Origin of the sequence: Streptomyces sp. NPDC001406 (assembly GCF_042895285.1) — a bacterium.
Classification (GTDB): Bacteria; Actinomycetota; Actinomycetes; order Streptomycetales; family Streptomycetaceae; genus Streptomyces.
Genome location: NZ_JBIAWG010000013.1, coordinates 54,609 through 110,136, shown reverse-complemented (window position 1 = coordinate 110,136; position 55,528 = coordinate 54,609). Strand labels below are relative to the sequence as shown.

Annotated in this window: 56 protein-coding genes and 1 pseudogene (2 of these 57 only partly in view); 27 read left to right on the top strand and 30 right to left on the bottom strand. The window is 69.9% G+C overall.

From position 1 onward, the window contains the following. The 3 genes in view from ACFY1J_RS30040 to ACFY1J_RS30030 are tightly spaced (at most 55 nt apart) and all read right to left on the bottom strand, a layout consistent with a single transcriptional unit that may run on beyond the window. Window positions 1-16, bottom strand: partial view of an ABC transporter permease gene (locus ACFY1J_RS30040; RefSeq protein WP_390711140.1) — the 5' end (the start) only. The gene continues 815 nt to the left of window position 1, outside the view; 16 of the gene's 831 nt are visible here — the first part of the coding sequence; the start codon lies at window positions 14-16; the stop codon falls past the left edge of the window. Window positions 17-25: 9 nt separating this feature from the next. After that, window positions 26-967, bottom strand: a complete 942-nt coding sequence (locus ACFY1J_RS30035; RefSeq protein ID WP_390711141.1) for an ABC transporter ATP-binding protein — start codon at window positions 965-967, stop codon at window positions 26-28. Between the two features lie 55 nt (window positions 968-1,022). Next, entirely contained in the window at window positions 1,023-1,187 is a 165-nt protein-coding gene (locus tag ACFY1J_RS30030; RefSeq protein WP_390711142.1) for a hypothetical protein, read from the bottom strand. 117 nt (window positions 1,188-1,304) lie between these two features. Between ACFY1J_RS30030 and ACFY1J_RS30025 the strand changes: the two genes are divergently transcribed. From ACFY1J_RS30025 to ACFY1J_RS30015, 3 genes are all read left to right on the top strand, one after another. Further along, window positions 1,305-1,931 (top strand): TetR/AcrR family transcriptional regulator, encoded by a 627-nt coding sequence (locus tag ACFY1J_RS30025; RefSeq protein WP_390711143.1) that lies wholly within the window; start codon window positions 1,305-1,307, stop codon window positions 1,929-1,931. A gap of 170 nt (window positions 1,932-2,101) precedes the next feature. Then, on the top strand, window positions 2,102-2,767 hold the full coding sequence (locus ACFY1J_RS30020; protein WP_390711144.1) for a response regulator transcription factor: 666 nt from the start codon (window positions 2,102-2,104) through the stop codon (window positions 2,765-2,767). Then, window positions 2,764-4,143 carry a sensor histidine kinase gene (locus tag ACFY1J_RS30015; protein WP_390711145.1) on the top strand — a complete coding sequence of 460 codons (1,380 nt, stop codon included), beginning with the start codon at window positions 2,764-2,766 and terminating at the stop codon, window positions 4,141-4,143. Before ACFY1J_RS30020 ends, ACFY1J_RS30015 begins: the two co-directional genes overlap by 4 nt. Here ACFY1J_RS30015 and ACFY1J_RS30010 read toward each other — a convergent pair. Beyond that, on the bottom strand, window positions 4,124-5,023 hold the full coding sequence (locus ACFY1J_RS30010) for a hypothetical protein (RefSeq protein WP_390711146.1): 900 nt from the start codon (window positions 5,021-5,023) through the stop codon (window positions 4,124-4,126). The two genes, ACFY1J_RS30015 and ACFY1J_RS30010, sit on opposite strands and share 20 nt — an antisense overlap. Window positions 5,024-5,176: 153 nt before the next feature. Next, window positions 5,177-6,016, bottom strand: a complete 840-nt coding sequence (locus tag ACFY1J_RS30005) for a hypothetical protein (protein WP_390711147.1) — start codon at window positions 6,014-6,016, stop codon at window positions 5,177-5,179. A 175-nt stretch (window positions 6,017-6,191) separates the two neighbouring features. Here ACFY1J_RS30005 and ACFY1J_RS30000 point away from each other — a divergent pair, with 175 nt between their 5' ends. Together ACFY1J_RS30000 and ACFY1J_RS29995 are read left to right on the top strand one after the other, a co-directional pair. After that, complete coding sequence (locus ACFY1J_RS30000; protein WP_390711148.1) at window positions 6,192-7,070, top strand: SDR family NAD(P)-dependent oxidoreductase; 879 nt, start codon at window positions 6,192-6,194, stop codon at window positions 7,068-7,070. Between the two features lie 97 nt (window positions 7,071-7,167). Further along, window positions 7,168-7,734, top strand: a complete 567-nt coding sequence (locus ACFY1J_RS29995) for a TetR/AcrR family transcriptional regulator (RefSeq protein WP_390711149.1) — start codon at window positions 7,168-7,170, stop codon at window positions 7,732-7,734. An 18-nt stretch (window positions 7,735-7,752) separates the two neighbouring features. Here ACFY1J_RS29995 and ACFY1J_RS29990 read toward each other — a convergent pair whose 3' ends face one another. From ACFY1J_RS29990 to ACFY1J_RS29970, 5 genes are all read right to left on the bottom strand, one after another. Beyond that, window positions 7,753-8,376: a LysE family translocator gene (locus ACFY1J_RS29990; RefSeq protein ID WP_390711150.1), complete on the bottom strand. Its 624-nt coding sequence runs from the start codon at window positions 8,374-8,376 to the stop codon at window positions 7,753-7,755. A 93-nt stretch (window positions 8,377-8,469) separates the two neighbouring features. Next, the gene (locus ACFY1J_RS29985) at window positions 8,470-10,743 is read right to left on the bottom strand and encodes a thiamine pyrophosphate-dependent enzyme (RefSeq protein ID WP_390711151.1); all 2,274 of its coding nucleotides are present in this window, start codon (window positions 10,741-10,743) and stop codon (window positions 8,470-8,472) included. After that, the gene (locus ACFY1J_RS29980) at window positions 10,740-12,293 is read right to left on the bottom strand and encodes an aldehyde dehydrogenase family protein (RefSeq protein WP_390711152.1); all 1,554 of its coding nucleotides are present in this window, start codon (window positions 12,291-12,293) and stop codon (window positions 10,740-10,742) included. The genes ACFY1J_RS29985 and ACFY1J_RS29980 overlap by 4 nt, the downstream gene beginning before the upstream one ends. A gap of 29 nt (window positions 12,294-12,322) precedes the next feature. Further along, window positions 12,323-13,663, bottom strand: coding sequence for an L-lysine 6-transaminase (gene lat / locus ACFY1J_RS29975; RefSeq protein ID WP_390711153.1), 1,341 nt, complete (start codon window positions 13,661-13,663; stop codon window positions 12,323-12,325). 305 nt (window positions 13,664-13,968) lie between these two features. Then, a complete protein-coding gene (locus tag ACFY1J_RS29970; RefSeq protein ID WP_390711154.1) occupies window positions 13,969-14,553 on the bottom strand; it encodes a TetR/AcrR family transcriptional regulator in 585 nt (194 codons plus the stop codon). 199 nt (window positions 14,554-14,752) lie between these two features. Between ACFY1J_RS29970 and ACFY1J_RS29965 the strand changes: the two genes are divergently transcribed. The 3 genes from ACFY1J_RS29965 (at window position 14,753) to ACFY1J_RS29955 (ending at window position 18,334) form a co-directional block, all read left to right on the top strand. After that, window positions 14,753-15,760, top strand: coding sequence for a patatin-like phospholipase family protein (locus ACFY1J_RS29965; RefSeq protein WP_390711155.1), 1,008 nt, complete (start codon window positions 14,753-14,755; stop codon window positions 15,758-15,760). Between the two features lies 1 nt (window position 15,761). Beyond that, window positions 15,762-17,279 (top strand): flavin-containing monooxygenase, encoded by a 1,518-nt coding sequence (locus tag ACFY1J_RS29960; RefSeq protein WP_390711156.1) that lies wholly within the window; start codon window positions 15,762-15,764, stop codon window positions 17,277-17,279. Between the two features lie 92 nt (window positions 17,280-17,371). Further along, on the top strand, window positions 17,372-18,334 hold the full coding sequence (locus ACFY1J_RS29955; RefSeq protein ID WP_390732305.1) for an alpha/beta fold hydrolase: 963 nt from the start codon (window positions 17,372-17,374) through the stop codon (window positions 18,332-18,334). Window positions 18,335-18,476: 142 nt separating this feature from the next. Here the strand turns inward: ACFY1J_RS29955 and ACFY1J_RS29950 are convergent, their stop codons facing one another. After that, window positions 18,477-19,052 (bottom strand): TetR/AcrR family transcriptional regulator, encoded by a 576-nt coding sequence (locus ACFY1J_RS29950; RefSeq protein ID WP_390711158.1) that lies wholly within the window; start codon window positions 19,050-19,052, stop codon window positions 18,477-18,479. A 135-nt stretch (window positions 19,053-19,187) separates the two neighbouring features. Here ACFY1J_RS29950 and ACFY1J_RS29945 point away from each other — a divergent pair, with 135 nt between their 5' ends. Then, window positions 19,188-19,628, top strand: a complete 441-nt coding sequence (locus ACFY1J_RS29945; RefSeq protein WP_390711159.1) for a nuclear transport factor 2 family protein — start codon at window positions 19,188-19,190, stop codon at window positions 19,626-19,628. A gap of 169 nt (window positions 19,629-19,797) precedes the next feature. Here ACFY1J_RS29945 and ACFY1J_RS29940 read toward each other — a convergent pair whose 3' ends face one another. Beyond that, a complete protein-coding gene (locus ACFY1J_RS29940) occupies window positions 19,798-20,241 on the bottom strand; it encodes a DUF6114 domain-containing protein (protein ID WP_390732304.1) in 444 nt (147 codons plus the stop codon). Between the two features lie 88 nt (window positions 20,242-20,329). After that, window positions 20,330-20,863, bottom strand: a complete 534-nt coding sequence (locus tag ACFY1J_RS29935) for a DUF6230 family protein (RefSeq protein WP_390711161.1) — start codon at window positions 20,861-20,863, stop codon at window positions 20,330-20,332. Between the two features lie 579 nt (window positions 20,864-21,442). Between ACFY1J_RS29935 and ACFY1J_RS29930 the strand changes: the two genes are divergently transcribed. The 3 genes from ACFY1J_RS29930 (at window position 21,443) to ACFY1J_RS29920 (ending at window position 24,718) form a co-directional block, all read left to right on the top strand. Beyond that, complete coding sequence (locus ACFY1J_RS29930; RefSeq protein WP_390711162.1) at window positions 21,443-21,850, top strand: YciI family protein; 408 nt, start codon at window positions 21,443-21,445, stop codon at window positions 21,848-21,850. Window positions 21,851-21,858: 8 nt separating this feature from the next. Next, complete coding sequence (locus tag ACFY1J_RS29925; RefSeq protein ID WP_390711248.1) at window positions 21,859-23,004, top strand: RNA polymerase sigma factor; 1,146 nt, start codon at window positions 21,859-21,861, stop codon at window positions 23,002-23,004. Between the two features lie 121 nt (window positions 23,005-23,125). After that, window positions 23,126-24,718 (top strand): GMC family oxidoreductase, encoded by a 1,593-nt coding sequence (locus tag ACFY1J_RS29920; protein ID WP_390711163.1) that lies wholly within the window; start codon window positions 23,126-23,128, stop codon window positions 24,716-24,718. A 195-nt stretch (window positions 24,719-24,913) separates the two neighbouring features. Here the strand turns inward: ACFY1J_RS29920 and ACFY1J_RS29915 are convergent. From ACFY1J_RS29915 to ACFY1J_RS29885, 7 genes and pseudogenes are all read right to left on the bottom strand, one after another. Then, window positions 24,914-25,213: pseudogene (locus ACFY1J_RS29915) on the bottom strand (phosphatase); the annotation flags it as partial. Window positions 25,214-25,304: 91 nt separating this feature from the next. Next, window positions 25,305-26,192 (bottom strand): prohibitin family protein, encoded by an 888-nt coding sequence (locus ACFY1J_RS29910; protein ID WP_390711164.1) that lies wholly within the window; start codon window positions 26,190-26,192, stop codon window positions 25,305-25,307. A 201-nt stretch (window positions 26,193-26,393) separates the two neighbouring features. Then, window positions 26,394-26,789 (bottom strand): hypothetical protein, encoded by a 396-nt coding sequence (locus ACFY1J_RS29905; protein ID WP_390711165.1) that lies wholly within the window; start codon window positions 26,787-26,789, stop codon window positions 26,394-26,396. Between the two features lie 93 nt (window positions 26,790-26,882). After that, entirely contained in the window at window positions 26,883-27,284 is a 402-nt protein-coding gene (locus ACFY1J_RS29900; RefSeq protein ID WP_390711166.1) for a hypothetical protein, read from the bottom strand. Window positions 27,285-27,495: 211 nt separating this feature from the next. Further along, the gene (locus tag ACFY1J_RS29895; RefSeq protein WP_390711167.1) at window positions 27,496-28,710 is read right to left on the bottom strand and encodes a cytochrome P450; all 1,215 of its coding nucleotides are present in this window, start codon (window positions 28,708-28,710) and stop codon (window positions 27,496-27,498) included. A 13-nt stretch (window positions 28,711-28,723) separates the two neighbouring features. Further along, on the bottom strand, window positions 28,724-30,115 hold the full coding sequence (locus ACFY1J_RS29890; protein WP_390711168.1) for an NAD(P)/FAD-dependent oxidoreductase: 1,392 nt from the start codon (window positions 30,113-30,115) through the stop codon (window positions 28,724-28,726). Then, window positions 30,112-30,339 (bottom strand): ferredoxin, encoded by a 228-nt coding sequence (locus ACFY1J_RS29885; RefSeq protein ID WP_390711169.1) that lies wholly within the window; start codon window positions 30,337-30,339, stop codon window positions 30,112-30,114. Before ACFY1J_RS29885 ends, ACFY1J_RS29890 begins: the two co-directional genes overlap by 4 nt. Before the next feature lie 417 nt (window positions 30,340-30,756). Here ACFY1J_RS29885 and ACFY1J_RS29880 point away from each other — a divergent pair, with 417 nt between their 5' ends. Next, a complete protein-coding gene (locus ACFY1J_RS29880) occupies window positions 30,757-31,434 on the top strand; it encodes a GAP family protein (RefSeq protein ID WP_390732303.1) in 678 nt (225 codons plus the stop codon). A gap of 502 nt (window positions 31,435-31,936) precedes the next feature. Then, on the top strand, window positions 31,937-33,754 hold the full coding sequence (locus ACFY1J_RS29875; RefSeq protein ID WP_390732302.1) for a diguanylate cyclase domain-containing protein: 1,818 nt from the start codon (window positions 31,937-31,939) through the stop codon (window positions 33,752-33,754). A gap of 354 nt (window positions 33,755-34,108) precedes the next feature. On the opposite strand, the gene ACFY1J_RS29870 is transcribed toward ACFY1J_RS29875, so the two are convergent. From ACFY1J_RS29870 to ACFY1J_RS29855, 4 genes are all read right to left on the bottom strand, one after another. Then, complete coding sequence (locus ACFY1J_RS29870; RefSeq protein WP_390711172.1) at window positions 34,109-34,822, bottom strand: Crp/Fnr family transcriptional regulator; 714 nt, start codon at window positions 34,820-34,822, stop codon at window positions 34,109-34,111. Between the two features lie 182 nt (window positions 34,823-35,004). After that, window positions 35,005-35,490, bottom strand: a complete 486-nt coding sequence (locus tag ACFY1J_RS29865) for a DUF6789 family protein (RefSeq protein WP_390711173.1) — start codon at window positions 35,488-35,490, stop codon at window positions 35,005-35,007. A 58-nt stretch (window positions 35,491-35,548) separates the two neighbouring features. Further along, window positions 35,549-35,854 (bottom strand): DUF427 domain-containing protein, encoded by a 306-nt coding sequence (locus ACFY1J_RS29860; protein WP_390711174.1) that lies wholly within the window; start codon window positions 35,852-35,854, stop codon window positions 35,549-35,551. 132 nt (window positions 35,855-35,986) lie between these two features. Then, window positions 35,987-36,268, bottom strand: coding sequence for a hypothetical protein (locus tag ACFY1J_RS29855; RefSeq protein WP_390711175.1), 282 nt, complete (start codon window positions 36,266-36,268; stop codon window positions 35,987-35,989). A gap of 204 nt (window positions 36,269-36,472) precedes the next feature. Between ACFY1J_RS29855 and ACFY1J_RS29850 the strand changes: the two genes are divergently transcribed. From ACFY1J_RS29850 to ACFY1J_RS29835, 4 genes are all read left to right on the top strand, one after another. Continuing rightward, window positions 36,473-36,922, top strand: a complete 450-nt coding sequence (locus tag ACFY1J_RS29850) for a hypothetical protein (protein ID WP_390711176.1) — start codon at window positions 36,473-36,475, stop codon at window positions 36,920-36,922. Between the two features lie 93 nt (window positions 36,923-37,015). Further along, on the top strand, window positions 37,016-38,587 hold the full coding sequence (locus ACFY1J_RS29845) for a multicopper oxidase family protein (protein WP_390711177.1): 1,572 nt from the start codon (window positions 37,016-37,018) through the stop codon (window positions 38,585-38,587). A gap of 97 nt (window positions 38,588-38,684) precedes the next feature. Then, window positions 38,685-39,242, top strand: a complete 558-nt coding sequence (locus ACFY1J_RS29840; RefSeq protein WP_390711249.1) for a Chromate resistance protein ChrB — start codon at window positions 38,685-38,687, stop codon at window positions 39,240-39,242. A 26-nt stretch (window positions 39,243-39,268) separates the two neighbouring features. Then, entirely contained in the window at window positions 39,269-40,429 is a 1,161-nt protein-coding gene (locus ACFY1J_RS29835; RefSeq protein ID WP_390732350.1) for an MFS transporter, read from the top strand. Window positions 40,430-40,447: 18 nt separating this feature from the next. On the opposite strand, the gene ACFY1J_RS29830 is transcribed toward ACFY1J_RS29835, so the two are convergent. Beyond that, complete coding sequence (locus tag ACFY1J_RS29830) at window positions 40,448-40,987, bottom strand: DedA family protein (RefSeq protein ID WP_390711178.1); 540 nt, start codon at window positions 40,985-40,987, stop codon at window positions 40,448-40,450. A 139-nt stretch (window positions 40,988-41,126) separates the two neighbouring features. Here ACFY1J_RS29830 and ACFY1J_RS29825 point away from each other — a divergent pair, with 139 nt between their 5' ends. From ACFY1J_RS29825 to ACFY1J_RS29800, 6 genes are all read left to right on the top strand, one after another. Next, window positions 41,127-41,555: a hypothetical protein gene (locus ACFY1J_RS29825; RefSeq protein ID WP_390711179.1), complete on the top strand. Its 429-nt coding sequence runs from the start codon at window positions 41,127-41,129 to the stop codon at window positions 41,553-41,555. Window positions 41,556-41,679: 124 nt separating this feature from the next. Further along, window positions 41,680-42,804 carry a PLP-dependent cysteine synthase family protein gene (locus ACFY1J_RS29820; RefSeq protein ID WP_390711180.1) on the top strand — a complete coding sequence of 375 codons (1,125 nt, stop codon included), beginning with the start codon at window positions 41,680-41,682 and terminating at the stop codon, window positions 42,802-42,804. Further along, entirely contained in the window at window positions 42,801-44,054 is a 1,254-nt protein-coding gene (locus ACFY1J_RS29815) for an MFS transporter (RefSeq protein WP_390732301.1), read from the top strand. Before ACFY1J_RS29820 ends, ACFY1J_RS29815 begins: the two co-directional genes overlap by 4 nt. Window positions 44,055-44,183: 129 nt before the next feature. After that, window positions 44,184-45,125, top strand: a complete 942-nt coding sequence (locus ACFY1J_RS29810; protein WP_390711182.1) for a YhjD/YihY/BrkB family envelope integrity protein — start codon at window positions 44,184-44,186, stop codon at window positions 45,123-45,125. Window positions 45,126-45,312: 187 nt separating this feature from the next. Then, the gene (locus ACFY1J_RS29805; RefSeq protein ID WP_390711183.1) at window positions 45,313-47,085 is read left to right on the top strand and encodes an RNA ligase family protein; all 1,773 of its coding nucleotides are present in this window, start codon (window positions 45,313-45,315) and stop codon (window positions 47,083-47,085) included. Next, the gene (locus ACFY1J_RS29800; RefSeq protein WP_390732349.1) at window positions 47,085-50,024 is read left to right on the top strand and encodes a poly(A) polymerase; all 2,940 of its coding nucleotides are present in this window, start codon (window positions 47,085-47,087) and stop codon (window positions 50,022-50,024) included. The genes ACFY1J_RS29805 and ACFY1J_RS29800 overlap by 1 nt, the downstream gene beginning before the upstream one ends. 59 nt (window positions 50,025-50,083) lie before the next feature. On the opposite strand, the gene ACFY1J_RS29795 is transcribed toward ACFY1J_RS29800, so the two are convergent. Beyond that, a complete protein-coding gene (locus ACFY1J_RS29795; protein WP_390711184.1) occupies window positions 50,084-50,476 on the bottom strand; it encodes a nuclear transport factor 2 family protein in 393 nt (130 codons plus the stop codon). 108 nt (window positions 50,477-50,584) lie between these two features. On the opposite strand from ACFY1J_RS29795, the gene ACFY1J_RS29790 reads away from it, so the two are divergent. Then, window positions 50,585-51,028: a MarR family winged helix-turn-helix transcriptional regulator gene (locus ACFY1J_RS29790; RefSeq protein WP_363295916.1), complete on the top strand. Its 444-nt coding sequence runs from the start codon at window positions 50,585-50,587 to the stop codon at window positions 51,026-51,028. 23 nt (window positions 51,029-51,051) lie between these two features. Here the strand turns inward: ACFY1J_RS29790 and ACFY1J_RS29785 are convergent, their stop codons facing one another. The 4 genes from ACFY1J_RS29785 to ACFY1J_RS29770 all read right to left on the bottom strand — a co-directional run bounded on the left by ACFY1J_RS29785 (window position 51,052) and on the right by ACFY1J_RS29770 (window position 54,061). Beyond that, window positions 51,052-51,654 (bottom strand): 2'-5' RNA ligase family protein, encoded by a 603-nt coding sequence (locus ACFY1J_RS29785; protein ID WP_390711185.1) that lies wholly within the window; start codon window positions 51,652-51,654, stop codon window positions 51,052-51,054. A gap of 69 nt (window positions 51,655-51,723) precedes the next feature. Beyond that, a complete protein-coding gene (locus ACFY1J_RS29780) occupies window positions 51,724-52,584 on the bottom strand; it encodes a phosphatase PAP2 family protein (protein WP_390711186.1) in 861 nt (286 codons plus the stop codon). Further along, entirely contained in the window at window positions 52,581-53,405 is an 825-nt protein-coding gene (locus ACFY1J_RS29775; protein WP_390732300.1) for a polyphosphate polymerase domain-containing protein, read from the bottom strand. Before ACFY1J_RS29775 ends, ACFY1J_RS29780 begins: the two co-directional genes overlap by 4 nt. Next, window positions 53,402-54,061: a DUF4956 domain-containing protein gene (locus ACFY1J_RS29770; RefSeq protein ID WP_390711188.1), complete on the bottom strand. Its 660-nt coding sequence runs from the start codon at window positions 54,059-54,061 to the stop codon at window positions 53,402-53,404. The genes ACFY1J_RS29775 and ACFY1J_RS29770 overlap by 4 nt, the downstream gene beginning before the upstream one ends. A 157-nt stretch (window positions 54,062-54,218) precedes the next feature. On the opposite strand from ACFY1J_RS29770, the gene ACFY1J_RS29765 reads away from it, so the two are divergent. After that, on the top strand, window positions 54,219-54,890 hold the full coding sequence (locus ACFY1J_RS29765; RefSeq protein WP_390711189.1) for a response regulator transcription factor: 672 nt from the start codon (window positions 54,219-54,221) through the stop codon (window positions 54,888-54,890). Further along, window positions 54,887-55,528, top strand: the beginning of a protein-coding gene (locus tag ACFY1J_RS29760; protein ID WP_390711190.1) for an ATP-binding protein. Its footprint extends 732 nt past the window's final position; only the first 642 of its 1,374 coding nucleotides appear in the window; its start codon is at window positions 54,887-54,889; the stop codon falls past the right edge of the window. The genes ACFY1J_RS29765 and ACFY1J_RS29760 overlap by 4 nt, the downstream gene beginning before the upstream one ends.

Below are 55,528 nucleotides of genomic sequence, written 5' to 3'. Positions count from 1 at the left end.
AGGCAGGGGTGGTCACGAGTCGTCCTCAAATGGCGTTGGGTGCCGGGGCGGTGAGCGCGGGGCCGGCGACGGTGCGATAGTCGACGGCCTCGCCGGTCAGTTGCATGTAGCGCTCTTCCAAGGAGGCCTGCTGGACAGCAAGTTCCTGCAGAGCGATGCCGGCGGAGCGGGCGAGCGCGCCCACGGTGTCGCTGGTGGCTCCGGTGATCTGCAGCGTGTCCGGGGCAGGCTCGGCCACCGTCGCGCCGTGGGAGCGCAGCAGTTGGGCCAGCGCCGCGGACTGCGGAGTGCGGACCCGGACGAAGCCGCTGTCGCCGCTCGCGAGGAAGTCCGCGATGGTGGTCTCGGCGATCAGGCGGCCGCGGCCGATGATGACGAGCCGGTCGGCGGTCAGCGCCATCTCACTCATCAGGTGGCTGGAGAGGAACACGGTGCGTCCCTCTGCGGCCAGTGCCCTGAGCAGGGTGCGGATCCACAGCACGCCTTCGGGGTCGAGCCCGTTGACCGGCTCGTCGAGCATGAGCACCGGAGGGTCGCCGAGGAGTGCGGCGGCGATGCCGAGGCGCTGGCTCATGCCGAGCGAGAAGCCTCCGGTCCGCCTGCGCGCGACGCTGCCGAGCCCGACCTGCTCCAGCACCTGCCCGACCCGGGCCTTGCCGATGCCGTTGCTCAGCGCGAGGGAGAGCAGGTGATGGTAGGCGCTGCGGCTGCCGTGCATGGCTTTGGCCTCCAGCAGCGCGCCGAACTCGAACAGCGGTCGGCGGTATGCGGTGTAGGGGCGGCCGTTCACGGTGACCGAGCCCGAGGCGGGAGCGTCCAGGCCGAGGATCATGCGCATGGTGGTCGACTTGCCGGCCCCGTTCGGGCCGAGGAACCCGGTGACCTGGCCGGGCGGCACCGTGAATGACAGGTCGTCCACGGCGGTCGTGTCGCCGTAGCGCTTGCTGAGACCGTTCGCCTCGATCATGTGGCAACTCTCATTGGTAGGCGGGACGTCGGGACCCGGAGGTGGGGGTCGGTGCTCAGTGCCCGCCGGGGCCGACGACCCCGGTCAGGTGCAGGACCACCATCGCCACCAAGGCGAGGACGGCGACGGCGACGGCGGCCACTGCCGGACGGCTGAGCGTGCGGCGGGGCTCGGGCCCGCGGGTGTCGCCGGCATCGGGATGGGTGGGCAGATCGGCCATAACGGGCTCCATAAACGCAAAAGGGCGGGCGGATGGCGGGACGGCCCCAGTTTTGCGATACACACTGTCGCTGTCAATCCGAAGTGTTTCCATGGTGTCGTCATGTAGGATCGGTGAGTGCCGAAGCTGTGGAACGAGGCGATCGAGGCGCACCGCCACGCGGTGCGCGACGCGATCCTGGAGACCACGGCGGCACTCGTCGCCGCGCATGGACTGGCGTCGGTGAAGATGGCGCAGATCGCCGAACAGGTCGGCATCGGGCGGGCGACGCTCTACAAGTACTTCCCTGATGTCGAGGCGATCCTCATCGCCTGGCACGAGAGGCACATCACCGAGCACATCTCCCAACTCGCCGAACTGCGCGACCGCGCCGAAGATCCCGAACAGGCCCTGCGCAGCGTGCTCTTGGCCTACGCGTTCATCTGCCACCATCGCGGGCGCGACACCGGCGAGATCGCAGCCCTCGTCCACCGCGGCGAGCCCATCGCCCGCGCCCAGCGTCAACTCGCCGAACTCTTCACCGGCCTGCTGACCCAAGTCGCCGCAGACGGCCGACTCCACTGCGACGTGCCCCCCGGTGAACTCGCCAACTACTGTGTCCACGCCCTGGCCGCAGCGGCCACGGCACCCGACCCGGGAGCCGTCCAGCGCCTTGTGGACCTGACAACCGCCGGGCTTGGCCTGCCCACGGATGGCCACGACCATCACACCGGGCCACATCGGCGAGCCCATCACGACCACTGATCCGGCTCCACCAGAACGCACCCACAGCTCGGGAACGTTCCTCGACCGTCATTCGTCTACAGTGACATAGACGGTCTACATTCCTGTAGTCACCCGTTCGGCCTGTGCCCTCCCACCTGCACGGAAAGGGTTCGCAACTACAACCATGACCGGAGGACCGACAGAGGATCATGCACCCCAAGATCCTGGTAGTTGAGGACGATCACGCCCTGCGGGACGTGCTGCGGCGGGGTCTGCAGGACGAGGACTTCGAGCCCGTCCTCGCACCTGACGGCGCCAGTGCCCTGCGGCTGGCGACCGCCGGCATCGCCGCGGCCGTACTGGATGTCGGCCTGCCCGACGCGGACGGACGGGACGTATGCCAGGCCATGCGGGCCAACGGCTTCTTCGCCCCCGTGATCTTCCTGACCGCCCGGCACCAGCTCACCGACCGCCTGTCCGGCTTCTCCGCCGGGGGTGACGACTATCTGCCCAAGCCCTTCCACCTCGCCGAACTCGCCGCCAGGCTGCGCGCCGCGCTCAGACGGGCCGCCCCCCGGTCCTGCGCCACAACCGGCGATCTGGTGCTGGACGCGGTGGATCACAGTGCGACCGTGCACGACGGCGCACGCGTCGACCTGTCCCCGACGGAGTTCCGGCTGCTGGCCACGCTCGTTGCCGCGGACGGGGCCCTCGTGCGCCGCCGTGACCTGGTGCGGGCCGGCTGGCCCGAGGGCGCGCAAGTCAGTGACAACACCTTGGACCAGTACCTGAGCCGGCTGCGCCGCAAACTGCGCGAGGCCGGCAGCCGTCTGACGATCGACACGGCCCGCGGAGTCGGACACCGCCTGTCATGACCCGTGCCTACCGCGTCTTCGGTCGCCTGGCCCCGCGCACCCTGCAAGGTCGGCTCTCCCTCGTGGCGCTGGCCGCCGCCGCACTGCTGATGACAGTCCTGACCGTGGCATTCAACGCCGTGATGGACGAGCATCTGCAACGCCAGGCGGACGACGAACTGCGCACCAGAGCGGCAGCGGTGACCACGACCGTCGACACCAGCGGTCCCCGGGTACGCGTCCTGGAAACCGTCAACGACCGCCTCCTCGACGCGAACGTGTGGATCTACGCCGACACCCGCCTGCTGGAGAGGCCACCGTCCGCCACCGTCGGAAGCCCGGTGACCCAGGCCGCCGACCGGCTGGCCGCACAGCGGGAGCACGCCTGCACGACCGTCGACGGTCACCGGCCCGTCCGGCTGTGCTCCCAGCCGATCCCCGGCCGTGATGCCAAAGCCACTGTCGTCACCGCTCTGGACCTGGCTCCGTACCAAAGTTCGGCCGACACCCTGCTGCTGGGGTCGCTGGTCCTGGACGCCGTGATGCTCGGATGCACGTACGTACTCACACGTCTGTCCGTCGGCCGGGCACTGAGACCGGTGCGGACGATGACCGACCAGGCAACGCAGTGGAGCGCTGCGGGCTCCGACGACCGCTTCGGTACGGAGGATCACCCGGTCGAACTCGCCCGCCTGGGTGGCTCACTGGACGCGCTGCTGGACCGCATACGCACCGTACTGCGCCACGAACGGCAGCTGACGGGGGAACTGTCCCACGAACTGCGCACACCGCTCACCCGGATCATCATGGAACTCGACTGGTGGCAGACCCGTCCGCGCACGGACGCCCAGACCCGCGCCACCCATGAGGTGATCGCCGAGGCCGCGCAGTCCATGCGCACGATCTGCGACACGCTCCTCGACGACGCCCGCGAGAATGCGCTCAACCCGGCGACGGCCCCCGCAACGACCGACGTCGTTCCCCTCCTCCGCCGCCTGCTCCAGCACGTCGACCCAGGGGATCGGATCAAGGCCACGGTTGCGACGGACACTCTGGTACTGGAGGCGGGAGTCGCACCCGCTCTCCTCGAACGCATCCTCAGCCCGCTGCTCGCCAACGCCGTCCGCTATGCCTGCTCCAGCGTGACCGTGTCCGCGCGGCGCCTGCCCAGTGCGGTACGGATCGATGTCGTCGACGACGGCCCCGGCGTACCGGAGGCGTTCGTGGCGGAGCTGTTCCAGCCCGGCCGACGCGCCGACGCCGACGACGGGCACGACGGCGCGGGCCTCGGGCTGCCGCTCGCGCGACGCCTGGCCCGCACCGTCGGCGGCGAGGTCTCCTACGACCCCGGACACGCGCCCGGGGCCAGGTTCACGGTCAGTCTCCCCGCCGGGTGACCGACTCCCGCTCCTCCGTCGCCAGCCAGGCCGAGGACCGGCGCTCCTGCCCGTGGGCATAGGCCATCAGGCCGAACAGAACAACGAGCAGCACGGCGGACGAGCCCACGGTACCGAGATCCAGGCCGCCCTTGGCGACCGGCTTGGTGAGGAAGTCGCCCGCGGTGGCGCCCAGTGGTCGGGTGAGGACGAAGGCGATCCAGAACAGCAGCACATTCGGCACGGTGGGCACCTTCATGAGCGCTACGAGCACGGCGAGCGCCCCGGTCACGAGCAGCGCACCACCGGCGTAGCCGAGGCCGGAGCTGTCGGACAGGAAGTCGCCCATCGAGGTGCCGAGGGTGTTCGACACGAGGATCGCCGACCAGAACAGGGCCTCGCCCTTGAAGGTGACGATGTCGCGGATCTGGAAGGTCATCCCGCTCAGCTTCCAGGCGAGGAAGATCGCCAGGAGGATGGAGATCAGGATGGCCGCTCCGGCGGGGTAGCCCAGGCCAAGGCCCTGCGGGCCCCAGCCCAGCCTGGTCGCTCCGTTCGACAGGAACTTGGCGCTGGCATCGCGGTTCATGAAGTCGGACATCGTGGTGCCGGCCATGCTGGTCGACAGGATCACGGTCCAGTAGCAGAACGGGTTGTAGCGGCTGGCTCGCAGCTGGACCACCAGTGTCACCACGAAGATCAGGAACAGCACGATCGTGGTGAGGAAGTAGCCCAGCTTCAGGGTTTGCGCGAAGAGGTCGCCCGCCGTCTCGCCCAAGGTCGTCGCGGCGATCTTCATGATCCAGAAGGCCAGCGTAACCTCGGGCAGTTTCTTCATCACCGACTTGGTCTTCGACGTGCTCGCCACGTCGAGGTCGGTGAGGACCTCGGATTTCTCCAACTCGGATTCTCCTGTTCGGTCGAACGACAGGGCGCTCGCCCCTGGGAACCGGGACGAGCGCCCTGTGAGTTGACTCGGCCACCGGCGGCGGCCGTGATCTTCGACCGTGGCACAGAGATCCTGAACGCATCCTGAACACAGGCGGGTTGCAGGTCACGCCGCGTGTTGTGCGGCCCCTTCCGGCTCGGTGACGTCCTTTCGGGTGACGCCCAGGTACACGACCAGACCGAGGATGACCGCGAGGAACAGCACGCTGGTGACGACCGTGCCCAGACCCACTCCGCCGTCACCGGTCGGCTGGGAGAGGTAGTCGCCGATCGAAGCGCCGAGCGGCCGGGTGAGGATGTACGCGATCCAGAAGCTCCAGACGGCGTCGAGACCGAGTGCGAAGTGCGCGACGCCGACCGCGGCGATGGCCAGGGCGAACAGCACGGCGGACAGCCAGTAGCCGAGATCCATGCGCTCGGAGACCAGGTCACCGGCCGCGGTGCCCAGGGCGAAGGTGAACAGGACGGCGAGCCAGTAGAACGATTCGCGGCCGACGCTGTCGATGCTGTGGATGGACAGCGTCCGCTCCCGGCGGTACCAGACGACGAACACGACGGCGAGAACGAGCCCGAACACCGTGGTGCTCACCTCCAGCGGCACGCCCATGTTGTCGGTGAGGTTGTCGCTGATCAGAGTACCGACGACGCTGATCAGCGCCACGGCAAGCCAGTACACGCCCGCCCGGTACGCGCTCGTACGGAACTGCACGACCAGCACCACGGCCAGCAACGCACTCATCAGCACCGACACACCGGTCAGGCCGAGGCCGGCCTTCTCGTTCAGCAGGTCGGCCGCGGTCTCACCGACCGTCGTACACAGCACCTTGATGATCCAGAAGTAGACGGTGACCTCGGGCACCTTGTTCCAGCGCAGCCGACGCCGCCCCGGTGCGACGGGCCTGTCGGCCGCGGAGACGGCGGAAGTCTCAGACGTTTCGTAGGTCATGGAGAGCGACCGTGCCACCGGACACCTGAACACATCCTGACTGGCGTGTGACACCGCACGCGTCACGCCACCTCAAGGCCCGTCCGGCCAGTCCCACCAAGCGGATAGGTCATCCGGATCTGCTACGGTGACACTAACCGGATAGCTCATCCACATATGCAGAACGGGTTGCGCAATGAAGCAGACAGCGGTCGTCACAGCAGGGACAGCGGGAATCGGCTTGGAGACCGCCTTGGGGCTGGCCGAGGCAGGTAATGCCGTCACCGTGGTCGGGCGCAGCGCCGAGCGCGGCGCCCGTGCGGTCGAACGGATCAACGCGACGGCGCCGTTGCACTCCGCCCGGTTCCTGGCCGCCGATCTCTCTTCGCTCGATGCGGTCCGCGCCCTCGCCGACCGCATCGCCGCAGACGGCCCGCTGACCGTTCTGGTCAACAACGTCGGTGCGATGTTCCCGGACCGACAGGACTCGGTGGACGGGATCGAGGCATCGTTCGCCGTCAACCACCTCTCGCCCTATCTGCTGACCGAACTGCTGCTGCCCGCATTGCGAGCCGGTGCGCCGAGCCGGATCGTGAACGTCACCTCGGGAGCGACCGGTGTCGCAAAGCGCGTCTTCGACTCCGTCGAGCCGCCGGGGGGCTACTACGGCTTTCACTGGTACGGCCGCGCCAAGCTCGCCAACCTCGCCTACACGCTCGATCTTGCCGGCCGACTGGACGGCGCGGGCGTCTCGGTCTTCGCGGCGGATCCCGGCGGCGCCGCGACCGACATGACCAACGGCACCATGCGCGATCCGAAGATCGTCTCGCCGGGGCTGCGGCTGCTCTGGCCGCTGGTCCGGCGTAAGTTCGAGCGCTCGACTTCGGGCCCGGCGTCCCTGGCGGCCAAGCCTTCGATCTTCGCCGCGACCGACGGCTCACTGGCCGGCCGGACCGGCGTGGTCATCGGACCCCAGGCGCAGCCGGTCACCCCCTTCCGTTCGGCAACGGATCCCCGCATCGCCGAAGCCGTCCGCCACCTCAGCGAGCGCCTCGCGCCACTCACGCATGCGTGACGCGATCTGAAGACGAACAACAACGGCCGGAAACGGGTGGCTCATCCGGATCGCGTTCTGCAGCGATGCGGATGAGCCATCCAGTTAGACTTCTCGCATGACGACCGCCCGCCTGCGCAAGGACGCTGCCCGCAACTGGGAACGGATCGTCGCGGTGGCTCGCGATCTCGTCGACGAAGGCACATCACTGCAGCTCAACGACATCGCCCGCCGCGCCCATATGGGCGTGGGCACCGTCTATCGCCACTTCCCCACCGCCGAGGCGCTCCTGGAGACCGTGGCCACCCCCAGCCTGGAGGCCCTGGCCGCCCACGGTGAGCAGGCGCTGGCCGACGACAACCCCGGGCGCGCCCTCGCCGGCTTTCTCACCCGCACCATCGAAGCGCAGGTCACCGACGCGTCCTTGCCCCCGGTCACCGCCGCCTCCACGGACGCCCTGCCACGCACCACCGAACTGAAGCGGAACCTGTCGTCGGTCGGCAAAGAGTTGCTGGAGCGGGCCCGCGACGCCGAGGTCGTACGCGCCGACCTGACCTCTGCCGACCTGGTCCCGCTGATGTGCGGTATCGCCTACGCCGCGAACGTCCACGGCACGCCTGCAGCCCGCGTCGAGACCGCCCGCCGCTATCTGAACTCGCTGCTGGAAGGCTTGTACGTCCGCTGAGGGCCGTACGCGATCCGGCTAGCTTTCGACAGCCATCCGAACACCCAGGATCAGCAGCACCCCTCCGGAGACCTGCTCCAGTCGCCGGCGCACATCAGCCTTTGCGATGAGAGCTTTCATACGGCCGACGAACCACACGTACAAGCCGTAGTAGCCGACCTCGTAAACCGCCCAAATCGCTGAAAGAGCGATCATCGTGGGCAGCTTGGGTGCACCCGTCGGCACGAACTGCGGCAGGAATGACATCGCAAACAGAGCAGCCTTCGGATTGGCCAGGTTCAGCAGCAGGCCCGAGCGGTACGTCTTCCAACCGGACTGGACAACGCCTGCCGTCGTCTGCTCGACCGGCTGCGCGTGCCCGCGCCGGGCAGCCAGAAGAGTCTGTATACCGAAGAGGATCAGGACAATTGCCCCAACCATCCTCATGATGTCGTAGGCCAGCTGTGAGGCGGCGATCAGCGCCGTGAGCCCGAGCGCTGCGACGACACCCCACAGGAACACACCGGTCTCGTTGCCCAGAACGGTGAAGAACCCAGCCCGTTTGCTGTGCAGGGACTGCCGGATGATCAGCATGGTGCTGGGGCCGGGTGATGCCGCGACCAGGGTGCAGGCGCCCAGGAAGGCGAGGAGGGTGCTGAGCATGCGCTCATCGTCCGACCTGCCCGCCGATCGTGTCCAGGCCATTCCCTCCGGATCACCGTGCGCCACCGACCGCCTCGGCCGGCTGACCAGCCGTCACCGGGGAGCAGGCGGGCCCGCCGAGAGCAGCTCACCGGCGGCGCGCTCGACGTCGGACTCGGACACGAGCACCAATTGCGCCGCGTTCCCCAGCGGGATGAAGGTGTCCGCGCTGGTGACCCGTCGGACGACGCCGGTGAATCCGGCATCGACCAGGGCCGTGACGACTCCCTCCGATACCCCTCCCGTGCGGCGGGTCTCGTCGACCACGAGGACGCGTCCCGTCGCACGTGCTTCGCGCAGCAGGTCGTCGACCGGCAGGGGTGCCAGCCAGCGCAGGTCGACGACGCGGCAGTCGATGCCCTGCTGCTCCAGTCGGCGTGCGGCTCGAAGCGAGATGGGCAGGCCGTTGCCGAAGGTCACGAGGGTCAGGTCCGCGCCTGTGCCGTAGGTGCGTGCCCGGCCGATCGGTACGTGCTGTGCGGGTGGCGGGTATGCGGCGAGCCAGCCGTTGTCCTTCTCCGTGTGGAGATCTCGGGTGTGGTAGAGCGCGATCGGTTCGAGGAAGGCGCTGACCGTCCCGTCCACCTTGCCGGCCGCCACGCAGGTGCGCAGCATCGCTGCGGCATCGTCGGGGCGGGACGGGGAGGCGATGACCAGGCCCGGAATGTCACGCAGGACGCCCAGCGCGTTGTCGTTGTGGAAGTGGCCGCCGAATCCGCGCTGGTAGCCGTAGCCGGCGATGCGGACCACGAGGGGGTTGCGGTACTGGCCCTGGGAGAAGAACTGAAGCGTCGCGGCCTCGCCGCGCAGCTGGTCCTCGGCGTTGTGCAGATACGCAAGGTATTGGATCTCCGCCACCGGCAGCAGCCCGGACAGTCCCGCCCCCAGCGCGAGGCCGAGGATGGCCTGCTCGTCGAGCAGGGTGTCGAAGACCCGGGCGGTACCGAAACGCCGCTGCAATCCCCGGGTCAGTCCGTAGACCCCGCCCTTGCGGCCGACGTCCTCGCCGAAGACGACCATCTCCGGGTAGCTGCCGAGCAGGTCGGCGAGTGTGTGGTTGATGGCCTGGGCGACGGTGACGGGCTCGCCCACGGGCACTGTGGGTGGTTCGCTCGTACGGCGTGCCGCAGCCGCCACGAGGTCGGGACGGCGGGGGGCGACGGGCGCGGCGATCTCCGCGGCGGTGGTCAGGGGCTCGCTGTCGAGGGCCTCCTTGGCGACGGCGAACACCCGCCCGGCCACCTCGTCGTACCGCTCGAGAACCTGCTGCGGGGTGAGGACGCCGGTCGTCGTGAGCAGCCGGGCCGTGGCCAGCAGTGGGTCGCGTTGCAGATCCGCGGCGACTTCGGAAGGCATACGGTACGCGGCTTCGGCGTCCGAGCCCGCGTGGCCGAGGAATCGCACCATCGACAGGTGCAGGAAGGCGGGTTGACGGCTCTTGCGTACATGGGCCACTGCCTCGCGCGCGGTGTCGAAGGCGGCTGACGGATCGCACCCGTCCGCGGCGAAGTAGGCGAGACCGGGCCGGTTTCCGTAGGCGCGCCGCACCCAGTCGTGCGGTGTCGGCACGCTGATTCCCAGGCCGTTGTCCTCGCAGACGAACAGCACTGGCATCGGAAGGCCCTGGTAGGCCGCGTGGCAGGCGCTGTTGATGGCGCCTGCCGCAGTGGAGTGGTTGACGGACGCGTCGCCGAACGAGCAGCAGACGACGGCATCGTCGGGCCAGGCGCACTTTGTCCCGAGCCGCTTGGCGCGGGCGATGCTCCATGCCACCCCGACTGCCCGCGGCAGGTGGGAGGAGATGGTCGACGTCTGCGGGATGACGGCCAGTTCGCGACGCCCGTACACCTTGTGCCGGCCACCTGCGATCGGCTCGTCGGCCCCGGCGGCCACCCCCAGCAGCATGTCCCTGACCGCATCGACGCCGCCGGCCTGCCGGGCGCGGGCGCAGTAGAAGGCGCCTGACCGGTAGTGCAGCAACGCCGGGTCGGTGGGGCGCAAGGCGAGGGCGACCGCGGCGTTGCCTTCGTGCCCGCTCGATCCGATGGTGTAGTAGCCACGGCCCTGCTGCTGCATCCAGCGCGCAGCGGCGTCGGCGTGCCGGCTCTCCAGCTGGGCGTCGAAGAGGTCCAGTGCGGTACGGCTGTTCAGTGCGGTACGGGTGTCCAGTGCGCCGGGCTCGGGCTGGAGCGCCGCGTCCGTGCTCCCGGTGAGCGACCCGGAACCGGCAACACCGCCCGTCGGCCCCGGACCGGCGGCGCGGGCGGCGGACCGGAGACCGGCCACCTCCTCGCGGAAGTGCCGGTCCAGGTCCTCAACGCCGCTCACAGGCGGAAGGCCATGTCGGGCTCGAGCGTGGCCACGTCCATCTGCGCCTTCTGCAGACGGCCGGAGTAGTCCCAGTTCATCGACTGCCAGCGGGTGAACTGGTCGAGCACCCACTGCCCCGACTGACGACTGCCGTTGCCGGACTTGCCGTTGCCGCCGAACGGGAGGTGCGCCTCGGCTCCGGAGGTGGTGTTGTTGACGCTGACCATGCCCGCGGAGATACCGCGCCGGAACGTCCACACCTCGTGCGGATCAGTGGTGTAGATCGCGGCGGACAGGCCGTAGCCGTGGGCGTTGGCCAGCTCGACGGCCTCGTCGAAGTCCCGGTAGGTGGTCACTCCGACCATGGGGCCGAAGGTCTCGTTGAGGAACACGTCGTCGTCGCGGCGCACTCCGTCGACGATCACCGGGTGGTAGAACATGCCCGCTTCAGGGTCCCCGACGAAGCCCTTGCGCGGGTTGTCGGCCGTGATCCGCCCGATGCCGTCGGAGCCGTACGTCCGGTGGTGATCCTTGATCCACCCGAGGAAGGTCTCGTAGCGCTGCGCGAACCGCTCGTCGAGCATCGGGCCGTAGAGGACGTCCTCGAACGCGTCGCCGATCCGGGCCGCGCGGCTCGCGGCGTCGAAGCGGGCGAGGAAGTCCTCCTTCACCGACTCATGGACGATGACCGTCCCGAGGGAGGTGCAGCGCTGCCCGGCAGTGCCGAATCCGGAGAACAACGCGCCCTCCACCGCCAGGTCGAGGTTTGCGCTCGGGGTGACCACCTGGGGGTTCTTGCCGCCCAGTTCCAGGCAGGGGGTCTGCAGATGGCTTCCGCACAGGGCGCCGATCTTCTGGCCGACGACCGTGGATCCCGTGAAGCCGACCTTGTCGACCAGCCCGGCCTCCAGGGAGGCCTCCAGGCCGGCATACGTCTGCTCTCCGTCGGCGAGTACGAGGTTGAGTACGCCGTCGGGCAGGCCACCTCCGTGCACGAACAGCTCGAAGAGGGCCCTGGCGCTCGCGGCGGCGTACTCGGCGGGCTTCCACACGACGGTGTTGCCGGTCACGAGCGCCGGTACGAGGTACCAGGCCGGCACGGCCACCGGGAAGTTGCCCGCGGTGATCACCGCAACCGCACCGACGGGGTTGCGGAAGGTGAACAGCTGCTTGTCGGGCATCTCCGAGGGCACCGTCTGCCCGTACAGCCGACGGCCCTCGCCCAGGAAGAAGTCACAGGTGTCGATGATCTCCTGGACCTCGCCGAGTGCCTCTGTGTACGGCTTGCCGATCTCCTCGGTCACAATGCGGGCGAGCCGGTCCTTGTTGGCTTCGACGAGCCGGCCGATCTTTCCGATCGCGGATCCGCGCACCGGCGCCGGGATGTCCGCCCAGGACCGCTGAGCCGCCTTCGCGGCCTTGGCGGCCGCGACGAACGTCGAGGCGTCGCCGAGCGAGACCTCGGAGACCAGCTCGGCGGTACGGCCGGGATTGGGGCGCTGAAGAGTCCCGCCGGGGGCGCCGGCGACCATGCGGCCGGCAACGATCGAGGCGACGGAACGGGCCATGACTTTGCTCCTTGTCGGCTGGTACGGGGTCACTGCAGACCGGCGAGAATCCGGTCGAGGGCCCGCAGGGCGATCGACAGCTCGTCCTGGGTGATGGACAGGGCAGGGCGGAAGCGCACCGAACGCTCACCGCACGGCAATGCGATCACCTGCTCCTCGGTTCGCAACCGGCGTACCACCTCGTCGCGGACGCCGCTGTCGGGCAGATCGATGGCGCTCATCAGTCCGCGTCCCCGCGCGTTGGACGCCACCGGCGCGTGTCGGACTTCCAGATCACGCAGTTCGGCCAGGAACCACGATCCCACGGCAGCGGCATGGGCCACCAGATCGTCCCTTTCGACGATCTCCAGGATGCGGCGGGCCCGGACCATGTCGACCAGCCCGCCGCCCCAGGTGGAGTTGATCCGGCCGGAGACCTGGAAGACGTTGTCGGGCACCTGGTCGACGCGGCGGCCGGCCATGATGCCGCCGAGTTGGACCTTCTTGGCGAAGGCGACGATATCCGGCTCAAGACCGAGCTGCTGGTAGGCCCAGGTGGTACCGGTGATGCCCACCCCCGTCTGCACCTCGTCGAGCACGAACAGGGCGTCGTACTCGTGGCAGAGCGCCTGCATCGCCTGCAGGAACTCCGCGCGCATGTGGTTGTCACCCCCCTCGCCCTGGATCGGCTCGGCGATGAAGCAGGCGATGTCGTGCGGGTTGTCCTCGAACGCTCGCCGCGCCTGTTCGAGGGCCCGTTGCTCGGCCGCCTCGACCTCGGCAAGGTGGCGATCAAGGGGGAACCGCACGGCGGGTACGTCGATGCGCGGCCAGTCGAACTTCGGGAAGCGGGCCGTCTTGTTGGGCTCGGTGTTGGTCAGCGAGAGGGTGTAGCCGCTGCGGCCGTGGAACGCCCGCCGCAGGTGGAGCACCTTGGTGCCGAGTTCGGGTGAGCGGCCCGCGGCCTCGTTGTGGCGGCTCTTCCAGTCGAACGCCGTCTTGAGCGCGTTCTCGACGGCGAGCGCGCCACCCTCGACGAAGAACAGTCGAGGCAGGTCCGGATCGCCCAGCACGCGCACGAACGTCTCGACGAACTCGGCGTAGTGGGTGGTGTAGATGTCGGGGTTGGCAGGCTTGTTCGCCGCCACCTGCGCGAGCAGGGTCATGAACGCCGGGTCGTCCACGATGCCCGGCGCGTTGAGCCCCAGAGGAGCGGACGCGAAGAACGAGTAGAGGTCGAGGAACTTCTCACCGGTGCGCGCATCGACGATCCACGAGCCGTGACTGGCAAGCGGGTCGAGCACAAGTTTGAAACCGTCGGTCAGCACATAGCGGCCGAGCCTGTCGTGCACCTCGTCCGGGTGGACCGTCGACGCAGCAGCAACCGTCATGGAGGCACCTACTCTCGATAGCCGTTCACCGAATATTTTTCGCCGAATGCGAGTAGCAGCGAAAGTATTTTAGGTATGACGCAGCAGCGGCCGCAAGGTTTCGTTCATGGGTAGATGCTCGGACAAAATGGAACTAATCGTGGCATAGCGACGTCGGCATGAGGCCACCACCGTCCCACCGGACCACAGCAGCCACGGCATTCCCCATCGCCCTCGCCGCCAACTGCACTCGGATGGCGGCCGCCACGGCTCACCAGTGGATCACCGGGGTCTTCCCGGTCAGCTCCGCGGGGTGCGCACGGCCGTCAGCGCAGGATGAGACGCAGGGTGTCGGTGAGGACCCTGGTGGAAACGGCAGGGTCGGTGATCCGCTGGAGGCCGAGTCCGATGCCGAGGCTGAGCAGAGTCATCGCGGCCTGCTCGGCGGGCATGGCCAGGGAGGCGCCCAACTCCTGGGCCAGGGCGTCGAGCAGCTGAGCGAGCGCCTCGCGGATGGCGACGGCACGCGCCGTGATCTCGTGCCGGAGTTCGTCGTCGTGGCGGGCCTGGGTGAGGAACTCGACTTCGAGGGTGGTCCAGGCCTCGTCACCGATGTGTGCCTCGCCCCACGCGGTGAACGCCGCCAGGCGGTCTTCGATCCGGGCGTCATGCATGACGGAGTCGGTGAGCAGGGTCAGCTGCTCGGCACGGATGTCATCGAGGACGGCCAGGCACAGGTGGCCCTTACTGCGGAAGTTGGAGTAGACGGCGCCCTTCGAATACCCGGCCGCCTCGGCTACTTCGCTGAGGGAAGTGGCGCCGTAGCCGTTGCGCAAGAACAGGTCCCGCGCGGTGGCGACGAGTCGCTCGCGCGTGCGCTCCTGGCTCTCGACGCGGCTGAGGCGGGCCATGTTTCTGTTCCCTCTCCCGTCCTGCACGGCTCGACCAGCAGGCTCGGACGTTCTTGAAGTCCTCGGATCCTATCCCCGACACGGGCTGTCCACCCCACCCGGATACCGCTAGTATCCCGAATTCAGATACCACCGGTATCCCGATCTCGCCGGAATCCCGATGGCTCGATGTCCCGATTGGGCGGAGTACTCAGTGACCATGACTGGCAGGCGAACGACCCCATCCCGCGCACTGGTACTGGGCTGTGGCGGAACCCTCGGTGCGGCCTGGACGATCGGCGCTCTGCATTCACTCGAACAGATCGTGCAGTGGGACGTGCGGGACGCCGATGTCCTGGTGGGCACCTCGGCCGGAGCGGAGCTGGCGGCCATGCTCGGCAGCGGCATCGGAACGGCAGAACTCCTGGCCGCGCAACTCGCCCGCCCAGAGGCCCAACCCGAACTCCGCCGCCACTTCGCGGCCCCTCCCCGAGGCCTACCGCCACGGCCCGCGCTCTTCCCCGGATCGCCCGGGCTGACGCGCCGCGCGCTGGGCGGCAGCGCTCCCTCTCTCGCGGGCCTGTCCGGCTTGCTCCCGCAAGGACGTGGTTCAGCGCACTGGCTGGCAGCCCTGGCGGACTTCCTCGCCCCTGCCGGAGGCTGGGTCACCCATCCCGCGACCTGGCTGGTGGCGACCGACTTCGACATGGGGCGACGTACCGTTTTCGGGCATCCGGACACCGCGTCGGTCGCCTTGCGTGACGCTCTGCGCGCGTCCTGGGCGGTCCCGGGATGGTTTCCACCCGTACGCATCGGCGGCCGGCGCTACGCGGACGGCGGCATCATGTCCACCGCCTCGGCCGACCTCCTGGTGTCCCGTGGCCTCGACGAGGTGTACGTCGTGGCGCCGATGAGTTCGTCCTCCCCCGCATCACGTACGGGCCTCGGCCGCGCGGAGGCGCTGCTCCGCCGCGTGATGACCCGCACGCTGAACGCCGAATGCGCCGCGCTGCAGGCGTCGGGCACACGGGTGATCCGGATCGAGCCCACCGCCACCGACCTGAAGGTGATGGGAGGCAACTTCATGAACGGCCGACGCCGCCTGACGGTCCTGGAGACGGCCCTGCGCACGACGCGAGCCACCGTCCGCGAGCGCCTCCGAGCGGCCGGCTCACCCGCTCCGCACACCCCCGCCGGCCATGGTCTCGACGCTCGGACAGGAGCCTGACATGCCCCAGCCCGACGCTCCCGCGGCAACCGTAACCGGCGCGACCCGCGACGTGGAGGTCCTCATCATCGGCACCGGTCTGTCCGGCATCGGAGCCGCCGTCAGACTGCGCCAGGCCGGCATCCACGACCTCGTCCTCATGGAGAAGGCGGACGACCTCGGCGGCACCTGGCGGGACAACACCTACCCAGGCTGCGCCTGCGACGTCCCCTCCGCCCTCTACTCGTACTCGTTCGCACCCAACCCGGAGTGGACACGTGCCTTCGCGGGCCAGCCGGAGATACGCGCCTATCTCCGTGACACCGCGGCCAGGTACGGCATCACCCCGCTGATCCACTTCGGCACCGAGGCCATACGTGCCCAATGGCACCCCCACCAGGCCCGCTGGCAGGTCGAGACCAACCGGGACCGCTACACGGCCCGCTTCCTGATCGCGGCGGCAGGCCCTTGGCACGAACCCCTGCTCCCCGCCATCCCCGGCCTGGCCGACTTCCCCGGCGAGGTCTTCCACTCCTCGCGCTGGCGCCACGATCACGACCTGACGGGCACACGTGTCGCCGTAGTCGGCAGCGGCGCGTCAGCCGTGCAATTCGTCCCCGCCATCCAGCCACACGTCGGGCGACTTCACCTGTTCCAGCGCACCGCTCAATGGGTGCTGCCCAAGCCCGACCACTACGTGCCCCGTGCCGAGCGATGGCTGATGCGACGCCTTCCGGCAGCCCAACGGGCCCTGCGGAACGCGGAATACGCGGCACTGGAAACCCTGGGAGTCGGTTTCCGACACCCGTCCCTCCTGCGCGCGGTGCAGAAGGTGGGCACGCTCCATCTCAAAGCGACGGTCAAGGACCCGCAGTTGCGCCGGGCCCTGACACCCGACTACACCCTGGGCTGCAAGCGGCTGCTGCTGTCGAACACGTACTATCCCGCGCTGACCCGGCCCAATGTCACCGTCCACGCCACGGCGGTCGCGGCCGTCCGCGGCAGCCGCGTCATCGGCGCGGACGGCAGCGGCGCGGACGTCGACACCATCATTCTGGGAACCGGCTTCCACATCCTCGACATGCCCATCGCCCACCGGGTGTTCGACGCCGACGGCGCCAGCCTCGACGACCACTGGAAGGGCAGCCCGGACGCCTATCTGGGCACCACGGTCAGTGGCTTCCCCAACGCGTTCGTCCTGCTCGGGCCACATCTCGGTACCGGGCACTCCTCCGCCTACACGATCCTCGAGGCACAACTGGACTACGTCACAGCCGCGGTGCGTCACTTCCGCGCGTCAGGCTGGAGCAGCATGAACGTACGCCCAGAGGTCCAGGCCGCCTTCAGCGCCGAGATCCAGCAGGCTCTGCCGCGTACCGTCTACAACGCGGGCGGATGCTCCAGCTACTACCTCGACGACAACGGCCGCAACAGCTTCAGCTGGCCCTGGTCGACGGGTCGGATGCGGCGGCGCCTGGCCGAGTTCGACCCTGAGGCATACGACATCACTTCGAGCACACCGCTGCGTGTCACCGTGTAGAGACGGCCCTCTGTGAGACAAACGGGGGAGGCTCGCGACAGGCCCAGGAGCGACGCCTGCGTCCGAAGATCACGACGCATACGCTCATGCACATGGTTGAGCATCGAATGGTCGACGTGAACGGCATTCGGCTTCACATCGCCGAGCAAGGCGACGGTCCCCTGGTGGTGCTCCTGCACGGCTTTCCCGAGTCATGGCACTCCTGGCACCACCAGTTCGGGCCCCTGGCCGACGCGGGCTTTCGAGTGGTCGCCCCGGACCAGCGCGGATACGGACGCAGCGACCATCCCGACGACGTCGACGCGTACACCATCCTCCACCTGGTCGGCGACGTCGTCGGACTGATCCAGGCCCTGGGTGAGGAGAAGGCGTACGTCGTCGGCCACGACTGGGGCGCGCCCGTCGCGTGGCACACCGCGCTGCTACGACCGGACATGGTGCTCGGGGTGGCCGGGCTGAGCGTGCCACCCCCCTTCCGGGGATCAGAGCCTCCCCTGGCCGCCATGGACAAACAATTCGGCGGGCGCTTCTACTGGAACTACTTCAACCGCCCCGGCATCGCCGACGCCGAGTTCGCAAAGGACACACGCACCGCTTTGCGGAAGTTCTTCTACTGGGCTTCCGGTGACGCTCCCGACGCCGGCGAGGGCAAGCAGCCACTGGTCGACCCCGAGCGCGGCTGGCTCGCGACCATGCCGGACCCCGAGGTCCTGCCGGAGTGGTTCACCGAGGATGATCTCGACGCACTCACCGAGAGTTTCTCCAAGGGCTTCACCGGGGCGCTCAACTGGTACCGCAACCTCGACCGCAACTGGGAACTGACCGCTCCCTGGCACGGCGCCGTCGTCACCCGTCCCAGCCTGTACATCTACGGCGACCACGACGCCGTCCCGGCTTTCCCCGGCACACCCGAACTCATCGACAGACTCCCCGACCTGATGCCCAACCTGTCGCGCAAGCCCCTCAAACTCGGCGGCTGCGGACACTGGACTCAGCAGGAACGCCCGAACGAGGTGAACGCGGCCCTCATCGTTTTCCTCAGGGCCGGCTCCTGAGCCCGACGCTCCGAATCGTCGAACCTGCCGGGCAGTTCTGCGCGGTCGTCGTCCGCCCCCATTTCGGCGCGTAGCCGATCACACCACCCAGCACAGCGACAGTGCAGGGATCACCGGGACCGGAGCGGAGGAAGATGCCCGGTCATCGGCGTGGCCGCAGCCCCGCGAAGACCACCTCGAAGATTCGCTCCCGGGCTGCCGGGTCCGCGGGGAGTTGCTCCATCGCCTTGCTGGTTCCGGCCAGCAGCGCGAGCAGCTCCGGTAGGCCCAGCTCCGGGCGGACCACCCCGGCCTGTTGCGCCCCGGCCAGCAGTTCGCCCAGCTGATCCTGGATCGCCGTACTCGACTCCCGCAGGACCGAGTGCACATCCACCCCGGCCGCGGCCAGGGCCTGGGCGAAATCGCCCTTGCCTGCGGACTGGTCGATCAGCAGGCGGAAGCAGGCGAAGAAGGCCTCGGCGGGCTCGGACTCGGCGGCCACCTGCGCGGTCCGGGCCGCCATCGTCTCCAGCCTGCGCACCATCACGGCCTCCAGCAGTGCCTCCTTGGTCGGGAAGTGCCTGAAGAGCGTGCCGACCCCGACCCCGGCAGCCCGGGCGATCTCCTCGGTCGGCACGCCGACGCCGCGGGTGGTGAACACCTCCGTGGCAACGTCCAGCAGCCTGGCCCGGTTGCGAGCCGCGTCCGCCCGCAGCGGGCGCTCCTGAGCGCCGCCCATCTCTCTCACCGCTTCCCGCCTACGTCAGAGCCACCTACGTAAGAACCACCTAGACAACCGGAGTCGGCAGTCCGTATCGTCGAAACCGGAGTCACGAGTCCGATTCTAACGACCGCGTCTTTCCGGAGGTTGACCATGCCCGAAACTCGGTCACCGCGCGAAGTGTTCCAGAAGCTGCTGCACGGCATCACCGCCGGACGGTTCTCGGAGCTGGCCGAGCTCTACGCCGAGGACGCCGTGGTGGAGACCGTCTTCGAGCCGCTGGGGCCACGCCGATTCGAAGGTCGAGCCGTGCTCGGGGAGCGGTTCGCGCAGGTTGCCGCGCTCTCACCCATAGAGCTGTCCTCGTCGAACGTGGTGATCCGGGAGACCGACGACCCGGAAGTGATCGTCGCCGAGTGGGACTATCAGGTGCACCACCGAGTGACCGGGCGGACCTTCGAGGCCGCCAACATCCAGGTACTGCGGGTCCGCGACGGCCTGATCGTCAGCAGCCGGGACTACCACGACCACTTGGCCCTCATCGTGGGCGGCGACAATCTGCCGCAGCTGGTGGCGGCACTGGAAGGCAAGTAGCGCACATGCAGGACCGCGGGCCGTGACTCCCAGACAGGAATCCCGGCCCGGGGAGCGCCCGAGTCGGGATCACGCACGCGCGACCTGACGGCCAGTGAGGGGCCCGGCCCGCATGCCGGTGCGCCCGGCAGGATGTGGAGTCGATGTCCACAGACCATGTGCGCCTGCGCTACGCGCCGTCCGTCGACGCCGTAGGGGGCTCGGAGTCGATGGGTGGCAGCCAGGCACAAGCCAGTGAGCCGCCGATCAGGCCGCAGATCAGTCCGAGGAACAGGCCGCCAAAGTTCGCGACGGGAAAGGAGATGAGCGCGAGCAGCAGCGTGGCGATCCCCGCGAAGACGCGAACGTCGGGGTGATACCAGAGAGTGAACCCCAGGACCATGAGGAGGACGCCGATGACCAGTGATCCGGCACCGGATGTGGTCGACAGAGCCAGCGGGATGCCACTCAAGTCCAGGTTCGCGTACGGCCAGTAGAGGATCGGCAGGCCGGCCAGGAACGTGAACAGCCCGGCCCAGAAGGGGCGTACACCACGCCAGGTTCTGAATCTGCACCGGGCGTCTGCCACGACAACGCGCAGATCGCGCTGTCCGCCGAAGAAGTTGGTGATCACGTGTCCCGTCCTGATGAGCGGCACGGCGTGCGCATCAAGCGCACGAGGGCCGACGTGGGGCTCGGGCGCAAAACTCCCCACGCGTGGATCAGAAGCATTCGTGGACGCCTGGCTTGAGCCGAGTAAACAGACCGGGAATGCTGAACGTGCCGGAAGTGACCGCGACCGTGGTCCAGCGCACGTTGATCAGGGTGGACGACTCGGCCTGCTGGCCAAAGCCGTCGGGGTCGAAGAATCGCGAGTGCCTGTCCCCGGGATTGATCGGCCCCTTGGTGATCGCCCCCTGTGCGATTCCGATGTCGAGGTCCCTGAATTTCACCTCATCGGCCGTTTGACTTGTCGCGTCGAGAAACAGATTCGACGCCTCAGCCGGCCGTTCATTGCCGCCGGTCACTCTCAGTGTGTACGGGCCGAGCACCGGGATATCAACCACAACGGACTGGCACAGGCCGGTGATCGACGCGCGCCGGGCTCCTGTGACCACGACGGGCACAAGTTTGCCCTTCCGGGTCACGTCGACCATGCCATAGATGCTGACTCCGTGGGCGGTCATGGTGTCCGCAGAGACTTGGAATTTCTGGCCGGAGATGAGGAACGACGCGGCGAGTGCTCCCTGTGCCATGGCAACGGCAATAGTTGCGCTGGCTGCGACGCTGGGGACCAGAATTGCCGCGAAGCGTCTCCAACGAGTTCTGCCTGCGCTATGCGACATCCCGTCTCCTCCAGTCGTCAAATCGGCCCGCCCATCTCAGGCACGGCGGACGATGACCCGTTGTCGGTGACGGATCCTAGGCTTCCCGGCATGGCAACTGTCCGCATGGCAGGCCCGGCGTTCGAGTGATGCAAATTTTATTGGACCTTTCGAGCGACGCGTCTCATTGGGCTTTTCGAGTGGCAATCGAGTTGCACAGTGGGGGACGGTTACGCGCTCGGGATCGCCGCTGGAGTCCGACCGTCGCATCCGCCGACGGGCAGGCGGTCGCACAGTCCAGGCACAGTGGGACCGTCCATTCGGCGGCGCCCGCTTGGCACAGTGGCGGTGTGTTCACGCCGTGGCCCCGGGCGCCGCGAGGCGGCTCACCCGGGCTCATCCACGAGATCCCAAAAAAGATCGGACGGCGATGTCGAGAACCTGTGGTCGGCTCCGTCCCAGTGGTGGACGCGACCACAATGGGTCGCACCAGTACCGAGGAGAGTCACCATGGCCAAGTACTTGCTGCTGAAGCACTACCGCGGCGCCCCGGCTCCGGTCAACGACGTGCCCATGGACCAGTGGAAGCCGGAGGAGATCTCGGCGCACGTGCAGTACATGCAGGACTTCGCGGCCCGGCTCGAGAAGACCGGCGAGTTCGTCGACGGTCAGGCGCTGGCCCCCGAGGGGACCTGGGTCCGGTACGACGGCGAGGGGCGCCCGCCGGTCACCGACGGACCGTTCGCCGAGACCAAGGACCTCATCGCCGGCTGGATGGTGATCGACGTCGACAGCTACGAGCGCGCCGTCGAGCTGGCAGGGGAGCTGTCGGCCGCTCCGGGCGCGGGCGGGAAGCCGATCCACGAGTGGCTCGAGGTGCGCCCGTTCCTCGCCGCGGCACCCACCATCACGGAGTGACCTCTCGGATGAACGAGGCCCTGCTCCGGAGCCTCACGCCGAGCGTGCTCGCCATCCTCGTCCGCCGCGGAGCCGACTTCGCGGCGGCCGAGGACGCCGTGCAGGACGCGCTGGTCGAGGCGGTCCGTGGCTGGCCGGCCGACCAGCCACGGGACCCGAAGGGCTGGCTGGTCACCGTGGCCTGGCGCAAGTTCCTCGACGCGACCCGGGCGGACACCGCCCGCCGTCGGCGTGAGGACCTCGTCGACGAGGAACCCGCGCCCGGACCCGCGCCCGCGGTGGACGACACGCTCCAGCTGTACTTCCTGTGCGCCCACCCGTCGCTGACGCCCGCGTCCGCGGTCGCGCTCACCCTGCGCGCCGTCGGCGGGCTCACCACCCGCCAGATCGCCCAGGCCTACCTGGTGCCCGAGGCGACCATGGCGCAGCGCATCAGCCGGGCCAAGCGCACCGTCTCCGGCGTGCGGTTCGACCAGCCCGGCGACGTCGCCACCGTGCTGCGTGTCCTCTACCTGGTCTTCAACGAGGGCTACTCCGGCGACGTCGACCTCGCCGCCGAGGCCATCCGGCTCACCCGGCAGCTCGCGGCCGCGATCGACCACCCCGAGGTGGCGGGGCTGCTCGCCCTCATGCTGCTCCACCACGCCCGGCGCGCCGCCCGGACCGCGCCCGACGGCAGCCTGGTACCGCTCGCCGAGCAGGACCGCGGCCGGTGGGACACCGAGTTGATCGCCGAGGGCGTGGAGATCCTGCAGGCGGCCCTCGCCCGCGACCGGCTCGGCGAGTTCCAGGCCCAGGCCGCCATCGCGGCACTCCACGCCGACGCGCCCACCGCCGAGGAGACCGACTGGGTGCAGATCGTCGAGTGGTACGACGAGCTCACGCGCCTGACCGACAGCCCGGTCGTCCGGCTCAACCGCGCGGTCGCCGTCGGCGAGGCCGACGGACCGCGCGCCGGGCTGGCGGCCCTCGCGGCGCTGGACGACTCACTGCCCCGCCACACCGCGGTGGCGGCGTACCTCCACGAGCGCGACGGCGACCTGGCGACGGCGGCACGGCTGTACGCCGAGGCGGCCCGGAAGGCACCCAACCTCGCCGAGCGCGACCACCTGACGCGCCAGGCGGCCCGGCTCAACTCCCGCCGGTCCCCCTGACAGGTCGCGTGCTGCGACCGAGTGGCGCCGCCCAGCGCGGCACGGGCGTGAAAACGCCTTTTCAGATGTGCCCTCTTCGGTTTTGGGTCTTCAGTAGTGCCTTTCGACCAAAGGGGTTGCCATGAGCAGGTACGACTACGTCATCGTCGGCGCCGGATCCGCGGGCTGCGTCCTGGCGGCACGCCTGTCGGAAGACCCCGCTGTCCGGGTCGCCCTGATCGAGGCGGGCGGCCCCGACACCGCGCAGGAGATCCATGTCCCGGCCGCCTTCCCCCAGTTGTTCAAGTCCGACCTCGACTGGGACCTCGACACCGACCCGGAGCCGGGGATCGGCGGGCGGCGGAGCTATCTGCCCCGGGGCAGGATGTTCGGCGGCTCCAGCTCGATGAACGCGATGGTCTACATCCGGGGCAACCGCGCCGACTACGACGGCTGGGCCGCTGCCGGGGCCACGGGTTGGGGTTACGCCGATGTCCTGCCGTACTTCCGGCGCTCCGAGGACAACGAGCGTGGCGAGGACCAATTCCACGGCGTGGGCGGGCCGTTGACGGTCAGCGACGGCAGGTCCGAACACCCGCTCGCCTCGGCCTTCGTCCAGGCTGCCCAGCAGGCGGGACACAAGGCGACCGACGACTTCAACGGCGAGAGTCAGTTCGGTGTCGGGCGCTACCAGCTGACGCAGCGCAACGGCATGCGCTGCAGCACCGCTGTCTCCTATCTGCACCCCGCTCTCGAACGGCCCAACCTCACCGTGCTGTCCGCGGCCCGCGCACACCGCGTGGTGATCGAGAGCGGCCGGGCGACGGGTGTGGAGGTGGAGCGGGGCGGCACCATCGAGATGGTCCGCGCCGAGCGCGAGGTGATCCTGTCCGCGGGCGCCTACGAGTCCCCGAAGCTGCTGATGCTGTCCGGGATCGGGCCCGCCGCCGCCCTGTCCGCCTTCGGTATCGACGTGATCCGCGATCTGCCGGTCGGCCAGGGCCTGCAGGACCACTACATGACGCTGCTGAACTTCCGCACCGACGCAGAGTCGCTGATCAGCGCGGCGAGCCCGGAGAACGCCGCGCTGTTGCAGAGCGAGGGGCGCGGCCCGCTGACCTCCAACATCGGCGAGGCCGGCGGCTTCTTCCGCAGCCGGTACGGCATGGACGCCCCGGACCTGCAGTTCCACGCCGCCCCCGTACTCTTCCACCAGGAGGGGCTCGGCCCCGTCACCGAGCACGGCTTCGCCTTCGGCCCGTGTGTGCTGGCCCCGACCAGCCGCGGCGTGGTGACCCTGCGCTCCCCGCGCCCGGACGCCGCGCCCCGGATCGTGCACAACTACCTGCTGACGTCCGAGGACCGGGACTGCATCGTCGCCGGGATACGGATCGCCCTGGAGATCGCGGCGCAGCAGGCGGTGGCCGATCTCGTCACCGGGCCGTTCGGCGACGTACCGGCTTCGGACTCCGACGCGGACCTCCTCGCCTGGGCGCAGCGGTCCGGACAGACGCTGTACCACCCGACGTCGACGTGTGCCATCGGCGCGGTCGTCGATCCCGAGCTGCGCGTGCTCGATGTGCCGGGTCTTCGGGTCGTCGATGCCTCGGTGTTCCCGACGGTGCCGCGCGGGAACACCAACGCGCCCACCATCATGGCCGCGGAGAAGGCGGCCGACTTCATCAAGGGAAGCACCGCCAAGGACAACGACGGCATCGAGGGAGCCGCGCGATAACGCCGTCCGTATCGGCCACCGAGCAGGTGTGGGCGATCGACCGGGCCGTCGATCTCGGCCTGGTCCGGACCCTGACCGGCCCCCCGGGCCTCGCGGCGCTGATGGGTTCAGGCTGCGGCATTCCCGTGAGGACCTGACGCGAAGGCCAGGATGTGCGGGACTGCCTCGCGCAGACCCGCAGCCCGGACTGCGCTCCGGACGGGGCGTCCTCTCCTCGACAGCGGCCGCGTCCACGATCACGTCCGGCACCGGCAAGCCAGTCCGCAGGAAGCGGCCGCGCACCCGGTGCTCGTAGTTCGAGGTCACCAGCGCCCAGGGCCCCGGTGCCAGGCCGTGCAGCAGCTCCGGCGCACCGTCGAAGGCCGCATAGGCACCGGACCGGACGTCCTCGTCCTCCAGTTCGTGCAGCGTGGCCAGGCACTCGCGCGGATCGTGGTCCGCGGCGACCTGGGCGCAGGTGCACTGATCACGCGTCGATCGTGCCAGGCGTCGAACAGGCAAGAGCGGGGTCGATGGTGGGACGGACACAGACGTCAACGGGGCCGACGCCGGCATCCGTCGCCAACGGGCGTGGCCGAGGTGCCGGCTAGTTCTTGCTGTTGTCCACGATGACCGGTGTGCCGTTCGAGTCCGTGCCGCACGGTACCGCGTACACCGGGTTGGCCTTGGCGGCTTCCCGGTAGGCCTCCAGGCACTGGTTGTACAGCACCTTGTCGCTCAGTGACTTCTCGATGATCTTGTTGGCGCGGGCGATGCCCTCCGCCTCGATCCGCTTGCGCTCCGCCTCCGCCTTGGCGGTGCGTGACGCCTCGACAGCCCGCTCGGTGGCCTGCTCCTGTTGGATCTTCTTGTCGATCTGTTCCTGCAGCTTGTCCGACGGCTTCACATTGCGCAGGTTGACGGCCGTGACATCGATCCCGCGCGGCGCCAGGCGCTCCTTGACGAGGCGTTCGATCTCTGAGCTGATCTGTTCGCGGGCAGAGGCGTAGCCCTCCTCGCTGGTGTGCTTCGCGAAGACGTTGCGGATGATCTCGCGGCTGTCCGGCAGCACCAGGCGTGCCTGGATCGACTCCTCACTGCCCGCCAGCCGGTACAGCGCGACCGCCTTCCCTTGCACCACCGCCCACTTGATGGTGACGTCCGCGTACAGGACGCCCCCTTGCGAGGAGCGGACCTCGACCACGTCCTTGTCGTAGAGGTTGAGGTCCACCGGGCGGGTGGAGTAGGACGTCACGTCGGTGAAGGGCGACTTGAAGTGGATGCCGGAGGACAGTGGCGTACCGACCTTGCCGAAGGTCACCGGCACGCCGACCTCATAGGCGCTCACGACATAGACACAGGCGAAGACGCCGGCCAGTACGCCCGCCACGGCACTGAGCACCGCACCGAGCTTCCAGCTCCCGGCATCGCGTGTGCGGCCGACGAGAAAGAGCACGACCGCCGCTATGAGCAGCAGGATGGACAGCACGAACACAGGTAGTCCCCCTCCGGAAACGGATCCGCGCCGCCTTGGGCGCGACCGGCAGCGCATCGTAGCGAGCCCCCGTCCCTGCGCCGTACGCAACCCCTGTGACAGACCGAAGTGCCGGGCAGCGCAGACACGTTACCGCCCACCCGCGCCTGTGAGGTGGTGGGCGAGGGTGGGCGGTGATGTGGGCGCCGGGCCGACGGTCGGTCAGGAGCGTTCGCTTCCGCCGGATGCGCGGTGGCTGCGGCCGGTCCCGCCGACGGATTCGTGGGTGCTGCCGCCCTGAGAGGCGGCGTGCTGGGTCAGCACCTTCATGATCTCCGAGGACAGCGCGTCCGCCAGGGCGGGTGCGAGAGATTCCGCCAGGGCGGTCGCGAGGGTCTGCGCGAACAGCACCCTTTCCAGTTCCGAGGAACGGGAGGGCGGCTGGGACAGGGATGCCACGGCCGCTTCCATCAGGGCTCCCGCCAGCGGGTCCTTTCCATGCCTGACACCGATGCCGGTATGCGGGATTCCGGCCTCGCGCACAATTTCCTCGAAGACCTCGTCGATGAAGGCCTCCACGGGGTCCCGTTCCGATTCTCCGCCGGACTCAGCTGCCATTGTGGTTCCTCAAGTCTTTCATTTCCGTACGGGACCTGCCCTCCGATGCTGACGACTGCAACCACCGGAGGGCAGGGGTGTCACCATTTCTCATTAGCCACGCATGAGCGCGGCGAGCAGGAGAGGGTGCTGGATCAGCGATTCGCCGCGCTCCTCACGGCCACGCATCAGCGCAGCGAGGAGAAGCGGGTTCTCAATGATCGATCCCTCACCACGCTCCTCACGACGACGCATCAGCGCGGCAAGGAGGAGGGGGTGCTGGATGAGTGGTTCACTGCGCTCCTCACGGCGGCGCATGAGTGCGGCGAGGAGAAGCGGGTGCTGGATGATCGAATCCTCACCACGCTCCTCACGACGACGCATCAGCGCGGCGAGCAGGAGGGGGTGCTGGATCAGCGATTCGCCGCGCTCCTCGCGGCCGCGCATCAGCGCAGCGAGGAGAAGCGGGTGCTCGATGATCGGCTCCTCACCGCGCTCCTCACCACGGGCCAGCATCGCGGCCAGCAGGAGCGGACCCAGGCCGGTTTCCTCGCCGAACTCTTCCTGGCCTGCCCCTGCCTTTTCCCGGGTGGGAGTCTCCGTCGTTGCCGTACGCTCATCGCATTTCGATCATGCTCCATACGCCTACGCAATTTCCGACGACTTGCGCAAGCCGGACGCGGGAGTTAAAGCGCGGGCGGCAAAGTGCACCCATGGGTGACGGCTGCTAGCTCTGCTCGATGTGCAGATGGATCGGACCGCGAAGAACGGGGCTGCGCCGGTACGGCGGCGGGTCGGCGACCAGGCTGGGCCCGTCGAGGCGGCGTGCCAGTTCGCTCAGTGCGATCTGGGCCTCCAGCCGGGCCATCGGGCCGCCGAAGCACAGATGGATACCGCTGCCGAATCCGAGGTGCTGGTTGTCACGTCGATCGGGGTCGAAGTGGTCGGGATCGTGGAAGCGGTTCGGATCGCGGCTGCCCGAGGCCAGCATGAGCATGATCTGCGAGCCCTTGGGGATGACGGTGTCGGCGACGGTGATGTCGCTGTACGCCGCGCGCCAGGGAATGATGTGCACGGGGGGCTCGTAGCGCAGCAGTTCCTCGACCAACGGGACGACCAGATCCGGTTCGTCGCGCAGTCGCTGGAGCACCTCAGGGTGACGCAGGAGCGTCAGCATGCCGTTGGTGATCAGGTTGACGGTGGTCTCGTGACCGGCGATCAGCAGCAGGTTCGCGGTGCTGATGATTTCCTCGTCGGTCATCCGCCCGTCCGGCCCGTCATCGTTGGCCAGCTGGGTCAACAGGTCGTCACCCGGTCGGCCGTGGCGTTGCTCCAGCAGCCCGCCGAGGTACTGGCGCAGGGCTTTGCGGGCCTGCACGCCGTTGTCCAGCTTTTCCTTCGGGTCGGTCCTGGGGTCGTAGTCGATCGAGTTGATGATGTCGTTGACCCACAGGCGGAACGTCGGTTCGTCCTCGCGTGGCACGCCGAGCAGGTGGCATATCACCGTGACGGGGAACGGGTAGGCGAAGTCGTCGACGATGTCGATCTGTTCCTTGCCCGCGAAGTCGTCGATCAGACCGCCGACGATGGCGGTCAGGTCGGGTTCCAGGCCGGTCACCAGTCCCGGGGTGTGCGGCGGGCCGAAGTGACGCATCGCCATGCGCCGCAGACGGTCGTGCTCGGGCGGGTCGAGGTTGATGAACGCCGGCGTGGCCCCTCCCTCGGCCGAGGGCATCGGACGTGACAGATTGCGGACGTCGGAGCTCAGGTGCGGGTCGTGCAGGAGCTCCGTGATCTCGCGATAGGTGCTGACGACATAGCTGCCGTCCTCCTGCGGGGCCACCGGCGTCTCGCGCAGCTCGGCGTACAGCGGGTACGGGTCGGCCCGGGAGGAGTAGTCGAGGATCCGGTGCAGCGTGTCGGGCATCTCGGTCGTGGTCATCTCGCCTTCCCTCCTAACGGTGCTGCTGCACGGCCGTGACGCGCCGCTCACCCGGATCGTGACCGGTGACGACCACGGTGGCGCCCTGGGCGAGCAGGACGGGGCCGGGGAAGTCGACGGGCACCGGTTTCATGTCGACGGGCTGGTCCGGCGTGGGGCAGGGCGGCGGGAACGGTGCGGCCGTCTCGATCAACTGCCGGTAGTGGTCGAGCCACTTCGCGTTGTTGAAGCTCACTGCCGCGGTGACGCGGCCCCGATAGCCGTACGCGGCGACGAAACGGTGGTCGGACACCGAGCCCTGGGTGACGACCACCTCGTCGGCGAAGGTCGGCACGCCGACGGACTTGATGTTGACGCCGAACTGGATCGACCAGAACAGCGGGATGGACAGGTGGGGCCAGCGGTCCGCCTGGCCGCTGACCATGTTGTGCGCGGCGACTTCGGCCTGTTCCACGGCGTTGGCCCAGTGTTCGAGCGAGATGAGCCGGTACTCGTAAATCGGATTCGGGCAGCGTGCCACGTCTCCGGCGGCGAAGACGTCGTCGGTGATCAGGCCGTTGAGGTCGAGGGCGCGGCACCCCGTGTCGCAGGCGATGCCCCACACGCCGGCCGCCAGTCCCGAGCCGCGCAGCCACTCGGTGTTGCGGATGCCTCCGAGTGCCACGACCACCACGTCGGCGTCGATCGTGCTGCCGTCGTCGAAGTGAGCGCGGCGAACGTGCCCCTGCGCGTCGCCCTCCAGTCGGGTGACCTTGACACCGCAGCGCAGGTCGACGCCGTGAGCGCGCTGCATGTCCGACGCGATCTCACCGATCATGGCCCCGAGCGCGCCGACCAGCGGGGCCGGCGCGAGTTCCGCGACGGTCACCGGGATGTCCCGCTCGCGGCAGATCGAAGCGATCTCGGAGCCGGTGAATCCCGCGCCGATGACCAGTACGCGGGAGGGCCCGGCGGCAAGGGCTCGCTGCAGGCCCTCGGCGTGCTCGCGCGTACGCACGACGAACACGCCGTCCAGGGCCGCCTCGCTCTCGACGAACCAGGGCCGGGCCCGTACCCCGGTGGAGATCAACACCCGGTCGAAGGGAACCTCGCGTCCGTCGGCGAGACGCACGTGGTTGGTCGCCAGGTCCAGCCCGCTGGCGGGCACGCCCAGCAGCCACTCCGCATTGACGTCACGACGGCGCGGCAGCGTGGTGCCGTAGGCCGGCACCCACCCGGTCAGTACCTGCTTGGACAAGGGAGGCCGGTCATAGGGCTCGCCCAGCTCGTCACCGATCATGGTCAACGATCCGGTGAAACCCTCGTCGCGCAGAGCCTCTGCGGCCCGCAGTCCCGCCAGTGACGCCCCGACGACCACGATGCGGCCGTCGCGCTTGAACGCTCGCAGAGTGTCGGCGCTGGTCATGACGTCGACGCCTCCACCGGTACGTCCCGTCCCTCCAACTGGTCGACCAGAATCGCCTGGACCGGGCAGGCAGCCGCGGCGCGCAGGACCTGCTCGCGCCGGGTGTCATCGGGGTTCGGGTCGTACATCAGCGCTTCCTCGCCGTGCATCCGGAACGCGTCCGGAGCGAGGAACGCGCACTGCGCATACCCTTCGCATCGGGAAAGATCAACGACAACTCTCATCCCGGCCTCCACAGGGACTGCAAGCTGCGGACCCTGAAGCCGGTGCCACTCGGGCGCACAAAGCGCGAGACGGGCTGCGAGAGATGGGGTTCGGCCGTTGCCCACGCCTGGGAAGTTCGAGGGGGCGCACCGCGCTCGTCGGGTCTCCACGGAAGGAACCGATCGTCGCGAATAAGGCGACCGGCGTCTGTAAAACCGCTCAGAGAACCTGACCTTGCCGTCAAAAGCCTATCCCGCGGGCACATCACCCGCACCCCGGGAAGGAAGGGGCTGTCCTGCCGATTCGGTGCCGGAGCCACCTGGCAGCCATGACCGTCATTCACTCGGGCGCCGCGCGCCCATGCGGCGAGAACCGTGCGCTGTCGTTGATTCTTTAGAGACCGCTGAGTGCAGTTCTTGGAAGTGCCGGAGGCACGCATGGGTGAGGTACTGGGTGATGTGCTGGGCTTGGCGGCCGGTGTCGCCGTCAGTCCTCTTCCGATCATCGCCATCATCATCGTGCTGGCCACGCCCCGGGGACGCGTGAACGGATTGGTGTTCGCCCTCGGCTGGGTGGTGGGTCTGTCGGCGTTGGGCGCGGTGATGCTGGCCATCGGCGGCCATGGGAATTCCACCTCCCACGGGCAGCCGGCCGACTGGGTCGGGGCTCTCAAGCTCGCGCTGGGGGTGGCGCTGGTTCTTTTCGCCGCGAGGATGTGGCGTCATCGCCCTGCCGATGTCACGCAGGCGCAATTGCCCAAATGGATGGCCGCGCTCGACCGCTTCACACCGGTGAAGGTCTTCCTCCTCGCCCTCCTTCTGTCTGCCGGGAACCTGAAGAACGCCCCGCTGACCATTGCCGCGGCAGCGTCCATCAGCGCATCCGGGCTGGCGGTCGCAGAGCAGATCGCCACGTTGGCGATCTTCGTCGTCATCGCCTCCCTCGGGCTGCTGGCCCCGCTCGGGGTCTTCCTGGTCATGGGTGAGCGGGCAAAGAGCATGCTGGGCAACTGGAAGGAATGGGCGGCGCGGCACAACACAGCTGTCATGGCGGTTCTGTTCTTCGTGTTCGGACTGAAGCTCCTCGGAGACGGAATCGGGGTTCTGCGCTCCTGACGGGTCGGTTTCTGTCGGACCCGGGTGGACCGACGTCGCTCGGACGCTCCCCGTCGACCACTCCGAACGGGTGACATGCGACTCGCCGGACGATCGGATTACTCCGAATTGATGATGTGCCGCTGACCTCACCCCGCCGGGCCCGAGACGGAGGCGGGCGCGGCACGTCAGATCTCAAGTGCCGGTGGAATTCCCTCGGTTACCCGTGTCCGGGCAACGCCATGCCCAGCGTGCCGAGTTGTCGCTACTTCAGGTGAACTCCCTGTGGTCGACCGTGCAGCACGCGAAGTGATCGTCCTACTCTCGTAAGCGCTCGAGCAGTCCCGGACGTCGTGTGCCTCTGCTCTTCAGGCTCGATCATCGTCGGGGGGTTCGCATGATGCAGGCGTGGGCCGGTCGAGGCTGTCTTGGCCGGATTGCTCGCGTCGGCCGAACGCATGTCGCGAAAGCAGGCAGGGCCCTGTCCGAGGGCGCTGCGGTCGCGGTCGCCGTCGGAGCAGGCGTGCTGGTGGCCCTCGTGGTGCCGACGGGCATCGCCGTACCGACGGCGCACGTGGCAGCCGCCGTGTCCCTCCTCGCGCGCGCCCAGACCGTCACGGGAAGAGTCCGTCTACGCCTCAGGCTGTCGGTCGTCTCGGTGGCCGCCGGCGGACTTCACTACGCCCTCGGAGTTCGGGTGGGCGACTCGCAGCCGCTTGCCGCGGGCGACCCACAACCCCTCGTCCGGGTGCTGGCATGCGCCGGGATCGCCGCATGCCTGGGGGCCGCGGTCGCCGCGCTGGTCATGGCCGCCGCGGAGAACGGTACGGCCCTGATCCGATTACGGCGGCTCCTGGACGGCTGGTTGATCGCGGGGTCCCTGTTCACGGTGGGCTGGGTCCTGCTGCTCCATCGTGCCGACCACGGCGGTGACGTATCGGCATCGTTTCTCGGTCTGACCCGCGTGGTGGCGGACATCCTCGTGTTCGGCCTGCTGGTCACCCTGCGGTTCGGTCTGCAGCAGACGGAACGCACGGCGACCACGGTGGCCGCCCTGGCGCTCGCAGTCCTGACCACGGGCGACGTGCTTCGCGTCCTGCGGCCCGAGCCGGACACGTGGCACGCGGTCCCCCTCGCGGCGGCATGCTCGGTGACGGGGCTGATCCTCGTCGCCGCGGCACCCTGGCTGCCGGGCGGTGTCAGTGTCGTGGGGTTCGACCAGCGGATGATGCCCGTCATCGGCGTGGTGGCGGCGTTCGTGCCCGTGGTCGTCTGCGCGCTGGCCATCACGGCGCACACGGCCGCCGGCGGTCCCATCGACACGGTGATGTCGGGCCTGGCGGGTTCGGTGCTTCTCGCGCTCGGCGTCCGGCAGGGCGTCATCCACGCCGACCATCTGCGGATCACGCATGAGTCCGCGGCACGCGAGGCTCATTACCGAACGCTGGTCGACCGCACCTCCGACGTGATCACCATCGTCTCCCTGGACGGGCTTCTGCTCTACGTCAGCCCGGCCGCCCTGACCGTCTTCGGCCACCGGCCCGAGGACCTCGTGGGCGCTCGGCTGCCCCTGTACTGCCACCCGGACGACCTCGAGACACTGATGCAGGCGGTCCGGACGCTGCGGCAGGAAGCCGAGTCGGACACCCGCGGGCCGGCCCTCAGGGTGTCGTGCCGGGTGATGGCCGCCGACGGAACATGGCGGCACGTCGAGTCGACGATCAGCCATCACCCCGATGGAATGACCTTCATCAGTCGCGATGTGAGCGAGCGCGTCGCCCAGCAGGTGCAGTTGGAACACCTCGCCTTCCACGACGCGTTGACCGGACTGCCCAACCGGGCCCTGTTCACCGACAGGGTCAGTCGTGCCCTGCGGAAGCGGACGCCCGGCGCGGACCAGCCCGTGGTGCTCTTCCTGGACCTGGACGGCTTCAAGGCGGTCAACGACTCGGCCGGACACGCCGCAGGGGACGCCCTCCTGCGGCACGCCGCTCGTCGGCTCCAGGCATCCGTACGGGCAGGCGACACCGTGGCCCGGCTCGGCGGCGACGAGTTCGCAGCCCTCCTGGAGCGGGAGGCGGGAGCGTGTCCCTGGAGCGCGCGGGACATCGCCCAGCGGATCCTGACCGCGCTGACGCAGCCGTACCCGATCCGCACCAAGGACGTAGCGGTGTCGGCCTCCATCGGCATGGCGGTGGCGGTACCGGACAGCACTCCGGACCAGCTGTTGCACCAAGCCGACCTGGCCATGTATGCGGCCAAGGCCGCTGGCAAAGGCTGTATCCGCATGCACCACGCGACGCCCCCGCACGCGCACAGCGGTGCGTCGAACCGCGGTTGAGGCCTCGCTGCGTCCTTGCGCACCGCTTGCTTCAGTCCCGTGCTGCCGCCTCGGTGAGGCGCGCTCGGAGCCGGTCCACGGAGGGTGGTGCGCCGACTCGGCCGGACAGGCTCGCGCCTGCCCCGGAGGTGCCAGCGGGTCGACTCCGTCGATCAGGAGCGTGGGCGAACCGTGCATGCCGAGGCGCTCCGCCTCCTGGACGTCGTTGATCTCACGCCAGGTCGCCTCGGTGCCGGGATGCTCCTTCAGGGCAAGGGCCAGACGCTCGCGCAGCAGGGCGGCGTGCGGGCATGCGGGTACGACCAGCACGGTCAGGTCCATTTCCGTCACCTTGGCTCGGCCGGCGTGCGGGGGCTACCCGGCGGCGTCGCTCAGATGCCCGGGGTCCAGAACCGTGATGCGGCCTCGGGCCAGGTGCAGCATGCCGCGATCGGCGAACTCGTGCAGGACCTTTGTGGTGGTCTCGCGTGAGGTGCCGGCGAGGGCCGCGAGTTGTTCGTGCGTGAGGGCGATCTGGGCGTGCCGGGTGCCGGGCCGCAGGCGGCCCGGGCGGGTGTCGGCGCGGGCGGCGAGGGTGCTCAGGGTCGCGGCGATGCGCTGCGGGACGGACTTGAAGACGCTGTCGGACAGGCGTTGTTCCAGATCGGCGAGGCGGCGGCCGAGGATCTCGGTGATCCGGGCGGCGATACGGGGGTCGGACAACAGGTACTTGTGGACATCGGCGCGGCTCATCACGCACACGGTGACGTCGTCGAGGGCCTCGGCGAAGTTGTCGTACATGCGCTGGCCGAGCAGCACCATCTCGCCGAAGATCGTGCCGGGGCTGATGATCGCGGTGGTCAGGGCGCGGCCGTCGGCGGAGACCCGGAAGATACGGACGCGTCCGCGTTTGAGGATGAACAGCACCTCGCAGGGCTGCTGGGGCGAGTGGAGGATCTCGCCGGCGCTGTAGGCCTTCATCGGGGCCGCGGCGGCGATGGCGTCCATCTCGGCCGCGGACAGGTCACGGAAGATGTCGACCTCGGAGATGCACCAGGTGCGGTCGGCTTCGTCATCGCGCTCGATCATGTGGATGGTCTCCTCGCGTCGCCCCGGGGCCCAGGGCGGGGGTGCGGCACCCCAGGCCGGGCTCGCCAGAGCGTCGAGGCCCTCGGCCGGACAGTAGGCGACACCCCTACCCTCCAGGGTGCTACCGCGCTGATCAGCACCCCAAGTCGGTACGGGAGAGCCGTCCGCCCCGTGCGGCGGCGTCACCGGCCGACCGAGCCCGTCCGCCTGGCCATCGCCTGGGCGATACAGGAGAAGACCAAGCCGAGGAGCAGCCCGTACGCCAGGTGGGCGCCGAGGCTGGAACTCGTGACGGCGTTCCACGCGAAGACCGGCAGGTGCATATTGGCCGGCATGATCCACAGCGCGCCGAGGACCCACCACACGGTGCCGTAGATCAGCCCGAGCACGGCGGCGGGGGCCAGTTTCTGGGCCAGGTGCCCCAGCAGTACCCCGAAGCCGGTCCCGGCCAGGACGGCGATCGCGAGGTGGATCACCCAGCCGATGACGGCGCTCTTGGAACCGAGGAGACCGGCGATCATGGTGATCACGGCGGTGTCCATCATGGGACGGGAGACCGACATCCAGACACCCATGCCGATGCCGCCGACCACACCGGCGGCGGCGCCCCAGATCGCATGGACCGGTATGACGGCAGTCCTCTGCGAAACCTGCACAGTGGTTGCCATGACGTTCACGTCCTCTCAAGACATGGTGTTGACCAGGGTTTCTCGGCGACGAGCAGGGTCACCGTCCGGTTCCCGGCTCCGCCTCCTCGACCACGACGCCGCGCCAGAACGCCACATGGTTCTTGATCTTCCTCGCCAGTGGGCTGGGGTGCGGGTAGTACCAGGCCGCGCCCGGATTGGCCTGCCCGGCGACGGTGACCGTGTAGTAGCGGGCCACGCCCTTCCACGGGCACAGCGACCTCGACCGGCTGTCGGTGAAGTACTCCCGGTTGAGCGACTCCGGCGGGAAATAGTGATTGCCCTCCACCACCACGGTGCGCTCCGCTTCCGCCAGCACCGCGCCGTTCCACACCGCACGCAACATGATCATCCACCTCTGGGCGTCTCATGACGGTTCATGCTGCGAAGCTAGATCGCTGCTCCGCCCGCGCACCGTGAGCGCGCTTACAGTCCGGGCACTTCCGAGCGATTGCCCGCAGGGCGGGGGACGCAGGCGTCATGACGACTTTCGGAGCTTGCCTGCTGTCCGATCGGGCATGTCGCGCAAGGCGTCGGCGACGGCCCAGGTCAAGGCGGCGGCGATGGCTGTAGCACCCCACAGGCCCCAGGCAGCGGCGGGCGCTTCGTCGGCCAGGAGCCCGACGAGGGCGAGCACAACAGCCGCCGGCAGAGCGATCGCCACCTGACGCGACGGACCGCCCTCGCGGTGCACCCGAACTCCGCAGGCGGCTACGGTGATGAGGCCGACGGCGACGAGAAGCCAAGTCAGCACCCTCATCGTTGCTCACCTCATCGCTGGCGCAGTTTCGACCGAAATGCCGGAATGCGGTCAGCGTAGCGCTCCACCGGCAGCGAACCCGGCGGCGACTTCGCGTTCTTTGACCCCGCACCCGAGCACCTCGCCGTTCCGGGCGCGCCCCGTACCCCTGCGGGGTATATTGGCAGCGATCAGCCGTTCTCAGCGGAAGCACGGATGGAAGCCATGACGACAGCCGGCCACCGGTCAGACGGCGCTCGCAGCGCCGCGCTCCGGTGCACCCGCGCTGCGGTCATCGCGCTGCTGGCGGCCCTCGCGGTGCTCGTCCACCACGAAACGGCCGCCGCCCTCACACACGTGCCGCCCGCCGGGGCCATGGCGAGCATGCACCATACGGCCACGTCGGCGATGTCCGTCCACACGAGCGGGCACGCCGGTCAGTCCGGTGTCACCGTGCCGACCGCGGGCCACGACGACGGCGGTGCGTGCTCCGGCACGGCGATGCAGCACTGTTCCGCCGCCGGCGTCGACAGCATGAAGCTCTCCCCTCCGCACCAGCCTTCCATCGACTGTGCCCCGGCCCCGTGTGCCGGTGCAGCCGTCGGCCGGGACATCCCGGGAACCACAGGCCGAGCACCGCCCGACCTCTCCGTCCTCTCTCGATTCCTGCTGTAGGCCACGCCCGCGACGGCTGCGCGCACTCAAACGTGCTCTCAGCCGTCCGCACGCGCGTCGAACAGAAGCGATATCGAGAAGAAGGACACCTCCGTGAACAGCATGAACCGCCGCTCCGTCCTGCTCGCCGGACTCGGCGTCGCGGGCGCGGGCGCGCTCGCCGCCTGCAGCGATTCCGGTAGCACGCCTGCCCTGGTCAGCCCCTCCGGCGCGGACGTCGCCGCGGTCGACAAGAAGCGCGGCAAGAGCGGCAAGACAAATGAGCTGACCCTGACCGCAGTACAGGCCAAGGTCGGCCTGGGCGCCGGGATCACGGCCAGGACCTGGGCCTTCGACGGTCGGATTCCGGGCAAGGAGCTGCGCGTCTCGGCCGGTGACACGCTGGCCGCCACGCTCTCCAACCAACTGCCGAATCAGACCGCCACCTCCATCCACTGGCACGGCATCGCCCTGCGCAACGACATGGACGGCGCACCGCCGGCCACCCAGAGTGCCGTCCGGGCAGGACGCAACTTCACCTATCGGTTCACCGCGGACACCGCCGGTACCTACTTCTTCCACCCGCACGTCGGTATCCAGCTCGACCGGGGCCTGTACGCGCCGCTGATCGTGGAGGACCCGAGGGAGCCGCTGTCGTACGACGAGGAGTGGGTGATCATCCTCGACGACTGGCTCGACGGCGTCACCGGCACCCCGGACGACGTCTTCGCCGAGCTCGGGCACGGGATGGGCGGCATGGACATGGGCGACGGCATGGATATGAGCAGTGGCACGGACGGCATGCCCAGCTCTCCCTCCGCTTCGTCCTCCGGCGGACGCATGGGCATGAAGTACATGCTGATGGGCGCTCGGAGCCCACTGCTCGGGGGCGACGCCGGCGATGTGAAGTACCCGTATCACCTGGTCAACGGGCGCGTTCCGGCCGACCCGGCAATCTTCCGCAGCAAGCCCGGCAAGCGCGTCCGGCTCCGCCTGATCAACGCCGGCAGCGACACCGCCTACCGAGTCGCCCTCGGCGGCCACAAGCTCACGATCACCCACACCGACGGCTTCCCCGTCCGGCACCAGCAGGTCGACGCCCTGCTGATCGGCATGGGCGAACGCTACGACGTCCTCGTCACCCTGGACGACGGCGTCTTCCCCCTGGTGGCGTTGGCCGAGGGCAAGAACGCCACCGGCATGGCCGTCATCCGCACCGGCTCCGGCAGCACTCCCCCGGCGACGATCCGCCCCACGGAACTGGACGGCACGCTCCTGGCCGCAGCGCAGCTGCATGCGGCGGACGACGTCCGGCTGGCGTCGAAGAAGGCCGACCGGGTCCACCGCATCGAACTGACCGGCGGCATGATGATGTACAACTGGGCCATCAACGGCCGACGGTTCGACATGAACAACCCGACCGCGCATCCGATCACGGTGGAACAGGGCCAGCGGGTACGGCTCGACTTCGTCAACACCACCACCATGTGGCACCCGATGCACCTGCACGGCCACACCTACCAACTCGGCGGCAGCGGACCGCGCAAGGACACCACGATCGTGCTGCCGAAGAGGACGGTCACCGTATTCTTCGACGCCGACAACCCGGGGCAGTGGATGCTGCACTGCCACAACGCCTACCACGGCGAGGCGGGCATGATGGCGCTGGTCGCCTACCGATCCTGATCCCCCCGCACGACGCGCACAGCGGCACCACGCTTCCTGGCGATCAGCGGGTACATCAGCAGATGTAACGCCTGCTACATTCGCCTTCGTGGCGAACATGGAACCGGGGAGCCGCTGGCTCGTCCTCGTGATCAAACTTCCGGCGGAGCCGACCCGGCACCGGGTCGGGGTCTGGCGGGAGCTGCGCAAGTGCGGTGCGCTCTCGCTCGGCCAGGGGATCTGGGCCGTTCCGGACGTGCCGGTCTTCGCCGACGGCATCGCCCGGGCGCTCACCCTCACGGACCAGGCCGGTGGGCAGGCCATGACCTTGAACGCTTCCGGGCGCAGTACCGAGGACGCGTCCCGGTTCCAGGCGCTGTTCACGGCCGCCCGGTCCGCGGACTGGACGGAGTTCCTGGCCGACTGCGGCAAGTTCGAACAGGAACTGGCCAAGGAGATCCGTATCGCCAAGTTCACGCTGGCCGAGCTGGAGGAAGAGGAGCAGTCGCTGGAGCGACTGCGGCGCTGGCACCGTGACCTGACGGCGCGGGACGTGTTCGTCGCTCCGGAGGCGGCCGAGGCCGGCCGACGGCTCAAGGAGTGCGCCGCAGCGTGCGAGGACTACGCCGAGCGAGTCTTCGCAGCCCTGCACCAGACTCCGGAGGGGGAACAATGACCGCGCAGGCTGCTCCAGCACGGCAGATGTGGCCGCTGTACGCGGCCGGGTTCACCACCGCCTTCGGCGCGCACGGCATCGCCGCGACCCTCGGCAGCAACTCCGAGGACGCGGTCACCTCGCTGCTTGTCCTCGGGGGACTGCTCGCCCTCTATGACGGCGCCGAGGTGCTCCTCAAGCCGCTCTTCGGCACCCTCGCCGACCGCATCGGGGCCCGCCCCGTCCTGCTCGGCGGGCTCGTCGCGTTCGCCGCCGCGTCCGCGCTGTATGTCATGGCGGACAGCCCGGGCTGGCTGTGGGCCGCCCGGCTCGGGCAGGGCGCCGCGGCCTCCGCGTTCTCCCCGTCCGCCTCGGCACTGGTCGCCCGCCTCAACCCGGCCGCCAAACACGGTCGCGCGTTCGGCAGTTACGGCTTCTACAAGTCCATCGGCTATACCCTCGGTCCCCTCCTCGGCGGCGTCCTGGTGTGGGCCGGGGGCCTGCGGCTGCTGTTCGCCGTTCTCGCTGTGCTCGGCGCGGCGGTCGCCGTCTGGGCCACCGTCGCCGTTCCCGTCGTACCCCCGCTGCCCAAGGCCCGGCAGACCGTGCTGGATCTGGCCCGCCGCCTGGCGGACCCGTCCTTCCTCGCCCCGACGGCCGCGCTCGCGGCGGCGACCGCGGCCTTGTCGGTCGGGGTCGGTTTCCTTCCGGTCTCCGGCCGCGCCGCCGGGCTGGGCACCGTCGTGACCGGTGCGGCGGTGTCGGTGCTCGCCGGCTGTGCCGCTGTCGTCCAGCCGCGAGCGGGGCGCGCTCTGGACGACGGGCGCCTCACGACTCGTACCGGCCTGGCCGCGGGATTGATGGCCACCGCCTCCGGTCTGGCCTGCGCGATGCTGCCGGGCCTGACCGGCGTGCTCCTCGGTGCGGCCCTGATCGGCGTCGGCACGGGACTGATCACTCCGCTCGGCTTCGCCGCGCTGGCCGCGAGCACCCCCACCGAGCGCCTCGGTCAGACCATGGGCGCCGCCGAACTCGGCCGCGAACTCGGCGACGCGGGCGGGCCCCTCCTCGTCGCCGCCGTCGCCTCGCTCACCACGCTCACCTACGGCTTCGGAGCGCTCGCGGCTGTGATCGGGACGGGCGCGGTGGTCGCGATCGTGCACCGCCGCTCGGCGTCGGTCGTACTCAAACCCGGGACAGACAGGTGAACGGGCGCAAGGACGGCTTCAGTTCTGGTGTCTGCGCCGCAGCACATGCCGGGCGAGGAGCGCGGCGGCCAGCAGGCCGAGGGCGATGAGCGCGTAGAGCTGGTAGCGGGAGATCTCGTCGTAGACGGCGGTGATGTGGGTGCCGGCCGCGTAGGCCAAGGTCGCCCACAGAGCGACCCACAACGCGGCACCGAGTGCGTTGAAGGCGAGGAATCGGGGCCAGGGCATGCCGCTGGTGCCGGCGATGATGCCGTTGGCCTGGCGCAGCCCTTCGACGAAGCGGGCGACGGTGACGATCTTCCCGCCGTGGTGGGTGAAGAACTCCTCGGCCTTGTGGAAGCGCTCCGGGGTCAGGAACACATAGCGGCCCCAGCGGTGGACGAAGGCTCGGCCGCCGGACCGGCCGATCAGGTAGCCGATGTTGTCCCCTGCGACGGCCGCGGCGAACGCGAGCGCGGCGACAGCGACGATGTTCAGCTGCCCGGCCCCGGCGTAGATCCCTGCGGCGATCAGGATCGTCTCGCCCGGGGCGGGAACGCCGAAGTCCTCCAGGGCCATGTGCCCACCGTACGTCGCCGGTGCAGGGGCCGGAGCGGCGCGCCGGTCGGTGGGGCCGGTCGAGGGTGACGGCGGTCCCGTGCCCGGCCGCCACCCCGCCCTGCAACGCATTCGGTAACCGGTCAAATACTCTGTGTATGTGATCGGAGTGCGGGTGGTGCGACGGGCCGCGATGCGGCCGGGCCGGGTGGGGCTCTTCCTCGGCCTCGTCCTCCTGATCACCGCCCACCTCGCCGGTGCCGTTCATGCCTCCTCTTTCACGGGGCCGCCTGTGACGGTCGAGGCCGCAGCGACTGCTCAGCCGCCGGCCGGCACCGGGCACGGTCACGAACCGGCCCCCGCGCACCGGCACAGCGCCGGGGGCCACATCGATCACGCGGCCGACCGTCCCAGGGCCACGGCGGACGAAGCGGTCGCCGAGTGCGACCAGGCCGATCCGGCAGCCGGAGCATCTGGATCGGCGGGCTTCGCGGTCGTGCCCACCAGCTGGGGCCGGCCGGTCGACACCGCCGCCTCGGCCACCGGCGGCTCCCGTACGTTCGCGCTCCATTGCGTCTGGCGTCTGTGAGCACCGCCCGCACGCCCCGACCCCGCCCGAGATCGCGCGGCAGGGGCGTGCTCGCGCGCCCATGACCCATGACGACCGCACCGCGCCCCCTCTGCCCTGCGCGGTGCGAAGGAGCCGTACACGCATGAACTTCCCGCTGTCCGAAACCCCTGGAGCCCGCGTTTCGCTCCCCGCTGTTGCCCGCCGCCCCGCACAGTTGGTCGGCCGTACCCCGGTTCTGTGGATCGACGAACCCTTCGCCCCGCCCGGCCGCGGCTTCTACGCAAAGCTCGAAGGCGCGAACCCCGGCGGCATCAAGGACCGTCCCGGTCTGCACATGATCCGTGAGGCCCGCCGGCGCGGGGATCTCGCACCGGGGACCCCGATCGTCGAGTCCTCCAGCGGTACCTTCGCCCTGGGGCTCGCGCTGGCCGGGCTGACCTTCGGTCATCCGGTCACCGTCGTGACCGACCCCGGCATGGAGCCGTCGGTGCTGCGGCTGCTGACCACGCTCGGCGCGCACGTCGACCAGGTGGCGGTCCCGGATGCGGACGGCGGCTGGCAGCAGGCCCGTCGTCGGCGCGTCGCCGAGCTGCTGGCCCGTACGCCGGGGGCGTACTGCCCCGACCAGTACCACAACCCCGACAACGTGGCTGCCTACCGGCCGCTGGCCACCGAGCTGATCGCGCAACTCGGCCGTATCGACGTCCTCGTGGCGTCGGTGGGCACCGGAGGTCACTCCGCCGGCGTCTCTTGCGTGCTGCGCGAGTCCTTCCCCGCGCTGACCCTGATCGGCGTGGACGCGGTCGGCTCCACGATCTTCGGGCAGCCCGCCCGGCCGAGGCTGATGCGCGGCCTCGGCTCCAGCATCCATCCGGGCAACGTCGACTACGCGGCCTTCGCCGAGGTCCACTGGGTGGCGCCGGCCGAAGCCGTGTGGGCCTGCCGTCAGCTGGGCCGCCGCCACTTCGCGACGGGGGGCTGGAGTGTCGGGGCCGTCGCGCTCGTCGCGGGGTGGGTCGCGCGGACGTATCCCACCGGCACCCGCGTCGCAGCGGTCTTCCCCGACGGCCCGCACCGCTACCTGGACACCGTCTACAACGACGCATGGTGTCGCCACCAGCAGCTTCTGGGCCAGGAACCACCGCCGGAACCCGAGGAGATCGCCGAGCCCGACGAGTGCGAGGTGACCGGCTGGACCCGGTGCGGCAAGGTCCGCGACCCGCTCGGCCGTACGACCGCGGAGCGTGCCGAGGCGGGCGTTCGATGAGGGGGCTGCGGGCCCAGCTGGCCTCCTTCGACCGGCCGGCGCGGCTGCTGATGGTCAACCAGTTCGCCATCAACCTCGGCTTCTACATGCTCATGCCCTACCTGGCCGATCACCTGGCTCATGGCCTCGGCCTCGCGGCCTGGACGGTCGGCCTGGTCCTCGGCGTGCGCAACCTCTCCCAGCAGGGCATGTTCCTCATCGGCGGCACCCTCGCCGACCGCTACGGCTGCAAGCCGATGATTCTCATCGGCTGCACCCTGCGGACGGTCGCCTTCGCCACTCTCGCGGTGGCGGACACACTGCCCGCGCTGGTCCTGGCCTCCGCTCTGACCGGGCTGGCGGGTGCGCTGTTCAACCCGGCCGTACGGGCGTATCTGGCCGCCGACGCGGGCGAGGAGCGCCGCGTCGACGCCTTCGCCGCCTTCAACGTCTTCTACCAGGCGGGAATCCTGATCGGCCCGCTGGCCGGGCTGGCCCTGCTGACCTGGGACTTCAGCGCGGTGTGTACGGTCTCGGCGCTCATCTTCGCCGTCCTTGCCGTACTCCAGGCCCGGGCCCTGCCGGCACGCGCTCCGGCCGGCAGGAGCGCGGAGCCCGCTTGGCGCGCCGTGGCCACCGACTGGCGGGCCGTCGCCGCCAACCGGCCCTTCCTCCTGTTCACCGCCGCCATGACGGGCTCTTACGTCCTGGGCTTCCAGGTCTATCTGGCTCTCCCCCTGCGTGCCCGGGAACTCTTCGGCGAACGAACGGGACCGGTGACCGCGGCGGTCTTCGCCGTCTCCGCGCTCGCCGCCCTGTCGGGGCAGCTGAAGCTGACCGCGTGGGCGAAACGAACTCTGCCCGGACCACGGGCCGTTGCGTACGGGCTGGTGGTGATGAGCACCGCGTTCCTGCTGGTTCTGCCGGGTCCGTACGAGGGGGCAGTGGGCCTGGCGGCCGGCGTCCTCGCGCTCGTGCTCTGCGCCGCGCTGCTGGCCTGGGGCGGGGCCCTGCTGTACCCGTTCGAGATGGACACCGTGGTCCGTCTGTCCAGCGACCGGCTCATCGCGACCTATTACGGCGCCTACAACACCGTCTGCGGCATCGCGATCTCCCTCGGGAACCTCGCGGTCGGGGCACTGTTCGACACGGGCGTGCGGTGGCTGCCGTGGGCGGTGCTGGCCGGCACCGGGCTCGTGTGCGCCGGGCTGGTGGCGCAACTGCACCGCACCGGATGTCTCGCGCCCGTGCCGGTACCGGCGACAGGGTGAGGTGACCCGGACGGTCCGCGGCATCTCGTGGTCTGCGCGCTCCTCCGTCGGGTCCTCCGTCGGTGGGACGTACCTGACGTGCCGTGCAGCGCCCCGTCCCCCAACCTGGTGGGAGGAAGGAGCAACGTCATGCCCCGTACCGGAAAGGTGCCGCCGACGGGCATGCTCCGTTCGCAGCGCGAGCCCGCCGACGCGTCCCGCCGGCAGAGATGGACACGTCGGCTGGTCACCTCCGCCCGGGCCGCGCACACCCGGGCGGCGACCCGGTTTCCGGTGCTCACCCACCTCGTGGACCGCATGGTGTCGGTCAACATCTTCGATTCCGCGACGCGCCTGGCGGCGGAGTGCTTCCTGACCGCGGTTCCGCTGCTCTTCGTGATCGGGGCGTACGCTCCGCCTGCGGTGAGACACGAGCTCATCACGTCTGTCCGTACTGTCTTCGGGCTCACGGGTGCCGCGGACGCCCAGCTCGTACACGCGCTCAGTCCCACGACGGGCAATCTGCGGCAGGCGACCGGCGTGGTGGGTGGCCTGATGGTGCTGCTCTCGGCCACCGCGGTGAGCAGGGCGATGCAACGGCTGTGCAAGCGTGCCTGGGAGATTCCCCGGGCCGGGACCAAAATCGCCGCCTGGCGCTGGCTGGCCTGGCTCGCGCTGTGGCTGGGGGCACTGCTGGTGCAAGGCCCCCTGCGCGCCGGGTTCGGCGTAGGGGCCTGGCTGGGGATCCCGATGAGCCTGGTCGGTCTGACGGGTCTGTGGTGGTGGACCCAGCACCTGCTGCTCGGCGGTCTGATCGGCTGGAAACCGCTGCTGCCCGGAGCGGTGATCACGGCGGTCGCCCTCACCGCGCTGACCGGGACCGCCCGCTTGTATCTGCCGCGGGCGCTCAACCACGCCCTCGCCGAATACGGCCCCCTCGGCTCGGTGTTCATCATGCTGTCGTGGCTGATCGTGGTCTGTGTCGCCGTCGCGATCAGTATCAGCGCGGGTGCCGTCGCGGCCCAGGAACCGGCCCTGGCCCACCGCCTCAAAAGCCCGCCTCCGGCCCGGGACCTGACCGCACAGCCGTGACGACTCCGGCCGCGACACCTTGGGCGGCCGTGCAGCTCATCCGACCCCGGACTGCGAGCAGTTGGCCCGCCGGCGCAGCCACGGGGCACCGCGACTGCCCCCGCCCGGACGGATATTGCGTGGCTGCGCCTCTGCCCGATCCCTACAGTGGCCAGGCACGACATCGCCACGGGGAGGCTCTCGGATCATGCGGACGCACTATCCGCGCACACCGCATCTGCCATGGTCCCCGGGTGCGACAGCCGACGATGTGCGGGCCGGTGACCTGACGGGGCTCAGGGGCCGGGAGGTCGTGGTCACCGAGAAGCTCGACGGGGAGAACACCACCCTCTACCCGGACGGGCTGCATGCGCGGTCGCTGGATTCGGGGCACCATCCGTCCAGGGCCTGGGTCAAGGCCCTTCAGGGACGGATCGGACCGGGGATTGCGGCGGGCCGGCGCATATGCGGAGAGAACCTCTACGCCCGCCACTCGATCGCCTACGACGGCCTGGAGAGCTGGTTCTACGGCTTCTCGGTCTGGGACGGGGAACGGTGCCTGGACTGGGACGGCACCGTGCGGTTCCTGCGTAGGCTCGGAGTACCCGTCCCGCGCGTGCTGTGGCGTGGCACGTTCGACGAGCGGGCCCTGCGTGCGCTGCGGCTGGATGCCACGCGGCAGGAGGGGTACGTCGTACGGGCCGTGGACGGTTTCCAGCGCGCGGAGTTCGGGCAGCGGGTCGCCAAGTGGGTGCGCCCGGGACACGTACAGACCGATACGCACTGGATGCACGCGCCCGTCGTGGAGAACGGACTTGGTCCGGGCGCGGCCCTGTGGGCCGTGCGTTCCGGCGCCGCGCCCGATGTGCCGTCGTTGCTGGCCGCGGTCGGAGTGCCGGAGTACGGCCCCTCCCCCGCCGCCGAACCCGTGGCCGTCGAGGCGGCCGTGGCCGAGGCAGCCGCGCGACTCGATCTGCTGGGGCGGCTGGGTGACGCGCGACTGGCCGGTGTGCTGGCCGCGCTGCTGCACCGCCGCCCACGGGCCCGGCTGATGGCACGGCTCGCGGTTCCGCTGGGCATGCCGCTGGCCCGCCGCGTCGGCGACCTGGTCGGGCTGCACACCGGGCTGCACCGCCCGTTCCCCGACGAGGAGCGCCGCAGCGGGCTGATACGCATGACCACGGCGGTCGATCCGGGGGTGCTGCACTCGGTGGCGGGCGCCGTACTGGCCGGACGCGGGGACGTGGCGGCAGCCGAGGCACGCGAGCAGGTGGAGTGGTCCGCGCTGCACGCCGAGGAGGCCGGGCTGCTCGGCCGGGCACCACTCGAACCGCTGCGCAGCGGCCTGCGCGACGCGCTGACGGACCTCGACGCCGACGCCGCCGACCGCTGCTGGGCCCAGGCACGGGAGATGTGTGCCCAGGGGCGGATCGTCAGCGTCGAGGAGGCGCTGGCGGCGACCTGGCGGTGGCGGTCGGGGGCGTTTCCCCGGCTGATCCACCTCGTCGGGCCGTCCGGCAGCGGCAAGAGCACGTTCGGCGCGGGCCTGTCCGGTGTCGATGCGCTCGTCTGCCTGGACGACCTGCGTCAGGCACGCGGCTCTCGGGCGGACCAGAGCGCCAACGCGGAGATCCTGCGCGAGGGCCTGGGCAGGCTGGATGCCGCACTGGCCGGGGGCGGCACCGTCGTGTGGGACGCCACCTCCCTCAGCCGTCAGCAGCGTTCTCTGGTGCTTGCGGTGGCACGGCGCCGTGATGCGCTGGTGACCCACGCGGTCGTCCTCGTCGAGGAGGAAGAGACGGCGCGGCGCAACGCCGACCGGACACACCCGGTGCCGGCGGAGGTGCTCAGCGCTCAGCTGCGCCGGTTCGACCCGCCCTACCCGGGTCAGGCGCACCGCACCTGGTACATCGGGGCGGGCGGATCGGTCGACGACATCGCGGGTGCCCTGGAGAGCACCCTGGAAGGAGAGGAGGCGTGATGCGCACCAGCGAGGAGATCTACCACAAGGTCCGCTGGGATGCCCGGTTCGACCCGGCCCGATTCGTGCTGGGCATTCATCAGCGCGGGGCCGGCGTCAAGCGCGTCCCGCTGCCCTCCTTCACGCCCGGCGGTGACATCCCCTGGCACCGGGTGCTGTTCGTGGAGGCGGACGGCGAGCTGGTGTGGGACCGGGCCACGGGCACGGACCGCCTCGACGACTGCGACGCAGGGCGGGTACGGCGGCCACGCCTGCTGAGGGCTCCGTTCTTCACCGCCGGCACACCGTACGCCTGGCAGGAGGGGGCCGGGTGGTGCCCCGTGGCCGATGCTTCCGGTGCGGCTTCGCCGAGCGGGTCGAGCACGATACGCGTACTGACCTGGAACACCTTGTGGGACCGCTACGACAGTGACCTGATCGACACGGCACGCCGCCGTCCTCTGCTGGTCGACGCTCTGGAGAACGCCGACGCGGACGTCATCGCTCTGCAGGAGGTCGAGCCGCAGTTGCTCGACATGCTCCTGAACGCCGACTGGGTCCGTGCCCGCTACACCCTGGACACCGATCCGGAGGGCAAGAACGTCGACGACACTGGGCTGTTGCTGCTGAGCCGCCTGCCGGTGCGGGAAGCGGGGCGGCACGTCCTCGGCCCGCACAAGGCAGTCACCGCGCTCACCTTGGACACCGCGTCCGGTCCGCTGGTGGTGGCCGCCACCCACCTCAGCAGCGACCACTCCGAGAACGGCCCGGCCCGACGGGAGGCCGAACTGGCCCAGCTGGCCGAAGGACTGGCGGGTGTGGACTGCGACCTGGTCGTGCTGGGCGACTTCAACGACGGCGGCAATGGGCACGACGGACCGGCCGCCGTACTCGGGATGCGCGACGCCTGGACCGATGCGCACGGGCCGGACGACGCCACCCCCACCTTCGATCCCGTCGTCAATCCGCTGGCCGCGGTCTCCTCACTGTCCGGCCGCGTCTCCCGCCTGGACCGGGTACTGGTGCGCGGCGACGCGCTGTGCGTGGCCGGGGCGACCCTGCGGGGAGACTCTCCCACCCGGGAAGGCCTCTACCTGTCCGACCACTACGGCGTGGAGGTCGTCCTGCGGTTGGGCGGTTCCCCCGATTCCCCCGCCGGTGTGCTGTCCGGTGACAGCGACGTCCTCGACGTGCCGCCGACCGTCCGTACGGCGGTGGCGTGGCTCCCGCCCCGGCAACTGTGGCCGCAGATCCAGGAACTGCGCCGGCAGCACGACCCGCAGGTCCACCGCTGGCCGCCCCATGTCAACCTTCTCTTCGGCTTCGTACAGGAGTCGCACTTCGAGCGGGCCGCACCCCTGCTGGCCGCCGCGGCCGAGGAGACACCGGCCTTCACCACCCGGCTGGACGGCGTGCACACCTTCGGGCACCGGGAGGACGCCACCGTCTGGCTCGACCCCGCGCCGGACGGCGACGCCCCCTGGGCGGCGCTCGCCCACGCCCTGCAGCGGCGCTTCCCCCGCTGCAGGGGCCGCGCCGAGGGTTTCACCCCGCACCTGACGCTGGGCCGCACCCCGGACCCGCAGCGCCTGGCCACCCTCTGTGCGGCCCGGCTCGACAGCATGACGGCCGAGGTCGGGGAGCTGGTACTGCTGTCACGCCGCGGCGACGAGCCGATGCGGGAGCGGGCCACCGTCGCCCTGGGCACGGGAGAGGTCCGCTGGCTGCCCGACACCGGCGCGGTGCCCGGCAGCGCAGGTGCGCGTGCTGAGGATCCGGCCACGGAGGACGCGTGGCGCGATGCCGATGCCGGGCGGACGGCGCGGCGCATCACCGAGGCGCTGGCCGAAGGAACCGTGCACGTCGTCGGATCCCGGCGCATGGGCTGCCACTTGGCGGGGGCCGACCTCGATCTTGTGGCGGTCATGCCCGACCCCGTCGACATGGCAGAGGTGACCGAGCGCGTGACGGTGGCGCTGCCGAACGTCACCCGCGTACGCCGGGTCAGCGGCGCCAGGGTGCCGGGTCTGAGGCTCACCGTCGGAGGGCTGGACGTCGATGTGGTGGTGGTCTGCGCCGGGCCGGTGCCCTGCGGTGAGGCGGTGGATCGCCGGACCGAGCTGGGCGAGGCGAGCGCTGTCGCCCTGAGCGCGGTCGGCGACGCCGACGCCGTCCGTGCCGCGATCGGCGACGCCCACCCGTCGCTTGCCCGGCTGGCCCGGCAGGTGAAGGCGTGGGCGAAGGCCCGCGGCCTGGACTCGGCGCCGTTCGGCGGACTGCCCGGCCTGGCCTGGACGGTCCTGGCGGCGCGTACGGCACGCGAGGCCGGACCCCTTCCCGCCGCCGACCTGCTCCGCCACTTCTTCGCCACCTGGGCCGCCTGGGACTGGCGAGAACCGATCACCCTGTCACCCGCGGCGGCCCCCGCCCCGGCACCGCACGCCGCGGTGATGGTCATGACACCCACCGCACCGGTCCGCTCGTGCACCGAACAGGTCACCGCCGGCCTCCGGGACCTGCTGACCCAGGAGCTCTACCAGGCCTGGGAGACCCTGGAGAAGGCGGCCAGGACGGACAGCACCCCCTGGCCCGAACTGCTGTCACCCCCACCGCTGCACCGCCGGCACGCGGCATGGGCGATCCTCACCGTACGCCCGTACCGTGGCGAGGAGTTCGAGGAAACCCTCGGCCGCTTCCGTGGCCGGGTCCGGGGTCTGGTCAGCGCCCTCGAAGAGGCGGGGACGACCGACGCGCACGCCTGGCCCCACCCCTTCGACACCGGCCCGCGCTCGGCCCGGTACGCGATCGGACTCGGCCTCGACCCGCCCGACGCGGCAGGCCTGGCCGAGACCACCGACAGGTGGAGCCGGGTTCTTCCAGGGGTCGACATCACATGGGCGGAATGCGGCGCGGTGCCGACGCTGACTCAGAAACCCGGCCCCGGCGGCGGGCTCGTCTGAACAAGTGCAATCGATATGAACGGGTGCGACCGGCATGAACGCATGCGATCGCGACGCTTCTAGCGGGCGCTGCCGATGTTGCGGTCGGCCTCGTCGCCCTGGAGCATCAGCGTCGTCTCTTCGATGCGGCTGAATCGGCCGTCGGGCGCGAGGTCGGCGAACACGTAGACCTCCATGCTCACGGCCGAGCCGTCCTTCTTTGTGATGTGGGCGGTGTGCCGGTCGGCGTACTTGCTGCCGTCGTAGAGCTCTTCGTGAACCTGGACGTGGCCGTCGGCGACCATGTCACGCAGGTGGCTGATGTGCTCGAGGAACTCGGCGCGGTCGGCCCACTGCCCGTCCGTGCGCTGGCGGTACTGCGGGGTGAAGTGGCGGTCCGCTGCCTCCTGCACGGTGATGTCCCGGGTGAAGAGCAGGTCGGTGAGGGCGGCCTTGATTCCCGTGCGAGTCATGGGCGTTCCTTTCAGGGCAGGAGCATAGAGAGGGTGAAGCGTGCGCCACGCACGCATCTCCTCGACCATAGCACCCAATGCGTGCGCGGCGCACGCTATTCTTGTGGTGTGGAGAACGAGGTAGGACACGAGATCGCGGACGCCCTGGGCATCCTGCTCAGGCGCACCACGCGCACACAGCTGCACAGCAAACTCACCGAGGGCATGGGCGAGGCGGTGGACGAACTGACGTACCCGGTGCTCAGCGCACTGGCCCGCACCGGACCCCGCAGCGCGGCCGACCTGGCTCCCGACGCCGGAGTCGACCGCTCCGGTGTCACCCGGCGCGCATCCCGACTGGAGGCCGCCGGACTCGTCCGCCGTGAGGCCGACCCCCATGACCGGCGTGCACACCTGCTCGTTCTCACCGAGCGGGGCCGGTCGACGGTGGCGGAGCTGCGTGAGCGACTGGCCGCCCACATCATGGCCGGCCTGTCGTCATGGCCGCCGGGTGAGGCCGAGACGTTCGCCCGCCACCTGCGCCGGTTCACGGTCGAGGGCCCCTTCACGTAGGCACGTATGCGGGCGCCGATCGCTCAACCGCCTTCCTGCGGTCGGTGGACCTCGCCCGTGCCCAGCGTGATCACGGCCCGGGGTCGCATGGGCCCCTCGCCGCGCCGGGAGAGCAGGACCACCTCCTCGACCTCCGCCGACAGCGTGCCGAGCCGCACGGCGCACTCGGCGGCCAGACGCTTGGGGTCCTGGGTGCGGCCGAGGGACAGATGCGGGGTGAAGCGGCCGCCGCGCCCCTGGCAGAGCGGGAACCGCAGCTGCAGCTCACGCTGGAGCCGGGCCCACGGCGCCGGGCCCGCCGCGGCCGGGTCGAGCCATACTGTCGCGTACTTCCGGTGCCGGAAGTACCGCACCCCGGCCAGGCGCGCCGTGAACGCCGCGCTCTGCGCCGCCCCGGCGGCCAGCAGCGGGACGGCTCGCGCGAACTCCTCCTCCGGCACGAAGCCGAACAGCAGATTCACATGCGGCGGCCACCGCTGTACCTGTGGATCGTGTTCCCAGCGGATGTCCTGAATCACCGGCCAGAGCTCCCGCGGCGGCAGCCATGCCACCGCTGTCCGGCCCGTCGGTGCCACAGTGAGCACGTCCACGGGCCCGGCCCCGCCGAACACCGGATTCCCGTCCACCCGGCCATGATCCCAAAGTCGGCCCGGAAGCCATCATGGCCGTGCCGATTCCGTCTGCCGGACGCGGAGTCAGTTTCCGTTGACCGCGACTTCGTAGTCGCCGATGAGGTCACCGAGGAAGGTGCCGGCAGTGAGGTCGCTCTGGACGTGACCGGCCATGTAGAGGCGGGAGTAGATGACTTCGTCCTGCATCCACTGGTAGTCCTCGGCGCGGTGGGCGGAGAGGGCGCTGAGGATCGTGACCGCGGTGGCGGCGCGGGCGGCGTGGCGGGAGGGGTAGGAGTACGGGCCCTTGGCGCCGGGCTTGAGGTGCTTGTCGGGGCGCAGGCTGGGGTCGAGGACGAAGGGCGCGGGCTGCTTGTCCTTGGCGGCGAGCTGGTCGCTGATCGTCTTGGCCAGCTTCAGTGCCGACTTCAGCTCGGCCTTCTCCGCCGTGCCCTGCTGGGCAGGGATGAGCTCGCGCTGGTCGTGGAGGTACAGCTTCCAGATGTCCTTCTTGCCGTAGAGCTCCAGCCAGGTGGCGGCCTTCTTGCCGGCGGCGGTGCGGGTCTTGCCGAGCCGCTGGACCTGGCGCAGTTCGGCGGCACGCTCGGCGGCGGTGGGCGGTGCGGGAACCTGCTGGGCGGCCCAGGCGGCGAACGCCTTGTCGTCGCGGGCGGTGCCGTGCTCGGCCTTCCACTGGGTGAAGACGGCGTCGGCCTTCTTGCGCTGGGCGGCGGCCTGCTTGCCGATCGGGGCGATGGCGGCGTCGGTGAAGAGTTTCGGGGGCGGGTTCTGCTTGATGCGTTCGGTGGCTCCGGGCTTCTTCTTCGCGGAGGTGGACGCGGCGGCCGGGCTGGTCTGGGGCCGGAGCACGCCGAAGGCGGCGGCTGCGACCGCGAGGAGGGCGATGACGGCGTACGGCCATGAGATGCGGCGCGGGGCGTTCATGCGGCACGGGTCCTTTCGAGGTGCGGGACCGTCTGGAAGCGGGTGCGGAGGACGCGGCGGACGTCGTTGTCCGGCAGGCCGGGGGTCAGCAGGGACTGACCGACGATGTACTTGCTGAGGGAGACCGGGCGGGCACCCAGGCGCAGGAGCAGCCGGTCGGCGGGGGCGGGGCGGATGCCGCCCTTGGTCTCGACGAGGACCGTCTGCGGGTCGAGGACGGCCGTGCGGTGTCCGTGGTGGCAGGTGAGGGTGCCGTCGAGGGTGACACGGGTGCCGTGGTGGAGGTCGGCGAGGGCCGCGCGGACGTAGCGGATCTCGGCCGCGGGCCCCAGGTCGGCCGTGGTGACCGGAACGGCGGCCTGGTGCAGCACGTCGTCGATGAACTCGGCTGCTTCGGTGTCGAGTTGGCCGTATGTGTGTGGCTCGACCTTCAGGGCGTGCTTGACCGTGGCGCCGCGTCCGTCCTTGGTCTTCACCTCCACCCGGCACAGCCCGTCCTCCGCGTACAGGCGGGTGCGGACCTTCCAGCGTCGCCGCCGACGCTGGATGTGAGCGTGCCAGGCGCCCAGCTGTGGGGTGTCGAAGTAGGTGCTGAGGTAGCTGGTCGTACGCCGGCCGTCCAGGTCGAGGACGTGGTGGCTGTCCGCCAGCCGGGCCACGAAGGCGCGGGCGCGATCGAGCGGGAGCAGATACTTGCGGTCGGTGCGGTGCTGGAGGGCGGCGACCGCGTCGACCTCGGCGAGCGTGGCGCCGCGCAGGGCCGGCAGGCCCAGTCGGGCCTCGAAGGCGGACGTGGAGGCCGCAGCGGAAGTGGAGGTCATGGAACCACCACCGGCTCGTGCGGTTCGGCGTCCACGGCGGTTGCGGACTCGTCGGGCCCGGCGGGGTACCGGGCGGAGACGCGCGTGGTCTCGCGTACGTAGTCCACCTCGTCCACCTCCACGGACACCGGAGCCTGCCCGAAGCGGAACGCCACGTCCTGGGCGATGAGCGCGGGCTCGGGGTAGATCCGGTCGAGGGTCAGCTTCACGGTCCGGGTCGGCTGCTCGTACCTGCCGGGGTCGTCGACCAGCAGCACCGCCACCAGAACCGCCACGCCGAGCACGGCGACGAGCCAGATCTGGCGCTGCGGCAGCCCGGTGCACAGGGCGATGACCAGGGTGACGAAGGTGTAGGCGACGTCGCGTAGGGTGAACGCCGCACTGCGCAGCCGGACGAGGGACAGGATGCCGAACAGGCCGAAGCCGACCCCGGCCGGGAACTTCCCGGAGCTGATCGTGCTCATCGCGGCGAACAGGCCGACGTTCAGCGCGGTCAGCACGAACGGCATCGCCGGTGCACTGGGCCGGCGCCGGTAGAGCCAGCCGACCAGGATCAGCAGGGCTATGACGTCCAGGCCGCCGCGGGTCATCAGGTCGGTGGGCGCGATGTGGTCGGTGATGCCCTTGGCGGCGAGCACCGTGACCGCTGTATGCATGTCTGTCCCTTCCGTCCCGGCGCGCAGGACGACGGACCGGTCGCGGCCCGCGGAGCGCCGCGACGTGAACGACGGTAGGGATGCCACATGAACAGACCATGAAGCTTCCCGATGCCCAGGAATCCCGGCACCCGGGCGGGCGGCTAGCCTGACCGGCATGCACTACCTGGTCGTCGACGACGAGACCCGCCTCACGGACTTGGTTGTCCACTATCTGACCGAGTCAGGCCACACCGCCGAGGGCCGCTACGACGGGCCCTCCGGCCTTGCCGCCGCCCGCGACCCGCGCCTGGACGCCGTCGTCCTCGACGTGATGCTGCCCGGCCTGGACGGCCTGGAGGTGTGCCGGACCCTGCGCGCCGAGGGCGTCGACGTCCCCGTGATTCTGCTCACCGCCCGTGGCGCGATCACCGAGCGGGTCGCCGGTCTCGACGCCGGCGCCGACGACTACGTGGTCAAACCGTTCGCCATGGAGGAACTGCTGGCCCGGCTGCGCGCGATATCCCGGCGCCGCCCCGACTGCTCCGGCCGCGTCCAGGTCGGCGACCTGGTCCTCGACCCCGAGCAGCAGCGGGCCTGGCGTGCCAACGCCGAACTCGACCTCTCCCGGCGGGAGTTCGACGTCCTGCGGGTGCTCATGGAGAACGCCGGGCGCGTGGTCACCCGCACACAGTTGCTCGACGAGGTCTGGGACGGCGAAACCGACCTGCGTAGCAATGCCATCGACGTCCACGTCTCCAAGGTGCGCGCCAAGGTCGACCGGGCCTTCGACCGTACGACCATCACGACCCTGCGCGGACGCGGCTACCGCCTGGAGACCACCCCGTGAACCCGGCCGGCCGGCCGCGGACCTGGTTCCGGCGGCTGCCGGTCGTCACCCGCCTCGTGCTGGCCGTGGCCATCACCATGTCGCTGGTCCTGGCAGGCACGGCGGGTCTGGTCTACTGGCGGGTCAAGACCGCCCTGGACCAGCAGCTGAACGACGACCTCACCACCTACCAGCGCAGTCTCGACCATGCTGTGCGCGCCGAAGCCCAGCTTCCTCCGGGCCCCAGCGGCAGTCTCCAACAGGTCCTGGACGCGCACGGCCGCGTCCTGCACTCCAGTGACGCCGTACGCCACCAACTGCTGCTCACCCCCGCCGAACTCGGCACCGTCACGCGAGGAGCCACGGTGCGCCGTGACATCGGCTCCCTGCTGCCGATCACCGAGGACACCCTGCGACTCCAGGCCAAGCGCGTCACCGCGGACGGACAGCCCCGGATCGTGATCGCCGCCGTGCGCCGCGGCCACCGCGACGAAGCCCTGCGCGAACTCCTGGCCCAGCTCGCCCTCGCCTCCGGCCTGGCCCTCGTCGCCGCCTCCTACGTCGGCTACCGCACCGCCCGCGCCGCACTGCGCCCCGTCGAGCGCTACCGCAGCGGGGCCGCCACCCTCGCCGACGGCACCCAGAACCTGCGCCTCGAC

Coding starts and splice junctions, on each gene's coding strand:
- ACFY1J_RS30035 (WP_390711141.1), bottom strand. CDS start 967: ATGATCGAGGCGAACGGTCTCAGCAAGCGCTACGGCGACACGACCGCC.
- ACFY1J_RS30030 (WP_390711142.1), bottom strand. CDS start 1,187: ATGGCCGATCTGCCCACCCATCCCGATGCCGGCGACACCCGCGGGCCC.
- ACFY1J_RS30020 (WP_390711144.1), top strand. CDS start 2,102: ATGCACCCCAAGATCCTGGTAGTTGAGGACGATCACGCCCTGCGGGAC.
- ACFY1J_RS30015 (WP_390711145.1), top strand. CDS start 2,764: ATGACCCGTGCCTACCGCGTCTTCGGTCGCCTGGCCCCGCGCACCCTG.
- ACFY1J_RS30005 (WP_390711147.1), bottom strand. CDS start 6,016: ATGACCTACGAAACGTCTGAGACTTCCGCCGTCTCCGCGGCCGACAGG.
- ACFY1J_RS30000 (WP_390711148.1), top strand. CDS start 6,192: ATGAAGCAGACAGCGGTCGTCACAGCAGGGACAGCGGGAATCGGCTTG.
- ACFY1J_RS29995 (WP_390711149.1), top strand. CDS start 7,168: ATGACGACCGCCCGCCTGCGCAAGGACGCTGCCCGCAACTGGGAACGG.
- ACFY1J_RS29990 (WP_390711150.1), bottom strand. CDS start 8,376: ATGCTCAGCACCCTCCTCGCCTTCCTGGGCGCCTGCACCCTGGTCGCG.
- ACFY1J_RS29980 (WP_390711152.1), bottom strand. CDS start 12,293: ATGGCCCGTTCCGTCGCCTCGATCGTTGCCGGCCGCATGGTCGCCGGC.
- lat (WP_390711153.1), bottom strand. CDS start 13,663: ATGACGGTTGCTGCTGCGTCGACGGTCCACCCGGACGAGGTGCACGAC.
- ACFY1J_RS29970 (WP_390711154.1), bottom strand. CDS start 14,553: ATGGCCCGCCTCAGCCGCGTCGAGAGCCAGGAGCGCACGCGCGAGCGA.
- ACFY1J_RS29965 (WP_390711155.1), top strand. CDS start 14,753: ATGACTGGCAGGCGAACGACCCCATCCCGCGCACTGGTACTGGGCTGT.
- ACFY1J_RS29960 (WP_390711156.1), top strand. CDS start 15,762: ATGCCCCAGCCCGACGCTCCCGCGGCAACCGTAACCGGCGCGACCCGC.
- ACFY1J_RS29955 (WP_390732305.1), top strand. CDS start 17,372: ATGGTTGAGCATCGAATGGTCGACGTGAACGGCATTCGGCTTCACATC.
- ACFY1J_RS29950 (WP_390711158.1), bottom strand. CDS start 19,052: ATGGGCGGCGCTCAGGAGCGCCCGCTGCGGGCGGACGCGGCTCGCAAC.
- ACFY1J_RS29945 (WP_390711159.1), top strand. CDS start 19,188: ATGCCCGAAACTCGGTCACCGCGCGAAGTGTTCCAGAAGCTGCTGCAC.
- ACFY1J_RS29935 (WP_390711161.1), bottom strand. CDS start 20,863: ATGGCACAGGGAGCACTCGCCGCGTCGTTCCTCATCTCCGGCCAGAAA.
- ACFY1J_RS29930 (WP_390711162.1), top strand. CDS start 21,443: ATGGCCAAGTACTTGCTGCTGAAGCACTACCGCGGCGCCCCGGCTCCG.
- ACFY1J_RS29925 (WP_390711248.1), top strand. CDS start 21,859: ATGAACGAGGCCCTGCTCCGGAGCCTCACGCCGAGCGTGCTCGCCATC.
- ACFY1J_RS29920 (WP_390711163.1), top strand. CDS start 23,126: ATGAGCAGGTACGACTACGTCATCGTCGGCGCCGGATCCGCGGGCTGC.
- ACFY1J_RS29905 (WP_390711165.1), bottom strand. CDS start 26,789: ATGGCAGCTGAGTCCGGCGGAGAATCGGAACGGGACCCCGTGGAGGCC.
- ACFY1J_RS29900 (WP_390711166.1), bottom strand. CDS start 27,284: ATGCTGGCCCGTGGTGAGGAGCGCGGTGAGGAGCCGATCATCGAGCAC.
- ACFY1J_RS29895 (WP_390711167.1), bottom strand. CDS start 28,710: ATGACCACGACCGAGATGCCCGACACGCTGCACCGGATCCTCGACTAC.
- ACFY1J_RS29890 (WP_390711168.1), bottom strand. CDS start 30,115: ATGACCAGCGCCGACACTCTGCGAGCGTTCAAGCGCGACGGCCGCATC.
- ACFY1J_RS29885 (WP_390711169.1), bottom strand. CDS start 30,339: ATGAGAGTTGTCGTTGATCTTTCCCGATGCGAAGGGTATGCGCAGTGC.
- ACFY1J_RS29880 (WP_390732303.1), top strand. CDS start 30,757: ATGGGTGAGGTACTGGGTGATGTGCTGGGCTTGGCGGCCGGTGTCGCC.
- ACFY1J_RS29870 (WP_390711172.1), bottom strand. CDS start 34,822: ATGATCGAGCGCGATGACGAAGCCGACCGCACCTGGTGCATCTCCGAG.
- ACFY1J_RS29865 (WP_390711173.1), bottom strand. CDS start 35,490: ATGGCAACCACTGTGCAGGTTTCGCAGAGGACTGCCGTCATACCGGTC.
- ACFY1J_RS29860 (WP_390711174.1), bottom strand. CDS start 35,854: ATGTTGCGTGCGGTGTGGAACGGCGCGGTGCTGGCGGAAGCGGAGCGC.
- ACFY1J_RS29855 (WP_390711175.1), bottom strand. CDS start 36,268: ATGAGGGTGCTGACTTGGCTTCTCGTCGCCGTCGGCCTCATCACCGTA.
- ACFY1J_RS29850 (WP_390711176.1), top strand. CDS start 36,473: ATGACGACAGCCGGCCACCGGTCAGACGGCGCTCGCAGCGCCGCGCTC.
- ACFY1J_RS29840 (WP_390711249.1), top strand. CDS start 38,685: ATGGAACCGGGGAGCCGCTGGCTCGTCCTCGTGATCAAACTTCCGGCG.
- ACFY1J_RS29835 (WP_390732350.1), top strand. CDS start 39,269: ATGTGGCCGCTGTACGCGGCCGGGTTCACCACCGCCTTCGGCGCGCAC.
- ACFY1J_RS29830 (WP_390711178.1), bottom strand. CDS start 40,987: ATGGCCCTGGAGGACTTCGGCGTTCCCGCCCCGGGCGAGACGATCCTG.
- ACFY1J_RS29820 (WP_390711180.1), top strand. CDS start 41,680: ATGAACTTCCCGCTGTCCGAAACCCCTGGAGCCCGCGTTTCGCTCCCC.
- ACFY1J_RS29815 (WP_390732301.1), top strand. CDS start 42,801: ATGAGGGGGCTGCGGGCCCAGCTGGCCTCCTTCGACCGGCCGGCGCGG.
- ACFY1J_RS29810 (WP_390711182.1), top strand. CDS start 44,184: ATGCCCCGTACCGGAAAGGTGCCGCCGACGGGCATGCTCCGTTCGCAG.
- ACFY1J_RS29805 (WP_390711183.1), top strand. CDS start 45,313: ATGCGGACGCACTATCCGCGCACACCGCATCTGCCATGGTCCCCGGGT.
- ACFY1J_RS29800 (WP_390732349.1), top strand. CDS start 47,085: ATGCGCACCAGCGAGGAGATCTACCACAAGGTCCGCTGGGATGCCCGG.
- ACFY1J_RS29795 (WP_390711184.1), bottom strand. CDS start 50,476: ATGACTCGCACGGGAATCAAGGCCGCCCTCACCGACCTGCTCTTCACC.
- ACFY1J_RS29780 (WP_390711186.1), bottom strand. CDS start 52,584: ATGAACGCCCCGCGCCGCATCTCATGGCCGTACGCCGTCATCGCCCTC.
- ACFY1J_RS29775 (WP_390732300.1), bottom strand. CDS start 53,405: ATGACCTCCACTTCCGCTGCGGCCTCCACGTCCGCCTTCGAGGCCCGA.
- ACFY1J_RS29770 (WP_390711188.1), bottom strand. CDS start 54,061: ATGCATACAGCGGTCACGGTGCTCGCCGCCAAGGGCATCACCGACCAC.
- ACFY1J_RS29765 (WP_390711189.1), top strand. CDS start 54,219: ATGCACTACCTGGTCGTCGACGACGAGACCCGCCTCACGGACTTGGTT.